The sequence below is a fragment of the Synechococcus sp. CCAP 1479/10 genome, assembly GCF_019038515.1.
GTDB lineage: Bacteria > Cyanobacteriota > Cyanobacteriia > PCC-6307 > Cyanobiaceae > Cyanobium.
On record NZ_JAFKRJ010000022.1, the window covers coordinates 55354 to 110655 of the forward strand.

Annotated in this window: 54 protein-coding genes and 2 tRNA genes (1 of these 56 only partly in view); 30 read left to right on the top strand and 26 right to left on the bottom strand. The window is 69.6% G+C overall.

The annotated features are described in order from the left end of the window. Both KUG39_RS06180 and KUG39_RS06185 read right to left on the bottom strand, forming a co-directional pair. On the bottom strand, positions 1-464 hold the 5' end (the start) of the coding sequence (locus tag KUG39_RS06180; protein WP_216913618.1) for a glycosyltransferase. It extends 670 nt beyond the left edge of the window; 464 of the gene's 1134 nt are visible here — the first part of the coding sequence; its start codon is at positions 462-464; its stop codon lies beyond the left edge, outside the window. A gap of 238 nt (positions 465-702) precedes the next feature. Beyond that, a complete protein-coding gene (locus tag KUG39_RS06185; protein WP_216913620.1) occupies positions 703-1809 on the bottom strand; it encodes a glycosyltransferase family 61 protein in 1107 nt (368 codons plus the stop codon). A 475-nt stretch (positions 1810-2284) separates the two neighbouring features. On the opposite strand from KUG39_RS06185, the gene KUG39_RS06190 reads away from it, so the two are divergent. Continuing rightward, positions 2285-3496, top strand: a complete 1212-nt coding sequence (locus KUG39_RS06190; protein WP_286193996.1) for a glycosyltransferase — start codon at positions 2285-2287, stop codon at positions 3494-3496. Here KUG39_RS06190 and rdgB read toward each other — a convergent pair. Further along, positions 3493-4155, bottom strand: coding sequence for an RdgB/HAM1 family non-canonical purine NTP pyrophosphatase (rdgB, locus tag KUG39_RS06195; RefSeq protein WP_216913624.1), 663 nt, complete (start codon positions 4153-4155; stop codon positions 3493-3495). The genes KUG39_RS06190 and rdgB overlap by 4 nt on opposite strands. Then, entirely contained in the window at positions 4155-5624 is a 1470-nt protein-coding gene (locus KUG39_RS06200; RefSeq protein ID WP_216913626.1) for a phosphohexomutase domain-containing protein, read from the bottom strand. Before KUG39_RS06200 ends, rdgB begins: the two co-directional genes overlap by 1 nt. Before the next feature lie 114 nt (positions 5625-5738). Between KUG39_RS06200 and KUG39_RS06205 the strand changes: the two genes are divergently transcribed. After that, on the top strand, positions 5739-7283 hold the full coding sequence (locus tag KUG39_RS06205; RefSeq protein WP_216913628.1) for a TM0106 family RecB-like putative nuclease: 1545 nt from the start codon (positions 5739-5741) through the stop codon (positions 7281-7283). On the opposite strand, the gene ygfZ is transcribed toward KUG39_RS06205, so the two are convergent. Next, the gene (ygfZ, locus tag KUG39_RS06210) at positions 7241-8206 is read right to left on the bottom strand and encodes a CAF17-like 4Fe-4S cluster assembly/insertion protein YgfZ (protein WP_216913630.1); all 966 of its coding nucleotides are present in this window, start codon (positions 8204-8206) and stop codon (positions 7241-7243) included. The genes KUG39_RS06205 and ygfZ overlap by 43 nt on opposite strands. A 37-nt stretch (positions 8207-8243) precedes the next feature. After that, positions 8244-8837, bottom strand: coding sequence for an orotate phosphoribosyltransferase (gene pyrE / locus KUG39_RS06215; protein ID WP_216913632.1), 594 nt, complete (start codon positions 8835-8837; stop codon positions 8244-8246). Between the two features lie 115 nt (positions 8838-8952). Between pyrE and KUG39_RS06220 the strand changes: the two genes are divergently transcribed. Both KUG39_RS06220 and KUG39_RS06225 read left to right on the top strand, forming a co-directional pair. Continuing rightward, the gene (locus KUG39_RS06220; protein ID WP_094584394.1) at positions 8953-9522 is read left to right on the top strand and encodes an Occludin/ELL family protein; all 570 of its coding nucleotides are present in this window, start codon (positions 8953-8955) and stop codon (positions 9520-9522) included. 30 nt (positions 9523-9552) lie between these two features. After that, positions 9553-9625: transfer RNA gene (locus KUG39_RS06225), tRNA-Ile, on the top strand. A 6-nt stretch (positions 9626-9631) separates the two neighbouring features. On the opposite strand, the gene KUG39_RS06230 is transcribed toward KUG39_RS06225, so the two are convergent. After that, a complete protein-coding gene (locus tag KUG39_RS06230; protein ID WP_190611209.1) occupies positions 9632-10297 on the bottom strand; it encodes a Fe2+-dependent dioxygenase in 666 nt (221 codons plus the stop codon). A gap of 55 nt (positions 10298-10352) precedes the next feature. Between KUG39_RS06230 and KUG39_RS06235 the strand changes: the two genes are divergently transcribed. Genes KUG39_RS06235 through KUG39_RS06245 form a run of 3 tightly spaced genes read left to right on the top strand, consistent with a single transcriptional unit; the run spans position 10353 to position 12931 of the window. Further along, entirely contained in the window at positions 10353-10586 is a 234-nt protein-coding gene (locus tag KUG39_RS06235; RefSeq protein ID WP_216913634.1) for a hypothetical protein, read from the top strand. 42 nt (positions 10587-10628) lie between these two features. Continuing rightward, positions 10629-11903, top strand: coding sequence for a hemolysin family protein (locus tag KUG39_RS06240; protein WP_094584397.1), 1275 nt, complete (start codon positions 10629-10631; stop codon positions 11901-11903). 35 nt (positions 11904-11938) lie between these two features. Further along, positions 11939-12931 carry a Gfo/Idh/MocA family protein gene (locus KUG39_RS06245; RefSeq protein WP_094584398.1) on the top strand — a complete coding sequence of 331 codons (993 nt, stop codon included), beginning with the start codon at positions 11939-11941 and terminating at the stop codon, positions 12929-12931. On the opposite strand, the gene KUG39_RS06250 is transcribed toward KUG39_RS06245, so the two are convergent. Next, complete coding sequence (locus tag KUG39_RS06250) at positions 12928-16182, bottom strand: glycoside hydrolase family 15 protein (protein ID WP_216913636.1); 3255 nt, start codon at positions 16180-16182, stop codon at positions 12928-12930. The genes KUG39_RS06245 and KUG39_RS06250 overlap by 4 nt on opposite strands. Before the next feature lie 79 nt (positions 16183-16261). Between KUG39_RS06250 and KUG39_RS06255 the strand changes: the two genes are divergently transcribed. Continuing rightward, a complete protein-coding gene (locus tag KUG39_RS06255) occupies positions 16262-16990 on the top strand; it encodes a WecB/TagA/CpsF family glycosyltransferase (protein ID WP_190611213.1) in 729 nt (242 codons plus the stop codon). Between the two features lie 27 nt (positions 16991-17017). Here KUG39_RS06255 and KUG39_RS06260 read toward each other — a convergent pair whose 3' ends face one another. Beyond that, a complete protein-coding gene (locus KUG39_RS06260) occupies positions 17018-17176 on the bottom strand; it encodes a photosystem II reaction center protein K (RefSeq protein ID WP_015109656.1) in 159 nt (52 codons plus the stop codon). A gap of 32 nt (positions 17177-17208) precedes the next feature. Then, positions 17209-18330 carry a tRNA guanosine(34) transglycosylase Tgt gene (tgt, locus tag KUG39_RS06265; protein ID WP_216913661.1) on the bottom strand — a complete coding sequence of 374 codons (1122 nt, stop codon included), beginning with the start codon at positions 18328-18330 and terminating at the stop codon, positions 17209-17211. A gap of 98 nt (positions 18331-18428) precedes the next feature. On the opposite strand from tgt, the gene KUG39_RS06270 reads away from it, so the two are divergent. Continuing rightward, positions 18429-19199, top strand: coding sequence for an adenosylcobinamide-GDP ribazoletransferase (locus tag KUG39_RS06270; protein ID WP_190611215.1), 771 nt, complete (start codon positions 18429-18431; stop codon positions 19197-19199). Here the strand turns inward: KUG39_RS06270 and KUG39_RS06275 are convergent. Beyond that, positions 19165-20289, bottom strand: coding sequence for a sensor histidine kinase (locus KUG39_RS06275; protein ID WP_216913638.1), 1125 nt, complete (start codon positions 20287-20289; stop codon positions 19165-19167). The genes KUG39_RS06270 and KUG39_RS06275 overlap by 35 nt on opposite strands. 404 nt (positions 20290-20693) lie before the next feature. On the opposite strand from KUG39_RS06275, the gene KUG39_RS06280 reads away from it, so the two are divergent. Beyond that, entirely contained in the window at positions 20694-21065 is a 372-nt protein-coding gene (locus KUG39_RS06280; RefSeq protein WP_015109652.1) for a DUF3155 domain-containing protein, read from the top strand. A gap of 21 nt (positions 21066-21086) precedes the next feature. Here the strand turns inward: KUG39_RS06280 and KUG39_RS06285 are convergent, their stop codons facing one another. Further along, a complete protein-coding gene (locus KUG39_RS06285; RefSeq protein WP_216913640.1) occupies positions 21087-21764 on the bottom strand; it encodes an alpha/beta hydrolase in 678 nt (225 codons plus the stop codon). Positions 21765-21820: 56 nt separating this feature from the next. On the opposite strand from KUG39_RS06285, the gene purH reads away from it, so the two are divergent. Next, positions 21821-23365 (top strand): bifunctional phosphoribosylaminoimidazolecarboxamide formyltransferase/IMP cyclohydrolase, encoded by a 1545-nt coding sequence (gene purH, locus KUG39_RS06290; RefSeq protein ID WP_216913642.1) that lies wholly within the window; start codon positions 21821-21823, stop codon positions 23363-23365. 71 nt (positions 23366-23436) lie between these two features. Beyond that, the gene (locus KUG39_RS06295; protein WP_216913663.1) at positions 23437-23913 is read left to right on the top strand and encodes a DUF4079 domain-containing protein; all 477 of its coding nucleotides are present in this window, start codon (positions 23437-23439) and stop codon (positions 23911-23913) included. Between the two features lie 39 nt (positions 23914-23952). On the opposite strand, the gene KUG39_RS06300 is transcribed toward KUG39_RS06295, so the two are convergent. The 3 genes from KUG39_RS06300 to KUG39_RS06310 form a co-directional block, all read right to left on the bottom strand. Next, positions 23953-24630 (bottom strand): DUF1997 domain-containing protein, encoded by a 678-nt coding sequence (locus tag KUG39_RS06300; RefSeq protein ID WP_198960055.1) that lies wholly within the window; start codon positions 24628-24630, stop codon positions 23953-23955. Between the two features lie 121 nt (positions 24631-24751). Further along, positions 24752-25960 carry a 4-hydroxy-3-methylbut-2-enyl diphosphate reductase gene (locus KUG39_RS06305; RefSeq protein ID WP_094584406.1) on the bottom strand — a complete coding sequence of 403 codons (1209 nt, stop codon included), beginning with the start codon at positions 25958-25960 and terminating at the stop codon, positions 24752-24754. 104 nt (positions 25961-26064) lie between these two features. Beyond that, complete coding sequence (locus tag KUG39_RS06310; protein ID WP_190611226.1) at positions 26065-27534, bottom strand: ammonium transporter; 1470 nt, start codon at positions 27532-27534, stop codon at positions 26065-26067. A 263-nt stretch (positions 27535-27797) separates the two neighbouring features. Here KUG39_RS06310 and KUG39_RS06315 point away from each other — a divergent pair, with 263 nt between their 5' ends. Continuing rightward, the gene (locus KUG39_RS06315) at positions 27798-27992 is read left to right on the top strand and encodes a DUF4278 domain-containing protein (RefSeq protein WP_216913644.1); all 195 of its coding nucleotides are present in this window, start codon (positions 27798-27800) and stop codon (positions 27990-27992) included. Here KUG39_RS06315 and sfsA read toward each other — a convergent pair. Continuing rightward, complete coding sequence (gene sfsA / locus KUG39_RS06320) at positions 27980-28738, bottom strand: DNA/RNA nuclease SfsA (RefSeq protein ID WP_216913646.1); 759 nt, start codon at positions 28736-28738, stop codon at positions 27980-27982. The genes KUG39_RS06315 and sfsA overlap by 13 nt on opposite strands. Before the next feature lie 66 nt (positions 28739-28804). Here sfsA and murJ point away from each other — a divergent pair, with 66 nt between their 5' ends. Beyond that, on the top strand, positions 28805-30409 hold the full coding sequence (gene murJ / locus KUG39_RS06325; RefSeq protein ID WP_216913648.1) for a murein biosynthesis integral membrane protein MurJ: 1605 nt from the start codon (positions 28805-28807) through the stop codon (positions 30407-30409). Here murJ and KUG39_RS06330 read toward each other — a convergent pair. Genes KUG39_RS06330 through KUG39_RS06340 form a run of 3 tightly spaced genes read right to left on the bottom strand, consistent with a single transcriptional unit; the run spans position 30406 to position 31243 of the window. Continuing rightward, positions 30406-30663, bottom strand: coding sequence for a hypothetical protein (locus KUG39_RS06330; protein WP_015109642.1), 258 nt, complete (start codon positions 30661-30663; stop codon positions 30406-30408). The genes murJ and KUG39_RS06330 overlap by 4 nt on opposite strands. Before the next feature lie 56 nt (positions 30664-30719). Continuing rightward, positions 30720-31007 carry a DUF3181 family protein gene (locus tag KUG39_RS06335; RefSeq protein WP_015109641.1) on the bottom strand — a complete coding sequence of 96 codons (288 nt, stop codon included), beginning with the start codon at positions 31005-31007 and terminating at the stop codon, positions 30720-30722. Beyond that, positions 31004-31243 (bottom strand): 2TM domain-containing protein, encoded by a 240-nt coding sequence (locus tag KUG39_RS06340; protein WP_190611229.1) that lies wholly within the window; start codon positions 31241-31243, stop codon positions 31004-31006. Before KUG39_RS06340 ends, KUG39_RS06335 begins: the two co-directional genes overlap by 4 nt. A 115-nt stretch (positions 31244-31358) precedes the next feature. Between KUG39_RS06340 and KUG39_RS06345 the strand changes: the two genes are divergently transcribed. The 7 genes from KUG39_RS06345 (at position 31359) to KUG39_RS06375 (ending at position 37984) form a co-directional block, all read left to right on the top strand. Further along, positions 31359-31432 (top strand) — tRNA-Arg (locus KUG39_RS06345). Between the two features lie 126 nt (positions 31433-31558). Continuing rightward, a complete protein-coding gene (gene glyA / locus KUG39_RS06350; protein WP_286192964.1) occupies positions 31559-32869 on the top strand; it encodes a serine hydroxymethyltransferase in 1311 nt (436 codons plus the stop codon). A gap of 58 nt (positions 32870-32927) precedes the next feature. Continuing rightward, positions 32928-34010: an MraY family glycosyltransferase gene (locus KUG39_RS06355; protein ID WP_094584412.1), complete on the top strand. Its 1083-nt coding sequence runs from the start codon at positions 32928-32930 to the stop codon at positions 34008-34010. Then, a complete protein-coding gene (locus KUG39_RS06360; RefSeq protein WP_353617339.1) occupies positions 34007-35281 on the top strand; it encodes a competence/damage-inducible protein A in 1275 nt (424 codons plus the stop codon). Before KUG39_RS06355 ends, KUG39_RS06360 begins: the two co-directional genes overlap by 4 nt. 356 nt (positions 35282-35637) lie before the next feature. Further along, positions 35638-35916, top strand: a complete 279-nt coding sequence (locus tag KUG39_RS06365; protein ID WP_051017225.1) for a DUF2811 domain-containing protein — start codon at positions 35638-35640, stop codon at positions 35914-35916. After that, positions 35913-37355: a 3-isopropylmalate dehydratase large subunit gene (leuC, locus tag KUG39_RS06370; RefSeq protein WP_216913650.1), complete on the top strand. Its 1443-nt coding sequence runs from the start codon at positions 35913-35915 to the stop codon at positions 37353-37355. Before KUG39_RS06365 ends, leuC begins: the two co-directional genes overlap by 4 nt. After that, positions 37352-37984 (top strand): 3-isopropylmalate dehydratase small subunit, encoded by a 633-nt coding sequence (locus tag KUG39_RS06375; protein WP_216913652.1) that lies wholly within the window; start codon positions 37352-37354, stop codon positions 37982-37984. Before leuC ends, KUG39_RS06375 begins: the two co-directional genes overlap by 4 nt. Here the strand turns inward: KUG39_RS06375 and KUG39_RS06380 are convergent. Both KUG39_RS06380 and KUG39_RS06385 read right to left on the bottom strand, forming a co-directional pair. Next, positions 37981-41178 (bottom strand): DUF3769 domain-containing protein, encoded by a 3198-nt coding sequence (locus tag KUG39_RS06380; RefSeq protein WP_216913653.1) that lies wholly within the window; start codon positions 41176-41178, stop codon positions 37981-37983. The two genes, KUG39_RS06375 and KUG39_RS06380, sit on opposite strands and share 4 nt — an antisense overlap. Positions 41179-41291: 113 nt before the next feature. Continuing rightward, the gene (locus tag KUG39_RS06385; RefSeq protein ID WP_015109632.1) at positions 41292-41411 is read right to left on the bottom strand and encodes a photosystem II reaction center protein I; all 120 of its coding nucleotides are present in this window, start codon (positions 41409-41411) and stop codon (positions 41292-41294) included. A gap of 162 nt (positions 41412-41573) precedes the next feature. On the opposite strand from KUG39_RS06385, the gene KUG39_RS06390 reads away from it, so the two are divergent. Further along, positions 41574-44561, top strand: coding sequence for an alpha-mannosidase (locus KUG39_RS06390; protein WP_216918257.1), 2988 nt, complete (start codon positions 41574-41576; stop codon positions 44559-44561). On the opposite strand, the gene psbN is transcribed toward KUG39_RS06390, so the two are convergent. Continuing rightward, positions 44549-44698: a photosystem II reaction center protein PsbN gene (psbN, locus tag KUG39_RS06395; protein ID WP_216913669.1), complete on the bottom strand. Its 150-nt coding sequence runs from the start codon at positions 44696-44698 to the stop codon at positions 44549-44551. The two genes, KUG39_RS06390 and psbN, sit on opposite strands and share 13 nt — an antisense overlap. 149 nt (positions 44699-44847) lie before the next feature. Here psbN and psbH point away from each other — a divergent pair, with 149 nt between their 5' ends. From psbH to KUG39_RS06415, 4 genes are read left to right on the top strand one after another with little or no spacing between them, the layout of a single operon-like run. Further along, the gene (gene psbH, locus KUG39_RS06400; RefSeq protein WP_015109629.1) at positions 44848-45048 is read left to right on the top strand and encodes a photosystem II reaction center phosphoprotein PsbH; all 201 of its coding nucleotides are present in this window, start codon (positions 44848-44850) and stop codon (positions 45046-45048) included. A gap of 19 nt (positions 45049-45067) precedes the next feature. Then, positions 45068-45385: a TatA/E family twin arginine-targeting protein translocase gene (locus KUG39_RS06405; RefSeq protein WP_216913671.1), complete on the top strand. Its 318-nt coding sequence runs from the start codon at positions 45068-45070 to the stop codon at positions 45383-45385. 13 nt (positions 45386-45398) lie between these two features. Next, positions 45399-46007, top strand: a complete 609-nt coding sequence (gene pth / locus KUG39_RS06410; RefSeq protein ID WP_216913673.1) for an aminoacyl-tRNA hydrolase — start codon at positions 45399-45401, stop codon at positions 46005-46007. Positions 46008-46025: 18 nt separating this feature from the next. Further along, a complete protein-coding gene (locus KUG39_RS06415; RefSeq protein WP_015109626.1) occupies positions 46026-46283 on the top strand; it encodes a DUF3146 family protein in 258 nt (85 codons plus the stop codon). On the opposite strand, the gene KUG39_RS06420 is transcribed toward KUG39_RS06415, so the two are convergent. From KUG39_RS06420 to rph, 4 genes are all read right to left on the bottom strand, one after another. Then, positions 46261-46683, bottom strand: a complete 423-nt coding sequence (locus KUG39_RS06420) for a RuvC family protein (RefSeq protein ID WP_216913675.1) — start codon at positions 46681-46683, stop codon at positions 46261-46263. The genes KUG39_RS06415 and KUG39_RS06420 overlap by 23 nt on opposite strands. Positions 46684-46699: 16 nt before the next feature. Further along, complete coding sequence (locus KUG39_RS06425) at positions 46700-47953, bottom strand: DUF3084 family protein (protein ID WP_216913676.1); 1254 nt, start codon at positions 47951-47953, stop codon at positions 46700-46702. An 86-nt stretch (positions 47954-48039) separates the two neighbouring features. Continuing rightward, the gene (gene ntcA / locus KUG39_RS06430; protein WP_416233167.1) at positions 48040-48705 is read right to left on the bottom strand and encodes a global nitrogen regulator NtcA; all 666 of its coding nucleotides are present in this window, start codon (positions 48703-48705) and stop codon (positions 48040-48042) included. Positions 48706-48847: 142 nt separating this feature from the next. Continuing rightward, entirely contained in the window at positions 48848-49600 is a 753-nt protein-coding gene (gene rph / locus KUG39_RS06435; RefSeq protein WP_216913677.1) for a ribonuclease PH, read from the bottom strand. Between the two features lie 164 nt (positions 49601-49764). Between rph and KUG39_RS06440 the strand changes: the two genes are divergently transcribed. The 4 genes from KUG39_RS06440 (at position 49765) to KUG39_RS06455 (ending at position 55243) form a co-directional block, all read left to right on the top strand. Further along, positions 49765-50364 carry a cob(I)yrinic acid a,c-diamide adenosyltransferase gene (locus KUG39_RS06440; protein WP_216913678.1) on the top strand — a complete coding sequence of 200 codons (600 nt, stop codon included), beginning with the start codon at positions 49765-49767 and terminating at the stop codon, positions 50362-50364. Positions 50365-50368: 4 nt separating this feature from the next. Next, positions 50369-50962, top strand: a complete 594-nt coding sequence (gene dcd, locus KUG39_RS06445; protein ID WP_094584423.1) for a dCTP deaminase — start codon at positions 50369-50371, stop codon at positions 50960-50962. Positions 50963-51208: 246 nt separating this feature from the next. Beyond that, positions 51209-52528 (top strand): hypothetical protein, encoded by a 1320-nt coding sequence (locus tag KUG39_RS06450; RefSeq protein ID WP_216913679.1) that lies wholly within the window; start codon positions 51209-51211, stop codon positions 52526-52528. 126 nt (positions 52529-52654) lie between these two features. Next, positions 52655-55243, top strand: coding sequence for an AAA family ATPase (locus KUG39_RS06455; RefSeq protein ID WP_216913680.1), 2589 nt, complete (start codon positions 52655-52657; stop codon positions 55241-55243). Positions 55244-55302 lie beyond the last annotated feature (59 nt).

Sequence of the window (55302 nt, forward strand, 5' to 3'; positions counted from 1 at the left end):
TCGTCTGCTTTGTAAATGGAGTACCACCAGGACTTTGATTCTTCATTGCTTGCGATATCGTTTCTGCAGGTGAAGATGTCGTGGCAATCGAGAATCTTTAATGTTCTCGCCGGAAAAGCGTCCAAAAAGCCAGATGCGAACACATAGGCGGCAACAACTCGCGTGTAGTTCTGTTGCTTCTGAAGCCTCTCGGCCTGTTTCTTCCAGTCGGGATGAAACCACCCATCTAGACGGTGAATTCCTTGGCTGTGTCTTTCCCGGCCTCTGCGAGTAAGTCGCAGTAGAAGGTGTCTGGCTTTGCTGAGAGTCACACTCCATCTGTTGGCCGTTCGTTCATTCCAAAGAAAGTCCTGGGCCCATTGGTCAACAAACGTGTGCGTTACCTCCCTTGCCTCGGGAGAAAGTCGTGCCCAGGTTGTTTCATCTGGAATCTGAGCCCAGGCAAAATGCACCTCCAGCCCCATGCGCCTGAATTCTTGCAGAAGGGTTTGTAATCTTGTTCTGTTTCCGCTATGCGGTGGTCCGCACCCAATCGGAGAGATTACAAGCACACGACGATCAGAGTTGGAGCCAGGCTCAGCTGGACTGATGCGCCTTCTGATCAATGGAGGAGTCATTGAACGATGAGTCCCGAGAATGACATTTTAGTGGCCACTGGAGGTGCATGGAGCTGTCGACTAAATCGATTGTGATCATATGTCTCTAGCATGGGTGGAAAAATCGTTCAAGCTTTAATCTGAGGATGTCTATGGGGACAATGATGTCCGCACGCTTAATGGGTACCCAAGTGGATAGCGGCCCAGGCTCTCTACCCATGACTCGAGCGTAATTCAGTTGGCATACTTTTGCAAGACCACTGAAATAGGGAGGAGAGTAGTTTCGAGGAGTCAGCTCCAAAAGGGTTGTACCGGGCGCGCTGAATACCGCATTGGCGAGGCTGGCACCGTGAATACCTAGCAGGAGATTTGCGGAGGAAGCAAGGCGAACCTGATCAGAAAAGGAAAGGGAGCCACAATCGATGCATTGAATTCCATAGCTCTCTAGAACAGAATAAACCTCCTCCGCGTTCACTATTCTTCTCGTGGCAGGGAAGTGACGATCAAAAAAGATCGGCGATGAAGGAGTCGTCTGTGGTTGTCGAAGCTGACGCAGGAAGTCAATGGCCCATGGAGTGTAGGTGCGATTTGCACAGGGTATGGTGGTCAACACAAGTTCTTCAGCCAAGTAGTTCTTGCCTGGGCTGATCCCGATGATTTTCTGGGGGGGGATGCCTAAGAGAGATAGTGACTCGGATTGAAATGGCTTGATCGGACCTTTGACGAGAACATTGTCGATCTCATCCATGCGGATGCATTCGCCAGCGATTCTCAGAATTGGAAGGTACTGAAATAGCCAGTGATAGTAATTGTCGCTCCACGGCCCAGTGAGGCATAGAGAGCGTCCATTGATGATGACGGACTCACCATGAATGTCATCACGAAGCTGGGCCTCATTGTGATAATCAATCTCTGTGGACTCAATGGTATGACCATCTGAGCGCTCACGCCATCTCCCACAAAGGTAGTGCCCGTGATGAAGAATGGAATCTCCGCTATTGACGAGCACTCCGTCCTGGATGATTATCTGACCCTGAATGGATTCAGCATCGGCGTGGAGAACGCGATCTTTAGGTCCGATGCCTGCTGCAGGGCCACGGTTCGTAGCTTGGAGTCGTACAGCGTTGAAGATCACCTGTTCGCAGGGCGGGTCACTAGAGTTGAGCTTCTTTTTTCGGCGTACCAATTCTCCAAGGTACGCGTATGCACGCATCGTGTAGATAGTCAGGAGAAACTTATATCCATGGGACTGTTCCTGGCTGGCTCTCCAGAGCGATGCCCAGAGCCGACGAAGGATGGCCCGGGGTAGGCGGACAAGGTTGGCAAGGGTTGACATCATGGCCGTTGCAACGCTGATTCGGCTACCTGACTGCTTAAGCTGCCTTTCGACAAGGTTTACGGGGTTGGCGATACCCTCGTTTGCCGGGCTTATCCAGTGGAATTTATCATGAAATGTTCGGTTCGGGCGTTCTGTGCATCCCTTCTGCTGATGACTGCCAGTGTGTTGCTTTCTCTGCAGTTACTCTGAAGGCTTCGCCTGGCAATGCGGCGAGCCCGCTCGCGGAATGTTGTCTTTGGTGCCGAAGAAAGATATCCGCGCCCAACACTCTTCCGAAAATCTCATTGTCAATCCTTGGACGTCAGGTTAGGATCGCAATGAATGGCAATTCTGGCGGGCATTGGTAAGTATGATTCAATCGGCTCAATCGGCCAGGAATCAGGAGCCTGCGCTCCAATCAGGACAGGGGTATTCGCCGCGAGTTGACGGCAGCAATTCGACATCTCCGCTTCGCCGTGTTTTTGTGGTCGGTCTGGTGGGCCCATCTCGGCTTGCATGCTTTGAGGCCTTGCGTGGGTTTTGTGATGTCACCGTCATCTCCCCTGCCCTGACGCTGGCCGGCTGGATCCCGTTCGCGCTGCCATGGCGCAGGGGCCGATGCGAGCTGCCGCGCGGTGCCTTTTCCCACCGTCGCTGGCTCGTCCGACTTTTGGCTCCTTTGGTGGGCCATCGTCTTGAAACGTTCTACGGCCGTGGTGACGTTGTCATCATCGCCAATCCATCTTTCTGGCCATTTGCTATCCACTACCGACGGCTAGCTCCTGTTGTTGCGTATCATGTGTTTGATAACTATGCCGCCTATCCCTTTATTCGATTGGACCAGGAGATGTTCGTCGCGAAGCATGTCGATCTTGTGTTCGCCGTTTCCCGAGGAATTGTCGATGCTCTGCAGCGACGATGCGGATTTCAGCTCCCATCTGTCCATGTCATTCCCAACGGCTTTCCTGGCTCGTGGCTTCCACCGTCCATCCCCTCAGAAAGGCAGAGGTTGCCTGACCGGTTATCGGAAGACTTTCGGCCATTGATTGGCGTCATTGGGGTCATCAGTTCACGCGTCGATCTACTGCCAGTCCTGGCAGCTCATGATGCCCTTCCAGCCTTGCGCTGGCTCTTCATCGGGCCCGTCTACAGGGAAGTTCCCGGTCTTGCTGAATTGCAGAGCAGCCCACGTTGCCGCTTTCTTGGCGCCCTGCCCTACGAGACGCTTCAGCCCTATTTCGCCACCCTCGACGCGGCCTTGCTGCCCCTCACCGACGATGACATCAACCCCTGCAGCAGCCCCGTCCGCTTCTTCTCCCAGCTACCCACCGGTCAGCCGATTCTCTACACCGGCACCTGCGCCCAGATCGCTGAAACTCCCTCTCTGGCTTATCACTGCGCCGATGGCCAGGCGCTTACGGCCACCCTCAAGAACCTGGCCGCCACCGGCTTCGATGACGGCCGCGCGGAAGAGCGCCATCGCTTCGCCATGGGATGCACCTGGGATCAACGGGCTGCGGCGATCGCCCAGGCCCTGGAGGCGGTGCTGGAGGCCCGCTCCCGCCCCCCCGCAGCCCGCTAAGGATCTGTCGGTGTTGCTCCAGTCCTGCCCAGCAGCTCCCTCAGTCCCGGCGCCAGCCGACTGAAGGCACGCCCCCGATGACCGAGTTGGCCCTTGAGGCCCTTGTCCATCTCCGCGTAGCTGAGGCCCGCCTCCGGCACGAGGAACACCGGGTCGTAGCCGAAGCCGCCGCTGCCCCGCGGGGCCTCCAGGATCTCTCCGTCGCAGCGGCCCTCCACCTCCAGGCGGATCGCCCCGCTCGGGTCGGCCACGGCCAGGGCGGCCACGAAGGCCGCCCGCCGGTCCGGCCCCAGGCCCTGAGCGCAGCGCGCCTGGTCCGCATCCCCCAGCTCCTGCAGCAGGCGGGCGATCCGGGCGGGGTCGCTGTCGGCGTAGCGGGCCGAATGGACCCCGGGGGCGCCGCCCAGGGCCGCCACCGCCAGGCCCGAGTCGTCGGCCAGGGCCCAGTGGCCGGTCGCCCGGGCCACCGCCTCGGCCTTCAGGCGGGCATTGGCGGCGAACGTGGTGCCCGTTTCCTCCACCTCCAGGCCCTCCGGCTGGGGCCGCACCTCCAGGGGCAGGGAGGCCAGCAGGTGGGAGAACTCCCGGATCTTGCCGGCGTTGCCGCTGGCGATCACCAGCACGGTGGGCGCCACCCCGGGCTCCGATGGGGCGGCCATCAGATGCTCTCCGCCAGCTGGCGGGCCCAGGCCAGCACGGCCTGCACCCGCTCGGTGTCGGGGGCTTCGCAGTAGAGGCGCAGCAGCGGCTCGGTCCCGGAGAAGCGCAGCATCAGCCAGTGGCTGGGGCCCATCCGCAGCTTGACGCCATCGGTGCGGTTCACCTCCAGCACCGTCGCTCCGGCCACCTGCTGCGGCGGATCCTGGGCCAGCAGGGCCTCCAGCCGGCGGCGGCTGGCCATGTCCGGCAGACGCAGGTCGAGGCGGTCGTAGACGCTGGCGCCACCGCAGCGCTCCTGCAGGGCCGTCAGCCGGGCCCCGAGGGGCAGCCCCCCTTCCACCAGGGCTTCGATCAGCAGCAGGGCTGCGAACAGGGCATCCCGCTCCGGCAGATGGATGCCGAAGCCCACCCCGCCCGATTCCTCTCCCCCCACCAGCACCTCGCTGCTGAGCATCTCGGCGGCGATGTACTTGAACCCCACCGGCATCTCGATCACCTCCCGGCCCAGGTCGGCCGCCACCAGGGCCATCAGGTCGGAGCCGCTCACGGTCTTGACGACACGGCCCCCCAGCCCGCGGGCCCGGGCCAGGTGGTCGATCAGCAGCGGCATCAGCAGCTGGGTGCTGCAGAAGCGGCCCTGCTCGTCCACCGCGGCGATGCGGTCACCGTCGCCGTCGAAGACGATGCCCACCGCCGGCCGGCCAGCGGCGGTGGCCTGGCGCACCTCGGCGATCAGTCGCTCCAGGTAGGGAGCCAGGGGTTCGGGCGGGTGGCCGCCGAACAGGGGATCCCGCTCCCCCCGGATCTCCCGGATCACGCCCGCGGCGGCCCCCGCCTCCCCCAGCAGGGCCGGCAGCCCGCCGGCGGCCGAGCCGTGCATCGGGTCCACGATCACCTGCAGGCCGGCGGCGGCCAGACCCTGCACCAGGGCCGCGGCGTCGACCTTGGCGCCGAGCCCCGCCAGGTAGGTGCCCATGGCATCGAAACGTTCGGTGTCGCCGGGGATCGGCACCGTCAGGCCCCCGGCGGCCAGGCGCCGCTCCACCCGGGCGGTGAAGTCGCCCTCCACCGAGCCGCCGAAGGGTCCCTTGATCTTGAGGCCCAGCCATTCCGGCGGGTTGTGGCTGGCGGTGATCACCAGGGCCCCGAGGGCGCCCCGCTCCACCACCGCCCAGCTGCAGGCCGGGGTGGGCACGGGGGTGGCGGCCAGCAGGGGCACCAGATCAGCCCCCCGCACGGCGGCGGCGATGGCCTCGGCCAGCTCCGGGGCCAGGAAGCGCCGGTCGTAGCCGATCACCACCTCCCGGCTGGCGAGGCCCTCCGGGGCGCTGGCGGCCAGTTCCCGGGCGGCGGCGGCCGCCACCGGCAGCAGCCGCTCCATGGTGATGTCCACCCCGAGGATGCCCCGCCAGCCATCGGTGCCGAAGAGGATCGGTCCGGCCTCGAGGGGCAGGGGGGCGGAGGCCATGGGCGGCGCGGAGGCGATGGAGGGGCAGGCCGGTCGTAGCAGGCCGGCCGCTCCGGATGGCTGCGGCGGGTGCCGGCCTGATGGCAGGCCACCGGTCCCCCTAGCCTGCATCCCATGCCCCAGAACCCGGACGCCGCCTCCCCCGGATCCCCCGTCCTCACCGACCGCCTGCTGCGCAGCTGGGTGCGCTGCCGGCGGCGGGCCTGGCTCGATCTCCACGGTGCGCCCCAGGAGCGGCAGTGGAGTGCCCACCGCGCCCTGGCCCTCGATGACCAGCTGCGCAGCTTCCAGAGCCTGCTGCCCCAGCGCCCCGGCCACGGGGAGGCCGCCTGCCGCGACGGGGCGCCCGGTGTGGTGGGGCTCAGGCTCGCGGGAACGGGCCCCCGGGGCCTGCGCCTGGAGGCCCACCCGAGCCTGCTGGAGCGGGTCGAGGAGCCCAGCCGCTGGGGCGCCCACAGCTACCGGCCGGTGCTGGCCCGCCAGGGCCGGCGCCTCACCCGGGAGCACCGCCTGCAGCTGGCCCTGTGGGGGCGGCTGCTGGAGGAGCACCAGCGGGCCCCCGTGCCCCATGGGCTGGTGGTGGCCGGCGCCGACCGGGGGCTGGAGCGGGAAAGGCTCGCTCTCGGCCCTTCCCTGCAGCGCCAGCTCGACGAGAGCCTGGAGCGCCTGGCCCTCGACCTGGCCCGCAGCGAGCCGCCGCCCCTGGTCAGCGACCGCAAGAAATGCACCCTCTGCAGCTGGCGCGGCGCCTGCGATCGGGTCGCGGCCGCTGAGGGGCACCTCAGCGAGGTGAGCGGCATCGGCGGCAAGCGCCGCGAGCTGCTGCTGGAGCTGGGCATCACCAGCCTCGACCAGCTGGCGGCGGCCGATCCGGACCGGCTGGCCGAGGACCTGGCCGTCCACAGCGAGCAGCACCGCGAGGTGGCCCCCAAGCTGGTGGCCCAGGCCAGGGTGCAGCAGCAGGGCACCCCCCGACGCAGCGGCGATGGGGCCGGACCTGCCCTGCCGGAGCTCGCGGCGGCGCCCGGGGTGCTGCTCTACGACATTGAATCCGACCCCGATGCCCGCGACGACTTCCTCCATGGCCTGGTGCGGCTGGAGCGCGGCGCGGACGGCCTCTGGCCCGGCGCGCCCGGGCCGGGGGAGGACCTGGGGAGCTACCAGCCCCTGCTCGCCCTGCAGGAGCACGGCGAGGCCCTGCTCTGGCGGCGGCTGAGCACGCTGCTGGCCCGCTATCCCGACTGGCCCGTGCTGCACTACGGCGAGACCGAGTCGGTCGCCCTGCTGCGGCTGGCCGAGCGCCAGGGGGCCAGCGAGCGGGAGCGGGAACGGTTGCGGGCCCGGCTGGTGGACGTGCACCAGCGGCTGCGGCGCCACTGGCTGCTGCCGGTCAACAGCTACGGGCTCAAGGCCGTCGCCGGTTGGCGGGGCTTCACCTGGAGCCAGAAGGGGGTCGACGGCGCCCGCTGCCTGCTCTGGTGGCGCCAGTGGCGGGAGGGCTCCGGCGGGCCGCGGCGTCCGAGCCGGCGGGCCCTGGGCCGCAAGCTGCAGCGGATCTTCCGCTACAACCAGGACGACAGCCTGGCCACCTGGGCGGTGGTCCGCTGGCTGCTCGATCAGGACGCGGCCTTGCCCCCCGGCCCCACCGGCGGCGGCTGAAACGCCTCCGGCAGCGACAGGCACAGGGGCACGCCCGGGGCCGCCCCGGCCAGCAGCTGGCTCTCCGGCAGCCAGGCCTTGCGCACCAGGGCCAGGCCGATCCAGCCCCCGTCAGCGGGGAGTTCCAGGCTGGAGGTGATCACCCCGGCGCGGCCCCCGGCCCCGTCCTGCAGGGGTGTGCTGACTGCGACGGCCCCGTCGGGGACAGCCGAAGCCCACCAGCGGCGCAGCTGCTGCTTCACCCCGTCGTAGGTGGCCAGCTTGGCCAGGGTCTCCTGGCCCACGTAGCAGCCCTTGCTCAGGCTCACCCGCCCCGCCAGCCCCAGCTCGAAGGGGTTGATCTCCTCGTTGATCTCCCCCGGCGCCGCCGGCAGGCCCTGCTGGAGCCGCCAGCGTTCCGCCTCCAGCGGCTCCAGGGGGCGCCGGGCGGCGAGTGCCGGGGGCAAGGGAGTCTCGGCCGGAAGCAGCAGGGCCTCCCCCAGCCGCCAGCCCGGCGAGCCCTCGAGCGGCGCCCAGGTGCCGGCCGGCAGGGCCTCCGGCTCCGGTGCCCCCAGCGGCTGGTGCAGGACGGCCGCCGTCACCGGACCCAGCCGCACCTTGTCGGCGGGGAACAGCACCCGGTCGAGGGCGGTGCGCACGGCCCCGGGATCTCCGTCGACGATCACCAGCCAGGCCCCGGCGTCATCCACCAGCACCTCCGCCACCGCCCGCAGCCGGGCCGTGGGGCTGATGCAGCAGGTGCCGAGCCACTGGCCAGGGCGGGCCCCTTCGAGGGCCTGGCTGGTCTGGCCGTGCAGCACCCGCAGGGTGTCGGGACCGTCGAGCCGCAGCAGGCCCACCGGCCGCGACCAGCGGCTCCCCTCCGGCGGCGTCCACTGCCAGGGATCGGCCGCAGCCGGTGTCGGGTCGGGGGAGGGGGCCATGGCAGAGCGCGTCGCGGGGTTCAGCCTGTCGCGGGGCTCAGCCTGCCGCGCCGTCCAGCCCAGCGGCCGTGGCGGCCACCTCCTCGAGCAGGAACAGGCTGCGAAGGTCGAGGCCCGTTTCCTCCATCGCCTCGGCACCCCCCTCCTGGCGATCGACGATCGCCACCACCCGCTCCACGGCGTAGCCCGCCTCCTGCAGCTGGGCCACGGCCTTGAGGGCCGAGCCGCCGGTGGTGACCACGTCCTCCAGGACCGTGATCCGGCTCCCGGCCGGCGGCAGGGGGCCTTCGAGCCAGGCGCCGGTGCCATGGCCCTTGGCCTCCTTGCGCACGATCAGCGCATCGAGGTCGCGGCCGGCCAGGGCGGCCTGCAGGGCCACCGCGCTCACCAGCGGATCGGCCCCCAGGGTCAGCCCCGCCACCGCGGCGGCTTCGTCTTCCACCAGCTCCAGCATGAGGCGGCCCAGCAGGGCCAGGCCGATGCCGCTCAGGCTCACCGGCTTGCAGTTGACGTAGTGCGGGCTGCGGCGCCCCGAGGCCAGGGTGAAGTCACCCAGCCGGTAGGCCCGCTCCGCCAGCAGGGCGAGCAGGGCGGAACGCTGTTGGCTGGGGCTGGAGGGCAGGGAGACCATGGACGTTGGGGAAGCGGCGTTGGGGAAGCGCGTTGCGGCGGGCCATGGATGGGCGAGAGCGTCAGAGGTCGCTAACCTGCGCACATATCGCCCCGAGGCTGGGCCTGTAGACCCCATGACAGCACCGATCCTGGCAGTGCCTGCCCCCCTCGCCGCCCGTCTCACAGCCCGCCTGTCGGCCCGCCTCGCTGCCGGCGTCACAGCCCTGCTGCCCCTGGTTGTCCTGGCCCCCGCCCTGGCCGGCCCGGTCCTGTGCACCACCACCCTCGAAGCCCCCATCCCCGGCTCGGCCGGCACGGGGCCGGTGGAGGTCACCCGCTGCGGCGTGACGCGCTCCGCCCCCGAGCTGATGGAGCAGCGCTTCTACAGCTTTTCGGCTCCCTTCGCCCAGGGCGTCAACCTGCTCCACCAGATCACCGATCCCCTCGGTCTCTCGATCCCCGGCCGCGATGGCGGCAGGATCGTCGCCTTCGGTTTCCCCGACCAGAACATCATCTGGGACGGAACCGCCATCGAGAACACCGCGTCGGTGATGCTGACCGATCAGAGCGGTCTGATGCCCCAGCGCACCGCCGACATCACCAACGGCTTCAGCACCAGCCTCGGGGCTGGGGCCGCCACCCCCACCTACGTCCGGCCGTCGGCTGCCACCACCTGGACCCCGCCGATCCGGGGCCTCTGGTGACGCCTCCGCCCAGCCGGTGGCCCGTCCCCCGGGGGTCTAGCAATCTGGTGAATGCAGCGAACTCATAATTCGCCTTAGGCGAGTTCGATCCTCGCGACCCCCATCCGCCTCACTCGCCCCACATCCGCAGCAGGTTGGCGTAGCTGCGGCTGAGCAGATCGAAGATCTCGTCCTTGCCCTGCTCCTGGAAGAGGGCGCGCCGGGCGGTGTCGAGCTCGAACAGCAGTTCGCGCCGGTCGCTGCGGCGCACCCTGCTCTGGATCCAGCCCACGGCCACCAGCCGTTCACCCCGCGTCACCGGCTCCACCCGATGCAGCAGGGAGCTCGGATACACCAGGGCATGGCCGGCGGGCAGGCGCAGGGGGCTCTCACCGCCCGGATCCTCCAGCACCAGGGCGCCACCGTCGTACTGATCGGGTTCGCTCAGGAACAGGGTGAAGGAGAGGTCGGAGCGGCCGCCGGCCATGAAGGCATTGTCGACGTGACGGCCGTAGCCCTCGCCGACGCCGCAGCGGCTGAAGCGCAGGTTGTGCAGCCGCACCGGCAGGGCCGCCGCCTGGAGCAGCGGATGCTGGAGCAGGCGGTCGCTGAGGGCGGAGGCGAGGGTCTGGTGCAGGGAGGACCCCGGGTCCAGCTGGCGGTTGCGCTTCACGGCCCGGGCGTGCCATCCGGCCGTTTCGGCCCCGTCCCGCCAGGGGACGTCCTCCGCCAGCAGGGCCTGCCGCAGCTCGTCGACCTGACCGGCACTCAGCAGGGGTTCGAGACGGAACTGCATTCACCGGCTGTCCGCTGCGCCACAATTCTCCCCCCACCCCACCACGGTGCATGCCATGGCCCGATCCAGCATCGCCCTGTTCCTGGTCACCACCGGCCTGATCACGGCCACGATGGGCTGCGCCCAGGCCCCCGAAGCGAAGGACCAGGAGGGCGGCGAGAATGGCATCAGCGCCCCGGCCGAGGAACGGCCGGCCCCCGGGGCGCCGGATGGGGCCGGCAAGGACGGCGCTATGGACGGCGACAAGGACGGCGACGGTGGCGAGGGCGGCGAAGGCGGCGAAGGCTGAGCCGGGCCGCGGGGCCTAACCTTCAGCCACGACACCCCACCGATGCGCTTCCTGGTTCTGGCGATCCTGTTGGCCCTGCTGGCCTTCTTCGCTGCCGGGGAGCTTGCGTTGATCCGTCTGCGGCCCAGCCGCGTCCAGCAGCTCGAAGAGGCGGAGGAGCCCGGCGCCCGTTCCGTGGCCCGGCTTCAGCACCGGATGCGCAGCGTCCTGGTGGCCACCCAGCTGGGTCTGGTGCTGGCGCTGCTGGCCATGGGCTGGCTGGCCCGGGGCCTGGCGGAGCAGGTGGCCGGCTGGATGGGCCGGGGCGAGCAGGCCTGGATCGATGCCGGGGTCTTCCTGGTCCTGGCCCTGCTGGCCACCCTCCTGGGCGGTCTGGTGCCCAAGGCCTGGGTGCTGCACCGTCCCGAGGGCTCGGCCCTGCGGCTGGCGCCGCTGCTGGAGTCCCTCACCCGCACCCTGGCGCCGCTGCTTCTGGTGATCGAGCGCTTCAGCGGCGGCCTGCTGCGGCTGCTGGGGCTGCCGCGCAACTGGGATGAGCTGGTGCCGGTGCTGTCGGCCGGTGAGCTGGAGACGCTCATCGAGAGCGGCAGCGTCACCGGCCTGATGCCCGACGAGCGCAGCATCCTCGAGGGGGTGTTCTCCCTGCGGGACACGCTGGTGCGCGAGGTGATGATGCCGCGCTCCGGCATGGTCACCCTGCCGCTGGATGTCACCTTCGCCCAGATGATGGAAGCGGTGCATGCCAGCCAGCACGCCCGCTTCCCGGTGATCGGCAGCTCCCTCGACGACGTGCGCGGCATGCTCGACCTGCGGCGGCTGGCCGAGCCGATCGCCCGGGGCCAGCTGCACCCCGACACGGCCCTGGCCCCCTGGATCCTGCCGGTGGCCCAGGTGCAGGAAAGCGCCTCCCTGGCCGATCTTCTGCCGCTGATCCGCAGCGGCCAGCCCCTGCTGGTGGTGGTGGATGAACACGGCGGCACCGAGGGGCTGGTCACCGTGGCCGACCTCACCGGCGAGATCGTCGGTGAGGACGAGAACCCCCTGGAGACGGCCCAGGACCTGCTGCCCCTCGTCGACGGCAGCTGGTCGGCGGCGGGGGACCTGGAGATCGTCGAGCTCAACCGCCAGCTGGGCCTGCAGCTGCCCGAGGCGGACGGCCACCACACCCTGGCCGGCTTCGTTCTGGAACGGCTCCAGCACATCCCTTCCCCCGGGGAGGGTCTCCGCTGGCAGGGCGTCCGCATCGACGTTCTCACCATGGACGGCCCCCGCATCGAGCGGGTTCAGATCACCCTCGCCAGCACGGACGGAACCTGATCATCGATAATGCGGCCAACTGCTCTGCCCCTGCCATGAACCCAGTGCGCGTGGGTGTCATCGGCATCGGCAACATGGGCTGGCACCACGCCCGGGTGCTGAGCCTGCTCCGCGATGCCGAACTGGTGGGTGTCGCCGACCCCGACGAGGCCCGCGGCCGGCTGGCGGTGGAGCAGTTCGACTGCCGCTGGTTCCCCGCCTACGAAGATCTGCTCGGCGAGGTGGAGGCCGTCTGCATCGCCGTTCCCACCCTGCTGCACCACCGGGTCGGCATGGCCTGCCTGCAGGCGGGGGTGCACGTGCTGATCGAGAAGCCGATCGCCGCCACCCAGGAGGAGGCCGCCGACCTGATCGGCGCCGCCGAGGCGGCCGGACGCCTGCTGCAGGTGGGCCACATCGAGCGGTTCAACCCCGCTTTCCGGGAGCTGCTGCGGGTGGTGGCCAACGAGGAGGTGGTGGTGCTCGAGGCACGGCGCCACAGCCCCAACGCCGACCGGGCCAACGACGTGTCGGTGGTGCTCGATCTGATGATCCACGACATCGATCTGGTGCTCGAACTGGCCGCCTCCCCGGTGGTGCGGCTGGCGGCGGCCGGCGGCCGCAGCTCCGATGGCCCGATCGACTACGTCAACGCCACCCTGGGCTTCGCCAACGGCGTGGTGGCCAGCCTCACGGCCAGCAAGATGGCCCACCGCAAGATCCGCAGCCTCAGCGCCCACTGCCGCAGCAGCCTGATGGAGACGGATTTCCTCAACCGCAATCTGCGCATCCACCGGCGCTCCCATGAATCGGTCAGCGCCGACCACGGCGAGCTGCTTTACCGCAACGACGGCTTCATCGAAGAGGTGAGCACCACCTCGATCGAACCCCTCTACGCCGAACTCGAGCACTTCCTCCAGTGCGTGCGCGGTCGGGAGACCCCGGCCGTGGATGGCCTGCAGGCCTCCCGGGCCCTGCAGCTGGCCGACCTGATCGAGCAGTGCGTCGAGCAGCCCAACCTCTGCATGGCCCTGGAGGCCCCGATCTAGACACCCGCCGCCGGGATCATCGCGGCAGGGGCCGCGTCCCGGTCCGCCAGCTCCTGCAGGGCCAGCAGCTGCCAGCGGCGGCAGTCGGCCGGGGAGGAGCGGTAGAAGAGATCCCAGGCTTCCGCCTTGTGTCGGCCGTAGGCCTCGCTCGGCACCTCGGGATGGCGCTGCTGCCAGCCCACCCGCACGGCGTGGCCGATCACCACGTCCAGGGCCAGGTCGTCGTCGAACTGGACCTGGGGGTTGGCGGCCACGAAGGCCATCAGGGTGAGCAGGGTCTCGATGCAGAGCCGGCGGTACTCCGGCGCTTCGATCTTGCTCAGCAGGTGCTCTACCAGGATCGCGAAGTTCTTCTCCCCCGGCGTCTTCTCGCGCAGCAGGGGGGCGCTCTCCAGGCGATTGCGGCGCTCCAGCTTGTCGCCGATCACCAGGCCCCTGCAGTGGTGCAGCAGGTCCCAGATGCCCGGGTAGAAGTCCTTCGGCACCCGCTGCAGGGCCCCGAGCCGCATGCGGTGCTGCAGCCAGCTGCCGTCCTTGGGCAGTTCCGCCAGGGGGTCGGGCACCTCCCAGCGCACCCGCCCGCGCAGGTGCAGCTGCTCCTTGCGCTGCAGGGAGGCCCGGGCGTGCTCCACGTCCGCCAGCACGGCCCGCAGCCGGCGGCGGATGGCGTGGGGCGGCAGGGCGCAGAGGGCCTCGAAGGCCTCACTGGGGCTGAGGTTGGCCTCCGCCGCCAGCTCGCCGGTGAGCAGCAGCAGGAACTGACCCAGCTGCAGGGTGAGGCTGCCGCTGAGCAGATCCACGTCGGAGCGGGCCAGGGCATCGATGGCCAGCAGCAGCTCCTGCTGCAGCATCCATTCCCGGCCGTCCTCACCGCTGAAGCGGCGCACCATCGCCGCGATCGCCAGGCTGCCCTCCGGATGGCCGAGCAGCGAATCGCGGGTGTAGTTGCGGCCCACCACCACCTGCTTCTGGCGCAGCAGCAGGTCGGTGAGGGCATCCTCAAGCTGGGGGTGCACCAGGCCCATGGCCCCGGCGGCCCGGCGCACCACGCTCCAGTCGGCGTCGGCGAGGCCACGGCGGTAGACCTCCTCCAGCAGCACCATCAGCCGCACCCCCGGGCCGCTGCGGGGTCCCTGCAGGCGGGCATTGGGGCCGAGCCGGCGGCTCAGCAGCTCCAGCACCTCGGCCTGCTCCTCCAGGGAGCGGCTGGCCCAGAGCCTGTCCACCAGGTGGGCCAGCGGCACGTCCTCCAGCTCCTGCTCCTGGCGGGCGGTGAGCGGCTGGTGGCTGGCGCTGGGCGGCAGCAGGGTGTGGCCGTCCGGCACCAGATCGCAGGCCGCCAGCGCCTGGGGCGGCAGGTCGATCAGGCTGGCGAGCGGCACCAGCTCCTCCAGCGACACCAGCCGCACCGGCACCGAGCCCAGCTGGCCCTGCTGCAGATCGCGGCCCAGGTTCAGGAAGGCGCCGGGGTCGCGGCGGAAGGGGCCAGCGGCGACCGGCACGAGCAGCAGCGGGGCGCCGGAGCCCCGCCAGTGGCGCTGCAGCACCCGCACCTCGGTGGCCACCGTGTCCACCAGCACCTGGGCATCGTCGGCCAGGTAGAAGGTGTCCTCCTCCAGCACCGCCGGCAGGAAGCCGATCAGTTCGCCGTCGTGGCGGTAGAGGCGGGCGGTGGCCTGGGTCTCCATGCGCACCGGCGGGTGGCCCGAGAGGCCCAGGCGGCCGTTGGCGCCCACCGTCGCCAGGCGCCGGGCCAGCTCGCTGGAACTGGCCACCCGCAGGGGGGACGTCCCGTCCGAGGGCCGCCGCACCGGCAGGCCGGCCTCCGCCAGGGCCGCGGCGATGCTGTCGTCGGCCGGAGCCAGGGCCACCAGCACCTCCTCGGCCCCCGGGGGGTTGGGGTGACGGCGCCCGCAGGGGTCGAGATCCTCGGCGGTGATCAGGCCGTGCAGCAGCAGATCCGACAGCCAGGTGAGGCTCTGGGTCCAGAGCAGGGGCACGTTCTCGTTGGGGACGCGGGTCTGGCTGCCGGGCTGGCGGCGCTCGGCCTCGATCAGCCGCTCCGGCACCAGGTAGAGCTCCGGCAGCAGGGCCTCCCCGTCGACCGACACGCTCAGCTCCGCCAGCTGCTCCCGCCAGCGGCGGGCTTCCTCCCAGCGGCCCTCGCAGCAGGCGGTGATCAGCTCGTAGGCCAGGAACAGGGGCCACTCGGATTCGATGTGCTCGAACTGGGCCAGCTCCTCCCGTTCGTAGTGGAGCCGGGTCACGTCCTCCAGCACCGTCTGGTGGCCATCGCGCCGGAATCGCTTGTAGCCGTAGGACCCGGCCAGCTCGCTGCGGATCTTCTCCCGGGTGCGCTCCACCAGCGCCGGATCCTCCACGGACCAGGCGGGGTAGCCGATCACCGACAGGCAGGCGCTGTCGACCTCCTTGCTGGCCGATTCCCTCGGCAGCAGGCCGCGCAGGGCACGGCGCAGCCGGACGATGGCGTCATGGGGGATGGTCAGGCAGCTGCTGCCGTCGCCCTGGGGGCCGTAGAGATCCAGCCCCACGAGGGTCTCGAGGGCGGCCTTCACCATGCCGATCGAGCTGGCGTTGCGCTCCGGCTGGCCGTGGTTGCCCTTGTCGCCCCGCTCCCAGATGCCGTAGTCGGCCACCCGGTAGGCCCGGGCCACGTAGTAGACGAGGTTCTGGAGGAAATCGCGTTCGTGGCTGGTCTGCACGATCACCAGGCCCGAGCGGGTGAGCTGGGCGAGCTGCAGCAGGAACAGGGCCGTGGCGTCGAGCTGCAGATGGCCCCAGCCGTCGTCGTCCACCACCGGATCGCCCGTGGCGGTGTCGAACTTGGCGTGGATGGCGTCGAGGCGCTCGAGGCTGGTCTTGAAGCGCTCCACCTTTGCCGACTGGCGCATCATCGAGCGCATCAGCCCCCGCATCAGCTGCAGCACCCGCTGCTCCAGTTCGAAGCTGCGGCGGCAGGGTCCCTGCAGCCGACGGTGGGCCAGGGCCAGCCCCCAGACGCACTGGATGGAGTAGACGCAGTCCCGCACCCAGGCATCGCCGTAGTTGCCGTGCACGGTGCTGGCGGTGCTGGCGGGCAGCAGACCCGTGATCGGATGCTGGCGCCGCAGGACGACGTGCTCGATGCCGCGGTCGAGCCGTTCCAGGAGCTCTCTGGCCTCCGCCTCGCCGGTGGAAGGGGCTGGCGGATCGATCACGCCCCTGTCGCCATTGCTCGCCGTGCTCATCATGGTCGCGTCAGGACGGGGCGTGCCGGTGGTGGCGGCCGTGGAACCAGGCCATAGATTCTCCCCGCCGTCGTTCCTTCCCATGGCAGCCCTCGCGACCACGCCGGTCCGTGCCCGCGTCCTGGGCATTCCTGTGAATGTAAGCAACGACGTCTTCCGGGACGCCGTGGCCCTGCACGCGGCCGGCGGTGGCCAGATCGTCACCCTCAATGCGGAGATGACGATGGCGGCCCTGGCGGATCCCGCCCTGGGGGCGGCGATCGAGGCGGCCCGCATGGTCATCCCCGATGGGGCCGGCGTGGTGTGGGCCCTGGGTCGCCAGTCGCACCGGGTGCGCCGGGCCCCGGGGATCGAGCTGGCCCGCCGCCTGCTCGACCATGCGGCCGCCAGCGGTTGGCGGGTGGCCCTGGTGGGGGCGAGTCCGGCGGTGATGGATCAGCTGCGCGATCGCCTCGCCCACGACCTTCCTGGGCTGAAGCTCGTCTTCAGCGTCCACGGCTACCAGAGCGCGGACGCCTGGCCCGGGCTCGAGCGCCAGCTGCTGCAGTGCCGCCCGGATCTGGTGCTGGTGGCCCTGGGGGTGCCGCGCCAGGAAACCTGGATCCAGGAGCTGCCCGGACCCCGCAGCGGCCTCTGGATGGGGGTGGGCGGCAGCTTCGACATCTGGGCCGGCGCCAAGAAGCGGGCCCCCGCCTGGATGGGGGCCCTGCACATCGAGTGGCTCTACCGGCTGATCAAGGAGCCCAGCCGCTGGCGGCGCATGCTCTCGCTGCCGGCCTTCGCCTGGGCTGTGCTGCGCGAACGCCGCTGAACGGTGGTGCTCAGTGAACGCCGCTGATCAGCGGAAGCCGACGGAGGCCTGCCAGACGAAGGCCAGCAGCAGGAAGAACAGGGGAATGATCGGCAGGATGTCCACCAGGGGGCCGAAGGCCTGGTACGCCTCGGGCAGCTGGGCGAGGGTATGGGGCGCGTAGCTGGCCAGCAGGGAGAGAGCCATGCCTGGGGGAGAACCGTTGCAATGGCCGGAACCTACCACGTGTGGGCGGCCGGGGAGTCTGGCTCCCAGGGAGCGAAATCCTCTGAAAAACATCCCTCGCCGATGGCCCGGGCCATGGCGGTCGTGAAGCGCAGCAGGGTGGTGAGGTTGTGGAGGCTCAACAGGGTGCGGCCCAGCAGTTCGTCGCTGCGGAACAGGTGGTGCAGGTAGCTGCGGCTGTGGTGCCGGCAGGCCAGGCAACCGCAGCTGGGGTCGAGGGGGCCGTGGTCGTGGCGGAAGCGGGCATTGCGCAGGTTCCAGCGCTCGCCCCCCACCAGGGCGGTGCCGTGCCGGCCCAGCCGGGTGGGCAGCACGCAGTCGAACAGGTCGAAGCCGTTGGCGACCGCGATCGCCATCTCCCGCAGGCTGCCCACCCCCATCAGGTAGTGGGGACGCTCCTGGGGCAGCAGGGGACCCACCTGGCGCACCACCCGGTGCATCTCCTCAACGGGCTCGCCCACGCTCACGCCCCCGACGGCGATGCCGGGCAGGTCCATCGCGGCCACCACCCGGGCCGAGGCTTCGCGCAGATGGGGGAAACAGCCCCCCTGCACGATCCCGAACAGGGCCTGGTCGCCGCCGCCGTGGCAGGCGACGCAGCGCTCCAGCCAGCGGTGGGTGCGCCGGCAGGCTTCGGCCACCGCCGCTTCGCTGGCGGGATAGGGCGGGCACTGGTCGAAGGCCATGGCCACATCGGCCCCCAGGGCCCGCTGGATGGCCATGGAGCGCTCGGGGGTCAGGTCGATCCGCGAGCCGTCCCGGGGGGAGCGGAACACGACGCCGTTGTCATCGATCCGGTTGATGGCGTCGAGGCTGAACACCTGGAAGCCGCCCGAGTCGGTCAGCAGGGGGCCGTCCCAGCCCATGAAGCGATGCAGCCCGCCGGCCTCGGCCACCACCGGCTCCCCCGGCTGCAGATGCAGATGGAAGGTGTTGGCCAGCACCATCTGGGCCCCGGTCTCCCGCAGCTGGGGCGTGCTGACGCCCTTGACGGTGGCGGCGGTGCCCACCGGCATGAACCGGGGCGTGTGGACGGGGCCGTGGGGGGTGGTGAAGCAGCCGCAGCGGGCCCGGGTCCGCGGGCAGCGGGCGGTGATCGTGAAGTCGAAGGCGATGACGCCGCAGCGGCTCAGCGCTGACGCTAGGCGCCGCTGCTGCGACGCTACCCGGGGTTCCCAGCCCCACCTGCACCTCTGCTCCCACTGCCCTGCCCATGCCCCGCCTGAGCGCTCCACCGTGGCTGCGGGATCTGGCCGGGGCCTGGATCTTCTATTCGGTGCTGCCGGCCTGGCCGGCGCCGGCGCCCCGGTTCGAGCGGATCGCCCGCTTCGCCCCCTGGATCGGTGCCGTTCTCGGTGTGCTGCAGGGGCTGCTCTGGTGGGCCCTGGAGGGGCGGGTGCCGCTGGTGGCCCAGGTGGCGCTGGTGCTGGCGCTCGGGCTGTGGCTGAGCGGCGGCCTGCACATGGACGGCGTGATGGACAGCGCCGATGGCCTGGCGGCGGGGGACCGCTGCCTGGAGGCGATGGCCGACAGCCGGGTGGGGGCGAGCGGCGTGCAGGCCCTCGTGCTGGTGCTGCTGCTGCGGGCCGGGGCCCTGGCGATGCTGGGGCCGGCGGCGCCGGTGGCGCTGGTCTGGGCCGCGGTCTGCGGCCGGGTGGCGCCCCTGCCCGCCATGGCCTGGTTCCCCTACCTGCGGCCCGGCGGCAGCGCCGCCTTCCATCGCGCCCACGGGGCCGGCCTGGCGGCGGAGCTGCGGCCCGCCCTGCTGCTGCTGCCGCCCCTGCTGCTGCTGCCCTGGCCGGGCCTGGCCACCTGGCCCGGCCCCGTCGGAGCGCTGGCCCTGGTGCCGGCCCTGCTGGTTCCGGTGGTCCTGGGCCGTCGCCTTGGCGGCCATAGCGGCGACAGCTACGGAGCCTGCGTGGAGTGGAGCGAATCGCTGGGCCTGCTGCTCATCGCCGCGGTGCTGACGGCCTGGGCAGGCTGAGCTGGAAGGCGTTGCCCTGCGCCGGCAGAGCCTCGGCCACGGTCCGGGGCGGCACCACGAGCGCCAGCTCGCCGCCCAGGCTGCGGGCCAGATCACGGCCGAGGGCCAGGCCCAGGCCGGTGCCGGGCAGGTCCTGGCCCCGGGTTCCCCGCACCCCCCGCCCGAAGATCGTTTCCCGCTCGGCGGCGGCAATGGCCGGCCCGCCGTCCCAGACCGTGAGGTGGAGCCCGCCGTCGTCGCTGGCCCAGTGCAGGCCCACGGCGGCGCCTGGGGGGCTGTAGCGGAAAGCGTTCTCCAGCAGGTTGGCCAGGATCTCCGCCACCGATCCGCTGTCGCCGCTCCAGTCCGGCAGGGTCCGGGGGCCGTGCCACTCCCGCCCCTGCAGGGTCGCGGTGGCGGCCGCCCGCTGCAGCAGCGGTTCCAGCAGCCCGGCCAGGGGCTGGCCCTCGGGTCCGCTCAGCAGGGGCGGCAGCAGCAGGGGCTGGGGGGAGGCGGGGGCGGCGAGCTGCCCTTCCGGGTGGACCAGGGCGCTGATGGCCTCCACATAACGGTTGATCTGGCGCTCCTCGGCCAGCAGGCCCTGCACCAGGGAGCGGTCGTTGTGGTCGGGGCCGAGGCGCCGCAGCAGCAGCTGCCCGAAGGTGCGCAGGGCCGTGAGCGGGTTGCGCAGCTGGTGCAGCAGCAGTCCCAGCTGCTCCTCACGCTCGGTGAGCCGCTGCCGCAGCTCCCCGCCCTCCAGATCCAGCCGCAGGGCTTCGGTGAGGGCCAGGGCCACGGCCTGGAGCCGCTGGGCGAGCGGCTCGGGCCAGGGGTTGCGGGCGGCCTCCACCTGCAGGGCACCGAGCAGGCGCTGGCCATCCCGCAGGGGCAGCCAGCGCCGCTGCTCGGCCGGCACCCGCAGCCGGCTGACGCTGTCCACCGCCGGCAGGGCCCGCTCGTCGGGGGGCCAGTGGCCGACCGGCAGCAGGCTGGGCTGGCCCGTTTCGCCCTGATGGGTGACGTAGACCACCAGGGACCGGACCTCAGGGCAGTCGACGAACTGGCCCAGCTGAAACCCCACCAGGGCCAGAAACCGTTGCGAGACAGGCATCACCAGCCGCGGACCGGATCCGTCCGGGAAATTTTCGGAAGAGGCGTGTCGAAACGCAAAAAAAGTTTTAAGATCTTGGTAACGACCACTACTTCGCAGTCCTCGGACGGGCGGAAAGTTGCAGTCGTAACGGCCAGCGTTGCGCTTTGCTCGCAACCAAGGCTACAGCAGAGGCAGCTGCGCACCGCCTCTGTACCGGCCATGACCTCCTCCGGGAGCCGGCCGGCGTTACCGACGGTGATCCTCTCCGACCAGCCCCAGGTCGACAGTCGTATGGACGTGGACCCGCCACCCCTGGGTGGTCGGTCCTCCCTGCCGTTCGTCGCCGGCTCCGGCCGCTATCGCACGTCTGCAGCCCCCCCCCCAACTCCACCTTTCGGTCTCCCTTCACCGGGATCCATGCCATGTCCAAGAAGCGCAAGCGGATCAGTCGCCGTCGTCTCGCAGGCCAGCGGGTCCTCGCCCATGTCCCGACCTTCAACCTCGAAACCGGCTCCCACAAACCGGTGACGGCAGCCCGCCGCTACATCGCCGAAACGGAGCTGACGGCTCCGGCGATCCTCAACGTGCGCCGCAACGAGCACACCACCGACCGCTTCTTCTGGGGGGAGAAGGGCCTGTTCAGCGCCCAGTACGCCGAAGAGAACCACTTCCTGTTCCCGTCCCTGCGCCTGATCGTCGACAGCATCGGCGAAGAGGTGCTCTTCGAGGGCCTCGAAGCCCTCGCCTCCGACGACTGGGAGGAGATGGAGGAGTACGAGTACGCCTTCGTCTGATTCCGGCTTCGCGGCTCCTGGTCAGCGTGCTTCCCAGCCCCTGACCAGGAACTCCCGCACCGGGGCGATCAGCTCTGGATCGATGCTGTGGCCGCCTGGAAAGGTGATCCGCCGCACCGAGCCACCGGCCTCCGCGAGCGATCGTTCCAGCGCCGCACTGGCCGCAAAGGGCACCACCGGATCCTGCTCGCCATGGGTGAGCAGGATGCCCGTGCGTGGCGTCCTGGGCTGCCAGTCGGGATGGGGGTAGCCGCTGCAGGCCACCAGTCCCGCCAGCGGCAGGGCCTCGGCGGCGTCCGGGCCGCAGCCCGTGGCCACATCGATGGCCATGGCCGCCCCCTGGGAGAAGCCCAGCAGGCAGGTGTGCTCGAGCGGCACCGAGGCGCCCAGGGCCAGCAGCCGCCGCCGCAGCGCCCTGCGGGCCTCGGGCAGCTGGGGCCACTCGGGCTGCTGCAGGTCGTACCACTGGCGGCCCATGCCGGCCGGATGGGGCAGGGGCGCCCGCAGGGCGACCACGCTCAGGCCGATGGCGGCGGGATCGGCGTCCAGGAGCACCGCCCCCAGATCCAGCAGGTCATCGGCGTCGGCGCCCCAGCCGTGCAGCAGCACCAGCCGTCTTTCGGCCTGGCGCGGGCCGGCGAACAGGGCGGTGGCGTCGTCTTCGATCGGCGGCAGTTCGGCGAGGGGATCCGTGGGCACGGTGACGTTCGGCTGTTGCTGCGTAGGTTGGCTCCTCCTCCGCCCTTTCCGCCGTCATGGCTGCCACGGCCCTTCTGAGTGTGTCCGACAAGCGGGGCCTGGTGCCGCTGGCGGAGGGGCTGCTGGCTCAGGGCTACGCGTTGCTCTCCAGCGGCGGCACCGCCGCGGCCCTGGCCGCCGCCGGCCTGCCGGTGACGAAGGTGGCGGAGCACACCGGCGCCCCTGAGATCCTCGGCGGCCGGGTCAAGACCCTCCATCCCCGCATCCACGGCGGCATCCTGGCCCGCCGGGACGATCCCGCCCACCGCGCCGACCTGGACGCCCAGGGGATCACCACCATCGATGTGGTGGTGGTCAACCTCTATCCCTTCCGCGCCACCGTGGCCGACCCCGCCGTGAGCTGGGAGACGGCCATCGAGACCATCGACATCGGTGGCCCGGCGATGGTGCGCGCCGCCGCCAAGAACCACGCCGACGTGGCGGTGCTCACCGATCCCGACCAGTACCCGGCCTTCCTGGAGGCCCTGGCGGCCGGCCAGGTCGACGGGAGCCTGCGGCGCCGGCTCGCCTTGGCGGCCTTCGCCCACACCGCCGCCTACGACGCCGCCATCGCCACCTGGATCGATGGCCGCCTCGCCGATGAACCGGGCCAACCCCTGCGGCTGGAGCTGCCCCTGCGGCAGGTGCTCCGTTACGGCGAGAACCCCCACCAGGGCGCCCGCTGGTTCGGCGAGGCCGGCGTGGGCTGGGGGGCGGCCCGCCAGCTCCAGGGCAAGGAACTCAGCTACAACAACCTGATCGACCTGGAGGCGGCCCTCACCACGGTGGCGGCCTTCGGCTACGGCGCCGGCGCCGAGCCGGCGGCGGTGGTGATCAAGCACACCAACCCCTGCGGCGTCGCCATCGGCGCCGATACCGCCGAGGCCCTGCTGCGGGCCCTGGATGCCGACCGGGTCTCCGCCTTCGGGGGCATCGTCGCCCTCAACGGCCCGGTGGACCGGGCGGCCGCCGATCACCTGGCGGGGCTGTTCCTGGAATGCGTCGTGGCGCCGTCGTTCTCCGAGGAGGCCCGCCAGCGCCTGGCGGCGAAGACCAACCTGCGCCTGCTGGAGCTCGATCCCGGCGCCGTGGCGGGGGCCGCCGGAGCCCTGCAACTGCGCAGCGTGCTCGGAGGGGTGCTGGCCCAGCAGGCGGACGACGGCCCCGCCGATCCCGATGCCTGGCAGGTGGTGAGCGAGCGCCAGCCCAGCGCCCAGGAATGGCAGGATCTGCGCTTCGCCTGGCAGGTGGTGCGCCATGTGCGCTCCAACGCCATCCTGGTGGCCCGCGATGGCCGCACCCTCGGCGTCGGGGCGGGCCAGATGAACCGGGTGGGCTCGGCCCGGCTGGCCCTCGAGGCGGCCGGCCCAGCCGCCCGGGGGGCCGTGCTGGCCAGCGACGGCTTCTTCCCCTTCGATGACACGGTGCTGCTGGCGGCGGAGCACGGCATCCGGGCGGTGATCCAGCCCGGCGGCAGCAAGCGCGACCCGGATTCGATCGCCGCCTGCAACGCCAACGGCATGGTGATGGTGATCACCGGCCGTCGTCACTTTCTGCACTGAGGGCACGGAGAAGTTGTAACTTCGGTGCACTCGCAGCCGGCCGCCCTGGCCCGGTGGAGTTCCAACGCGTCATGTTCGCCGCCCTTCCCGCTTCGATCGCCTTCGCCCTCAACTTCGCCCACCCCCTGCTGATGTGGGTGCTGCTGGGCCTCGCCGCCTACGCGATGTTCCTGGGCATCAAGGCCAAGAAGACCCGCACGGCCACGGCCGAGGATCGCAAGGAGCTCATCAAGGGGCAATTCGCCAAGCGCCATTACCTCATGGGCAGCCTCGTGCTGGCCGTCCTCGTACTCGGCTTCGTCGGTGGCATGGCCGTCACCTACATCAACAACGGCAAGCTGTTCGTCGGTCCCCACCTGCTGGTGGCGCTGGCGATGGTGTCCCTGATCGCCCTGGCGGCGGCCCTCTCGCCGTTGATGCAGGCCGGCAACCTGATCGCCCGCAAGGTGCACGTGGGCCTCAACATGACCCTGATGACCCTGTTCCTGTGGCAGGCCGTCAGCGGCATGCAGATCGTCAACAAGATCCTCACCGCTCCCGCTCCCTGAGCCCCCGCCCCCTCAGCACCGCCCCCTGAGGGAGGGGGGTCAGAACTGGGCCCGGCGCCGCGGCGGGCAGGGGATCCCGTGGCTGGCGTGGAAATCCTCCTGGACCTTCCAGGTGAGCCGGCGGGAGATCTGCCGCACGATCTGACGCAGCAGGTGATCGCCGCTGCTCTGGACCAGGTGTTCGGGCAGCAGGGAGAGCATGCCGGGCAGCCGCAGCCACACGGCCAGGTCGAGCTGCCAGCGCACCAGGGTGTGGAGCATCACCCCATCCACCTCCTCGTGGGACACCTCGGAGCCGCTGGCCTCGTCGAGGCACAGGGAGGCGGCGAATTCGACGTCGTAGAGCCCCCGCAGGGCCGCGTCGGAGTGGGGCAGGGGCACGGTGACGATGCGGTAGATCCCGGCGGCCTGGGGCAGCAGCTCCAGGCCGATGGTGGGCTCCACCTCGAAGCCGAAGTTGCCGAAGCGGCCCAGGGTCAGCACATACCCCTGGCTGCCGATGGGCTCCACCGTCATCGGGGCGGCGCAGCGACGGAACCAGCCCTCATGGCGGTCGAGGTAGGAGCCCACCACGGCGGCCGGCGCCCGCATCTCCATCAGATCGGCGAAGGTGCTGGCGTAGCGGCGGATGGCAGGGTCCGTCCTGTCGCGCAGGGGTTCGCTCGCGGTGGCCCCGGCGTCGTCGGGATCCTGTTGCAGGGAGGAACCTGCCGCCATCGTGGTCTGGGGCGTGCGGTGGGTCAGAGGGGAACGGCCAGAAAGGACGGGGGTTCTGATCTCCCGGGCGGCCCTGGAGGGAGGAAAACCTTTCGTGAATGTAAAGCCACCGGGTGGTGGTTCACTCCTCGCTGAGACCCACCAGGCGCTCGATCACGTCCTCCACGACCCGGTCGGGGGTGGAGGCGCCGGAGGTGATGCCCACCCGCACCGGCCCCTCCGGCAGGAAGGGCTCCAGGGTCTCCAGCTCGCCCCCCAGGGGCTTGTGCTCGATGCGGTTGCCCGGTCCGATCCGCTCGGGGGTGTCGATGTGGAAAGAGCGGATGCCGCGGCTGACGGCGATCTCCTGCAGGTGGGTGGTGTTGGAGGAGTTGTAGCCGCCGATGACCACCATCAGGTCGAGGGGCTCGTCCACCAGGGCGAACATGGCGTCCTGGCGCTCCTGGGTGGCGTCGCAGATGGTGTTGAAGGCCAGGAAGTGCTCGTCGAGCTCGGCGGGGCCGTAGCGCTGCAGCATGGTGCGCTCGAACAGGCGGCCGATCTCCTCGGTCTCGCTCTTGAGCATGGTGGTCTGGTTGGCGACGCCGACCCGCACCAGGTCCCGGTCGGGATCGAAGCCGGGGGAGCAGGCATTGGCGAAATGGCTCATGAAGGCCTCACGGTCGGTGGCCCCCTGGCCCCGCTCGAGGATGAAGTCGCTGACCATGCGGGCCTCGGCCAGGTCGAGCACCACCAGGTAGGTGCCGGCGAAGGAACTCGTGGCCAGGGTCTCCTCGTGCTTCACCTTGCCGTGGATGATCGAGGTGAAGGCGTGCTTCTTGTGCTTCTCGACGGTGTTCCACACCTTCGAGACCCAGGGACAGGTGGTGTCGACGATGTGGCAGCCCCGTTCGTTGAGCAGCTGCATCTCCTGCACGGTGGCGCCGAAGGCGGGCAGGATCACCACGTCCCCGGTGCCCACCTCGGAGAAGTCCTTGACGTCGTCGTCGACCGGGATGAAGCGGACGTCCATCTGGCGCAGATGGGCGTTGACCGAGGGGTTGTGGATGATCTCGTTGGTGATCCAGATCCGCTCGCTGGGGTAGTGGCGGCGGGTTTCGTAGGCCATGGCCACCGCCCGCTCCACCCCCCAGCAGAAGCCGAAGGCCTCCGCCAGGCGGATCTTGAGACGCCCGCGCTGCAGGACGTGGCCGTTCTCCCGCAGGCTGGCGATCAGGTTGCTCTGGTAGGCCTGCTCCAGGCTGCCCGCGACCTCGTCGCCCAGGCCGAAGCCGCGGCGGTTGTAGCGATCCGAGTGGTGCAGGGAGCGCTTGAAGGCACGGGTGTCCACAGGCAGGTACCGGGTTGTGCCGACTCTATGGGGGTCGGCGGTGGGACGGGCGAAAAAAAACCGCGGCCGGAGCCGCGGTCGGTGAAGGGAGCAGGCTCCGAGAATCAGTTCGAGGAAGCGACGAAGTCGGGATAGGCCTCCATGCCGTGCTCGCTGATGTCGAGACCGACCAGCTCCTCCTTCTCCTCCACGCGGATGCCTCCGGTGAGAGCGCCGAGGACGCTCCAGAGGATCCAGGCGGTGACGACCGTGAAGATGGCGTAGGCGAAGACGCCCAGGAACTGGATGCCCAGCTGGTTGAAGCCCTTGCCGAGAAGCAGGCCGGCGTCCTTGTTGAAGAGGCCCACGGCCAGGGTGGCCCAGATACCGCCGACACCGTGGACCGAGAAGGCACCCACGGGATCGTCGATGCCGATCGAATCAATGAAGCTGACGGCGTAGACGACGATGGCACCGCCGATGAAGCCCACGACCCAGGCGGCCCACATCGGGAAGCCGTCGCAGCCGGCGGTGACCCCGACCAGGCCGGCCAGGATGCCGTTGATGGTCATCGTGAGGTCGGGCTTGCCGGAGTGGATCTGGGAGATCAGGGTGCCGGCGATGCCACCGCCGGCGGCGCCGAGGGTGGTGGTGACGGCGATGTAAGGAACCGTCTCGTTCATAGCCAGGACGGAACCGGGGTTGAAGCCGTACCAGCCGAGCCAGAGGATCAGGGCACCCAGGGTGGCCAGGGCAAGGCTGTGGCCGGGGATGGCCTGGGGCTTGGAATCGACGTACTTGCCGATGCGGGGGCCGAGGATCATGGCCCCGACCACGCCGGCCCAGGCACCGACGGAGTGGACCACGGTGGATCCTGCGAAGTCCTTGAAGCCAAGGGTGCTGAGCCAGCCACCACCCAGGCCGGCGTCATCGGGAAAGTTCCAGGTCCAGGAGCCGGCGATCGGGTAGATGATGCCGACCAGGATCAGGGAGAAGATCACGAACTCCTTGAACTTGATGCGCTCCGCCACGAGGCCGGAAACGATCGTGGCGGCCGTGCCGGCGAAAGCGGCCTGGAAGAGGAAGTCGACGCTCGGGACGAGCTTGGCTTCGGTCACCATCTCGGGGGTGACGGTGGGATCGAAGAACAGGCCGCCGAATTTGAACACCCCTGGGATCACCCAGTCGGCGTTGTACATGATCTTGTAGCCGATGAACCAGTAGGCCGACACCGCCAGGGCGAAGACGATCAGGTTCTTGGCCAGGATGTTGACGGCGTTCTTCTGGCGGCAGAGGCCAGCCTCCACCATGGCGAAGCCGGCGTTCATGAAGATCACCAGGAAGGCCGCGATGGCCAGCCAGAGGTTGTTGATCAGGAAGCCGGGGGTGAGCTCGGGAAGTTCGGCCGCGTGGGCCGAGAGGTTGAACACGCCCAGGATGAACAGGGCCAGAGGCACACAGGCGAACCAGGTGAGGCCTGCCCGTGAGGAGAGACCACGAACCTTGCGCATTAACAGGGCCGGGGCCTCACGCAGGCTGGCCTCGCTGAGGCTTCTCGGCGGTCGAACCTTGTGCGGGTGACTTGAATCGATCATGGGAACGTGGTGAAGTGAACGTTCGACTTCTGACGCCGGAGTAGGCATCAACAAGCTCCGACTATCCATGACGGGCACCCGTTCCAATGTCTGATTCGCTACCAAATGAGCCCCAGGCCACCGTGCGGCCCGGCCCGGCGGCCCGGGGCTCCGCCCTGAAGAGATGCAAAGAGTTTTCGGGAATGTTCAGCATGGACAGTGCAGAGGCGCTAGACATGCATCAGGGAAGTCTTCCTGGCCTCCCCATCTCTGCCTTTGTCGCCATGGCCCGTTCCGCCCTCTGCTATCGCGGTCTCCCCTACGACCACTCCCACGACGCGTCTCCCTCCCCCGCCCCGATCGACCACGTCTATCGCGGTCATCACTACGACGCGCCGCTGCGGCACGAGCCGTCCCCGGTGGATGGGGCCCTTGACCTCATTTACCGCGGCACCCACTACCACCATCACCAGGCCTGAGCGGCCAGGCCCAGCCACGTCACGGACGCCCCATCGAAGCTGTAGCGGCAGGGGAGCACCTCCACCCCGGCCGCTGCAGCGGCCCTGAACAGTTCCCCGTAGCGGGGGTCGGCGCTGTCGCCCGGCGCGAAGCGCGTCACGTCGCCGCGGCTCAGGCACGGCACCAGCACCGCCCGGGTCCCGGGCACCAGGGCCGTGAGCTCCACCAGGTGCTTCTGGCCCCGTTCGGTGACCGTGTCCGGGAACAGGGCCAGATCGCCGTCGCTCCAGGTCGTGTTCTTCACCTCCACATAGATCGCACGGGGATCGGCGGCGCCTTCGGCGGGTGTCAGCAGCAGGTCGATCCGGCTGCGGCGCCCCTCGCCGTAGGGCACCTCGGCGCGGATGCTGCCGATGGGGCCCAGCCAGGGCTCCAGGCAACCCGCCTCGATCGTGGCCCGCACCAGCCGGTTGGGCAGGGCCGTGTTGACCCCCACCCAGACCGGCTCGCCGCCATGGCCGCCGACCTGCGCCTGCTCCCAGGTCCAGGCCAGCTTGCGGCTGGGTGAGGGGTCGTGGCGCAGGCGCACCCGTCCTCCCGGCAGCAGCACCCCGGTCATCGGCCCGGTGTTGGGGCAGTGGGCCGTCACCGTCCGGCCATCGTCCAGCTGCACGTCGGCCAGGAAGCGCTTGTAGCGCTTCAGCAGCACCCCCTCCTCCAGGGGGCCGGTGGACAGCACGGGCACGGCAATGGTCGCTGGGGCCATGGGGTCGGCTGCCCGAAGGGGGAGGGCCATACTGCCGTGCGTTCCGATGGGCAGTGCCCCGCCGCCATGGCCCGATCCCTGCGCCGGATTGCCCTGATCGTGGGGGCGGCCACGGCCCTCAGCAAGGTGGCCGGCCTGCTGCGCCAGCAGGTGATCGCCGCCGCCTTCGGCGTGGGCGCGGCCTATGACGCCTACAACTACGCCTACGTGCTGCCGGGGTTCCTGCTGATCCTGCTCGGCGGCATCAACGGGCCCTTCCACAGCGCCATGGTGAGCGTGCTGGCCCGGCGGCCGCGCCATGAGGGCGCCCACGTGCTGGCCAGCATCAACACCCTGGTGGGGGCGGGGCTGATCGTCGTCACCCTGCTGCTGCTGGTGGCCGCCGATCCGCTCATCGACCTGGTGGGTCCCGGCCTCGACCCGGAACGCCACGCCCTGGCCGTGCTGCAGCTGCGCTGGATGGCGCCGATGGCCCTGTTCGCCGGCCTGATCGGCCTCGGCTTCGGGGCCCTCAACGCCGCCGACGTCTTCTGGCTGCCCTCGGTGAGTCCCCTGCTCTCCAGCGTCGCTGTCATCGGCGGCATCGGCCTGCTCTGGTGGCAGCTGGGCAGCACCATCACCCTGCCCGCCACGGCGGTGATCGGCGGCGTGGTGCTGGCCGCCAGCACCACGGTGGGGGCGATCCTGCAGTGGCTGATCCAGCTGCCGGCCCTGGCCAAGGAGGGCCTCAACCGGCTGCAGCTGGTCTGGGACTGGCGCGATCCGGGGGTGCGGGAGGTGCTGCAGGTGATGGGGCCGGCCACCCTGTCCTCCGGCATGCTCCAGATCAACGTCTTCGTGTCGCTGTTCTTCGCCTCGGGGATGCCGGCGGCGGCGGCGGGCCTGGGCTACGCCAACCTGCTGGTGCAGACGCCCCTGGGCCTGCTCTCCAATGTCCTGCTGGTGCCGCTGCTGCCCGTCTATGCCCGGCTGACGGCACCGGAGGACCGGCCCGAGCTGGTCACGCGCATCCGCCAGGGCCTGATGCTCTCCAACGCCACCATGCTGCCCCTGGGGGCACTGATGGTGGCCCTGGCAGTGCCGATCGTGGCCCTCATCTACCAGCGCGGCGCCTTCGATCACACCGCCGCCGACCTGGTGGGCCAGCTGCTGATGGCCTACGGGATCGGCATGCCGGCCTACCTGGGCCGCGACGTGCTGGTGCGCGTCTTCTATGCCCTCGGCGACGGCAACACCCCCTTCCGCTGGTCCCTGGGCGGCATCGGCCTCAACGCGGTGTTCTGCTGGGCCTTCACCGGCGGCCCCACCCCGGCCTGGGGCCTCCAGCTGCCCATGCTCAACGCCGGCGCCGCCGGCCTGGTGCTGGCCACCGTGGCGGTGAACCTGATCACCTGCGCCGGCCTGCTGCTGGCCCTGAGCCGCCGGCTGGGGGGCCTGCCCCTGCGGCTCTGGGCCGCCGACAGCGGCAAGCTGCTGCTGGCCGCCCTGGCCGGCGGGGGGGCCTGCTGGTGGCTGTCGCTGGCGGTGGCCTGGCCTCCGGGCCTGGTGGGGCTGCTGCTCCAGAACACGATCTGCGCCGGCCTGGCGGTGGGCCTCTACGGACTGCTGGCGAGCCTCGCCGGCGTGCCCGAGGCGGGCCAGCTGCTGCGGATGGTGCGCCGCCGGGCCTAGGGGAGCCGCACCTGGCGCTCCTCTCTCACCTGCACGGGAATCTCCAGATGGGAGCGGCCGATCATCTGGGGGCCGTCGATGGAGAAGATGCGGGCCTCGATGCCGAAGTCCCGGAAGGCACTCTCCAGTTCCTGGATCAGGGCCTTCTCCACCTGGGCCTCCGCATCCACCACCTTGCCGATCAGACGCCCGCCGAGTCGGCCGATGCGCTGGCGGACCACGTCACGGGCATTGGTGACTTCGATGACCAGCACGACCAGCCTGCGTGGGGCGTCACCCTATCCGTAGAACGGCCGTCCGGCCGCAGGCTTCAGCAAAAGGGTTGCAGCACGTCTTCCAGATCACGCAGCTGGCCGGCGGGTACCAGCCGGGCCAGGGGCAGGCGCGTCGCCCCGCCGCCGATCGGCACCTGCACCGCCTCCAGGGCCTGGCGGGCGCAGACCTCGGCGCCCTGGTCGAGCCGGGCGGCGCATTCGATCGCCAGGATCTGGGCCAGGCCCGCATCGCCCAGGTAGAGGTGCCAGCCGGCCACCTGCACGTACAGCCGGTCGGCGATCGCCCGGGTCAGTTCCTCGAGATCGGCGGCGGCAAGCGTCATGGCTGGGGTTCGGGGCGTTGCAGCACCACCACGCTGCCATGGACCAGCAGCACGGCGGCCCAGCCGATCGTCAGCCAGCCCAGGTGGGACCAGGGGTGGCGCAGGCCCTGGACGAACCAGAGGCCGCTGTTGACGGCGGCGAACAGGGCGGCATGGAGGGTGAGGTTCACGATCCGCTCGAAGTGCCGATAGGTGGGATCGTCGGGATCGGCGGGGCCGTACCAGCGGATCGGCATGGGGGGAAGACCGCCGCAGGCGGTGGTTGGGCTCTGCTGCGGACCCTATCGGGCCGGGGGCGGCGGGGGCGTTGTTGACGGATCGGCACCCCGTGGGGTGAGAATGTCGGGGCAGGCGCTTGTAGCTCAGCGGATTAGAGCATCTGACTACGGATCAGAGGGTCGGGAGTTCGAATCTCTCCAGGCGCGTTTCTTCCCACACCGCCCTTCGGGGCGGTTTTTTTGTGGCTGTCACCGGGATGCAGGGGTCTGCACGCCCGAGGCCGGTCAGGCCTGCGGCGTTTGCCTACGATCGGTTTCACACTGAGTAGCCCCATGGCGGACCGAGCGGATCACGGCCCCACGCAGCCTGCAGCCTCCATCGACAGCCCCCTGGCCAGCGGCGATCCGGCCATCGCTGCCCTGATCGAGAAGGAGCTGCGGCGCCAGCAGACCCACCTCGAGCTGATCGCCAGCGAGAACTTCGCCTCCCGGGCGGTGATGGAGGCCCAGGGCTCGGTGCTCACCAACAAGTACGCCGAGGGCCTGCCCCACAAGCGCTACTACGGCGGCTGCGAGCACGTCGACATCATCGAGGACCTGGCCATCGCGCGGGCCAAGCAGCTGTTCGGCGCGGCCTGGGCCAACGTCCAGCCCCACAGCGGCGCCCAGGCCAACTTCGCCGTGTTCCTGGCGCTGCTGCAGCCCGGCGACACGATCCTGGGCATGGATCTCTCCCACGGCGGCCACCTCACCCACGGCTCGCCGGTGAACGTGTCCGGCAAGTGGTTCAAGGCCGTCTACTACGGCGTCGACCCCGAGACCCACCAGCTCAACTTCGACACCATCCGCCAGCTCGCCCTCGAGCACCGGCCCAAGCTGATCATCTGCGGCTACTCCGCCTACCCCCGCACGATCGACTTCGCCGCCTTCCGGGCCATCGCCGACGAGGTGGGGGCCTACCTGCTGGCTGACATGGCCCACATCGCCGGCCTGGTGGCCTCCGGCGTGCACCCCAGCCCGGTGCCCCACTGCCACGTGGTCACCACCACCACCCACAAGACCCTGCGGGGCCCCCGCGGTGGCCTGATCCTCTGCAACGACGAGACCTTCGGCCGCCAGTTCGACAAGGCCGTCTTCCCCGGCTCCCAGGGTGGGCCGCTGGAGCACGTGATCGCCGCCAAGGCCGTGGCCTTCGGCGAAGCGCTGCAGCCCAGCTTCCGCACCTACAGCCAGCAGGTGGTGCGCAATGCCCAGGCCCTGGCCGAGCGGATCCAGGAGCGGGGCATCGCCGTGGTCTCCGGCGGCACCGACAACCACCTGGTGCTGCTCGACCTGCGCTCCATCGGCCTGACCGGCAAGGTGGCCGACCGCCTGGTGAGCGACGTCAACATCACCGCCAACAAGAACACGGTGCCCTTCGATCCGGAGTCGCCGTTCGTGACCAGCGGCCTGCGCCTGGGCAGCGCTGCCCTCACCACCCGCGGCTTCGATGCCGAGGCGTTCCGTGAGGTGGCCGATGTGATCGCCGACCGCCTGCTGCACCCGGACGATGCCGCCGTGGAGCTCCGCTGCCGTGAGCGGGTGGCCTCCCTCTGCGGCCGCTTCCCCCTCTATGGACGCCAACGTGAGCTCCAGCACGCCTGACGGCCCCGTTCACCCGTAACGTGTCGCCTACAGGACCGCACTCTTCCGGCCCGCCGTTGTGACCCTCGCCTACAGCCCCAACGCGGCGGCCCTGCTCACGGCCACTGCGGCGGCCCTGCTCACGGCGCTGATCGTGCCTGTGGTGCGGAGGCTCGGTCTGCGCTGGGGGCTGGTGGACCCGCCCGATGACCGCAAGCAGCACACCGGCCCCATGGTGCGGCTCGGGGGAGTGGGCATCGTTGTGGGATTCAGCCTCTCGCTGGCCTGCACCTGGACCTTCGGCGGCTTCGCCGACCTGCCGCCGGACAAGGACCAGCTGATCTGGACCACCCTGGCGGGGGCTCTCTGTTTCTTTGTGATCGGCCTGGCGGACGACCTGTTCGCCCTGCCCCCCCTGCCCCGCCTCTGCGGCCAGGTGCTCGTGGCCGCGGCGGTGTGGAACCAGGGGGTGCGCATCGGCAGCATCGACCTGCCCTTCGGCCTGGGGCATTCCGTCGCCGGGCTGCCGCTGCCGGAGGGGCTGAGCCTGCTGGCCACGGTGGTCTGGCTGGTGGGGATCACCAACGCGATCAACTGGCTCGATGGCCTCGACGGGCTGGCGGCGGGGGTGAGCGGCATCGCCGCCGTGGGCCTGCTCTCGGTGAGCTTCAGCCTCAGCCAGCCCGCGGCCGGCCTGCTGGCGGCGGCCCTGGCCGGCAGCTGCCTGGGCTTCCTGCGCCACAACTTCAACCCGGCCCGCATCTTCATGGGCGACGGGGGCTCCTATTTCCTCGGGTTCGCCCTGGCGGCGATCAGCATCGTCGGGCCGGCCAAGCGCCTCACCAGCGTCAGCCTGCTGCTGCCGCTGATGATCCTGTCCCTGCCCCTGGCTGACATGTCGGCGGTGATCATGGGCCGCCTCCGGGCCGGCCGCTCGCCCTTCTACCCGGATCGCCGCCACCTGCACCACCGCCTGCTGCGGGCCGGTTTCAGCCACCGCCGCACCGTGGTGCTGATCTACGCCTTCACCCAGTGGCTGGCCTCCATCGCCCTGGTGCTGGCCAATGCCGAGATGCGCTTCCTCTGGCTGGCGCTGGCCACGGCGGTGCTGATCGCCGTGCTGGTGGTCTGCCGCCGCCAGATGCAGGAGGAGGCCAAGTGAGCGGCCCCCCCGGCGCCGCCGGGGTGGAGGTGCTCTGCATCGGCACCGAGCTGCTGCTGGGAAACATCGTCAACGGCAATGCCCGCTGGCTGGCGGAACAGCTGGCCTCCCTCGGGGTGGTGCATCACCGCCAGCAGGTGGTGGGCGACAACCGGCAGCGGCTGATCGAGGCGGTGCGGCAGGCGGCGGGCCGCTGCCGGGTGCTGGTCACCACCGGCGGCCTGGGGCCCACCCCCGACGACCTCACCACCGAGGCGATCGCGGCGGCCTTCGGCGCCGACCTGGTGGAACACGGGGAGATCTGGGCGGCGATCCAGGCCCGGATCACGGCCCGGGGCCGCACCGTCGCCCCCTCCAACCGCAAGCAGGCCCTGCTGCCGCGGGGGGCCGCCGTGCTGCCCAACCCCACCGGCACGGCCCCCGGGATGATCTGGACCCCGGTGCCGGGATTCACCGTGCTCACCTTCCCGGGGGTCCCCAGCGAGCTGCGGGCCATGTGGGAGGCCACCGCGGCCCCCTGGCTGCGGGAGGCGGGCCTGGCGGGCGGGGTGTTCGCCAGCCGCATGCTGCGCTTCTGGGGGGTGCCCGAGTCCGATCTGGCCGAGCGGGTGCACGACCTGCTGGCCCTGGAGAACCCCACCGTGGCGCCCTACGCCGGCGCCGGCGAGGTGAAGCTGCGGGTCACGGCCCGGGCCGACGACGCGGCCACCGCCGCCGCCCTGCTGGCCCCGGTGGAGGCGGAACTGCGCCGCCGCACCGGCACCAGCTGCTTCGGCGCCGACGGCGACAGCCTGGCTTCGGTGGTGCTGGCGGCCCTGCGCCGCCGGGGCGAGACCCTGGCGGTGGCGGAGTCGTGCACGGGCGGCGGCCTCGGGGCCGCCCTGGTGGCGGTGCCGGGGGCGTCGGAGGTGTTCCTCGGTGGCGTGATCGCCTACGCCAACACCGTCAAGCAGGCGGTGCTGGGGGTGCCGGCGGCGGTGCTGGAGCGCCATGGGGCGGTGAGCGACCCGGTGGCCGAGGCGATGGCGCAGGGGGTGCGACGTCTCACGGGGGCCACCTGGGCCCTGGCGGTCACGGGCATCGCCGGACCCGGTGGCGGCACGGCCGAGAAGCCGGTGGGGCTGGTGCACATCGCCGTGGCCGGGCCCGGTGGCTGCCGCAGCGAGGCGGTGCGCTTCGGCAGCGGCCGCGAGCGTGGCTGGATCCAGACGCTGACGGTGGGGGAAAGCCTGAACCGTCTGCGGTTACAGCTGAACATTGGGACGATCTGAGCCGGCCTGATCGGAACATCTGCTGCCGCGGCCGCCATCGATCACGAATCCTGAGGCATGGACTTTTCCCCCCGACCTGGCCCTTTTCCCCCGAAAGCAGGGGCGTTTTCCACAGGTGGCGGCGGTCGGCCCGAGCTGCCGGAGGGGTCCTGGCTCGGCGCTGCGGGAAAGGCCTCTCCCCCTTGACCACGCCCCCCGGGGGGTACCGCAGCAGCGGCCACCCCCGGGCGGCGGCCGGGAAGCCGCCCTGCGCCGGGATTCTCAGCGGCGGTCCCTTGGGACCGGCCCGGTGGGGGTCGCTTTGACGCGGGGGGCGGCCCCATGGCCTGATGGGGGGGACCGACGACCAGCGCCGTATGAGCCAGATTCCCGACCACGCTCCCCGCACCGTGAGCATCGAGAACCAGATGCCGGAGGACCTGTTCGAGGCGATGCGGGAGTTCATCCGGGTGCACCCCCAATGGGACCAGTACCGCCTGATGCAGGCCGCCCTCGCCGGTTTCCTGGTCCAGCACGGCAGCCACGACCGCGCCGTGGCCCGCCACTACCTCAACGGCCTGTTCCGCCGCGAGCCCGCACCGGTGGAACACCCCCCTTCTAGGGTGGTTTCTGACCGTCTTGATCCTTCCTCTTGAGCGCCGGCACCCTCTACGACAAGGTCTGGGAGCTGCACCGCGTCGCCGATCTCCCGGGCGGAGCCACCCAGCTGTTCATCGGGCTGCACCTGATCCACGAGGTCACCAGCCCCCAGGCCTTCGCCGCCCTCGACGATCTGGGCCTGTCGGTGCGCCACCCCGAACGCACGGTCGCCACGGTCGACCACATCGTTCCCACCACCTCCCAGGCCCGGCCCTTCGCCGACCCCCTGGCCGAGGAGATGCTTGCCACGCTGGAGGCCAACTGCGCCAGGCACGGCATCACCCTCCATGGCCTCGGCAGCGGTCGCCAGGGGATCGTGCACGTGATCGCCCCGGAGCTGGGGCTCACCCAGCCCGGCATGACCGTGGCCTGCGGCGATTCCCACACCTCCACCCACGGCGCCTTCGGTGCCATCGCCTTCGGCATCGGCACCAGCCAGGTGCGTGACGTGCTCGCCAGCCAGAGCCTGGCGATGGGCAAGCTGAAGGTGCGCCGGATCCGGGTGGAGGGAACCCTGCAACCCGGCGTCTATGCCAAGGATCTGGTGCTGCACGTGATCCGCACCCTGGGGGTGAAGGGCGGCGTGGGCTACGCCTACGAGTTCGCCGGGCCGGCGATCGAGGCCCTGTCGATGGAGGAGCGGATGACGCTCTGCAACATGGCCATCGAGGGCGGGGCGCGCTGCGGCTACGTCAACCCCGACGCCATCACCTTCGCCTATCTGAAGGGCCGGCCCCATGCCCCCGCCGGCGAGGCCTGGGAGCGGGCCGTCGCCTGGTGGAGCGCCCTCGCCTCCGGTCCCGACGCCGTCTTCGACGACGAGGTGGTGTTCGACGCGGCCACGATCGCGCCCACCGTCACCTGGGGCATCACCCCGGGGCAGGCCATCGGCGTCGATGAGGCCGTGCCCACCCTCGAGCAGACCGACAGCGACGAGCGGCCGATCGCCGAGGAGGCCTACCGCTACATGGATCTGCGCCCCGGGGCGCCGATCGAGGGGTTGCCGGTGGATGTCTGTTTCATCGGCAGCTGCACCAATGGCCGCCTCAGCGACCTGCGGGCCGCCGCCGCCGTCGCCCGCGGCCGCCAGGTGGCGGCGGGCATCAAGGCCTTCGTGGTGCCGGGCAGTGAGCAGGTGGCGGCCGCCGCCGAGGCGGAGGGCCTCGATGCGGTGTTCCGTGAGGCCGGCTTCGAATGGCGCGAGCCGGGCTGCTCGATGTGCCTGGCCATGAACCCGGACCGGCTCGAGGGGCGCCAGATCAGCGCCAGTTCCAGCAACCGCAACTTCAAAGGGCGCCAGGGTTCCGCCTCCGGCCGCACCCTGCTGATGAGCCCGGCCATGGTGGCCGCGGCGGCGGTGAGCGGCCACGTGGCCGACGTGCGCCGCCTGATCGCCACCCCTTCCTCCCCCGAGCCCGCCCCCACCCCCGCATGAGCGCCACCCCCTTCCCGGCCGGACCGATCCAGCACTGCCAGGGCCGCGCTGTCGTCGTGCCCGGCGACGACATCGACACCGACCGGATCATCCCGGCCCGCTATCTCAAGTGCGTCACCTTTGACGGGCTGGCGGAGGGTGTCTTCGCCGATGACCGCCGTGAGCGGGCCGGCGACCACCCCTTCGACCGGGCCGTCAACCAGGGCGCCGCGATCCTGGTGGTCAACCGCAACTTCGGCTGCGGCTCCAGCCGGGAGCACGCCCCCCAGGCGCTGATGCGCTGGGGCATCCGGGCGGTGATCGGCGAGAGCTTCGCCGAGATCTTCTTCGGCAACTGCCTGGCCCTGGGGATCCCCTGCCTCAGCGCCGACCACGACACGGTGCTGGCCATCCAGGCCGCCGTCGCCGCCCATCCCGGCGCCCTGCTGCAGCTCGATCTCGAGCCGCCCCAGGTGACGCTGCAGGCTGACGGCGAGGCTCTGGCGTGGCCCCTGGAGCTGGCGGCCGGCCCGCGCCGCATGCTGGTGAGCGGCGAGTGGAACGGCACGGCCCAGCTCGTGGCCCACGACGCCGAGCTGCGGGCGACCGCCGGCCGGCTCCCGTATCTGGCCGGCTTCGCCACCGCCTAGAAGGGGCGCTGCAGGACCCCCTGGGTGGGGTGGTAAGGGATGAAGGGCGTTCCCGGCCCCTGGAAGTTGAAGTCGTTCAGCCGCACGCGGATGCCGCCCAGCCCGTCATAGGGGCTGTAGTAGACGCCGATCTCGTAGGAGCGCCGCTGCCAGCGCAGCTCCAGGTAGGAGCCGGTGACATCGCCATAGAACCCGGAACTGGGATCGACGTTGAAGCCGATGCCGCCGCTGAAGACGAGCGGCCCAATGATCTGCTGGGAGAGGCCGATGCCGACCGTGCCCAGGTCGACGGCCCGGTCGAAGTTCAGCGGGCTCTGGCCCTGGCGCAGGGTGATGCCGCCGGTGACGGTCAGCTGGGTGTAGTCGAGGAAGGGCTTCTCGAAGCGTCCCAGGGTGAGGGTGGGCCCTCCGGAGAGGCCGATCGTGTTCTGGTTGGTGCCGTCACTGAAGTAGGCGGCCACCCCGAGCAGGTTGGCGTTGAAGCGCAGCCCCGGCACGATCGGCACCGGTGAATTGGCCAGGGAGACCACCGGCGGACTGGTGGTGGGCTTGCCGGTCCAGATCGGGTAGGAGAAGTTGAAGGAGCCGATGGCGTTGGCGCGCCACACATCAAGCAGACCGGTGCCGGTGGTGGGGTTGGCCTGGAAGTTGCCCACCCCCATGCGCCAGTAGTAGCTGCGGCTCAACTTGCCCCAGCTGGGCAGGCTTCCCTGCTGTTCCAGCGAGACGCCGTAGGCGGAATAGACGTCCTGCTCGCCGAGGGAGCCGTTCCAGGTGCGGAAGCGGTAGGCCCCGAACAGCCGCATGGTGCTGAAGCCCAGCACGGGCACCTTCACCAGCCGGGAGAGGTCGCCGAAGCTGCGGGTGCCGTTGGCGAAGTTGTCGGGATTGAGGGTGGAGATGGAAAGGCGGGCATCGGCGTTGAACCCCAGCACCGGCCCGGTGAGACGGGCATCGAAGCCGAAGTAGTCGCCGGTCTTGGCCGGCTGCTCGAAGATGTTGGTGGAGCCGGCCGGCGATCCGGGCAGGGGGTAGGCGTCGGTGTTGCCGGTGTAGAGGCGCTGGACCATCACCTGCGGCTGCAGGTTGAGGAGCCCCTTCTCGCCGATCTTGATCGGGATGTTGTAGCCGAGGAAGAAGCCGTCCCGGTCCTCCCGGTCGTTGCCGATCACCAGGGGATTGCTCACCTCGTCCTGCTTCTGGATGCGGCGCTGGCGCGCCACCCGGATCGGCAGGCGATCCTCCAGGCGCAGTGTGTTGCGGCGCGCCTTCACCAGGGTGTCGCCGTTGGGCAGCAGGGTGATGACGACCTTCTCCGAATCCATCCACGACTGGGCCGGCGTGAACGGGTCGTTGGTGAAGCCCACCCGATCGCCGGAGAGGGTGTTGGGGGTGATCTTGAGGCGCCGGGCCTGGATGCGCCAGCGGCTCACGGTGCCCTTGATCAGCTCCTGGTTGCCTTCGGTGGTCTGGTCCTTGAGCTGTTCGGGGCGGGTGGTGCCGAAGTCGTTGGCCACTTCCGGCGTGGTGAACTCGCGCGGGAAGCCGAAGCGTCGCTCGGCCTTGAGGCTGCGCTCGAAGGTGACGTTTTCGACCCGCTGGGGGATCCGGGCGATGGCCTCGCGGCGCAGCCGTTCCTGATGCCGCGCGTTGCGCCAAACCCCACCTTTGTCCTCAACCGGCTGGACCGGGGGCTTCGGGGCCGGCTGGCCGCTGGTGCCGGTCCAGCCCGGCCCCATCGTCACCTGCTCGAGCTGCTGGGCCAGGCCATCGGGCTGTTCGCTGGCCAGGGGCGGGGCGTCCGGGCAGCCCTGGGCGGGGGGCACCGGCAGCGGCTGGCTGGTGGGCCTGTCGGTGCCGAAGCGGTAGCGCAGGCCCACCAGATAGGCGTTGCTGCCCTCGCTGACGCCGCTGAAGGTGCCGTAGGCGCCGGAGCGGTGGTGGATGCGGCCGACGGCCGACCAGCGGGGGGTGACCAGCGCCTCCACCTCGAAGGCCAGGTAGTTGAGCAGGCGCGCCGAGTTCTGACGGAAGGTCTGCTCGTAGTTGCTCTTGGCGGTGAGGACGCTCAGGCCCTCCACGAAGAAGACGTTGAGCCAGGGCCGCAGCCACAGGCGCAGACCGATGCCACCGGTGACCTCACCGAAGTTCTGGGCGGGGGTGTCGGAGAAGGGGACGGCCTGGTTGAAGCCGCCGCCCGGCTGGGCGCTGGCCCGGTGGCCGAGCAGGTTGGCATCGAACTCCAGCGACAGGGGCCCGGCCTGGAAGAGGCGGCGCTGCAGGCCGATGCCGCCCAGGTATTCGGGCCGGAAGCGGCCGCTGAAGGTGAAGGTGTCGCCGAATTCACCGGCATACATCTGGCCGGCCCAGGTGGTGACGGCCCAGGGGTAGGGCTGCCACTGGGGCACGGCCGGATAGGTGGGCGTGCAGCTGATCGGCTCCGGCGCAGGCAGGGGCTGGGAGGCCTCCTGCTCGAGGTCGAAGTCCTCCTTGGTGGAGTCGAGATCGATGACGCCGTAGACGTCGTCGATCTCCCCCACCCCCTCCAGCAGGGCATAGCGGAGGCGGCTGCCCTGGAGATACTGCTGGCCGCGCTGGAAGCGCACGTTGCCCACCGCGAAGATGGTGCGGGTGCTGGCCTCAAACTCCAGCCGGTCGGCCAGCAGGCGGCCACCGGCGAGGCGGGCCATGACACTGCCGCTGGCCACGAAGCGCTGCAGCTGGCCGTCGTAGCCCTGCTGGTTGGCGGTCAGCTCCAGCTCCAGGGGCATGGCGTCGCCCGCCGGGGCGGCGTCAAGACCGGCCACCGGCGCCGTCGTGGCGGCGGGGTCGGCCGGGAGCGGTTCCGGAACGGGCTGGGGGGTGACCGCCAGGGGGCGGCGTCGGGGAGCCGGGGGCTGAACGGCGGGCGATGGCTCCGCTGAGGGCTCCGCTGAGGGCTCCGCTCCGGCTTGGGCCCCTGCGGGCGCCGCGGGCTGGGGCTCGTCGTCGAAGGGATCGGGGGTGGAGGGGGCTGCCGGCGCCGGCGCCGCGGGCTGCGCCTGGGCGACCTGAAGCATGGAGGGCGTCTCCGGCCGTGCCTGGACCGGGGCGGCGGTCATCGCCAGCACACCGGACATCCCCAGCCACAGGCCCAGCCCAGGGGTCAGGCCTTCAGGGGCCTGGCGGCGTCCCGAGCGGGGGTGGAGCACCACAGGCAGCGGATGGGCAGCGAGAACGCGGCCGATCCTGCCATGGGAGTTCGGGGTCGACCCCCGCGGCGGTCCGGTTTCCGGACGGGTGGCGGGCGGGGCCGCCGCCGAAGGGGTCAGTCCTCCAGGTCCTTGCGGCTGGGGGAGCGGGTGGGATCGCTGGCCAGGAAGCCGAAGACGAAGATCCCGATGAAGAAGAAGACGACGGAGTAAACCGAGATCTTGAGAGCGAGCATGGTCTGTCCGGCGGGTGACAGGGAGTGACAGGCGCCGGTACGGGTCTCAATGACCCCTCGGCAGCCGCATCATCTTATGGGTGGTGGTTGGCCATCCAGGCTGTCCGATGCCGTTTGGCGGGGGCAACCGGCTCCGATTGAAACGTTTCGGTCACGTTCCCCATGCCCCGGCCCCTGGATCTCCAACCCCTCTGGCAGGCCATCCAGCCCGGGGGCGGAAGCGGTCCGGCGCTTGGGGGGGAGTGGGGGCTCCGCCACCGTCCCGACTGGGCGGCCCGGGGCCTGATCATCTGGCCGCGGGGAGGCCAGTGGTGCCATCTGCGCCTGCACTGCCCATGCCCGGAGGCCTGGGCCCCCCTGGCCGAGGGCGCCCGGGCGCGGCTGGCGCTGCGCTGGTGGGCCGACAGCGCCGAGCTCTGGGTGGATGGCGAGCGCATCCACAGCGGCGATCTGTTCGACACCGCCTGCCGCTGGCCCCTGCCCGAGCGCTGGTGGCGGGGGGAGGCCCTGGACCTGGAGCTGCGGCTGCGCAGCCCTGTGCACGACGACGGCGCCCTGATCAGCAGCCGCATCGAGCTGGAGCCCCTGGATCCGGCCGATCCCCTGGGCCTGCTGGCGGCCACCGCCGACGAGCTGCGGCAGCTGCGCCGTGAGCACCGGCACGACGGGGCGCCGGGGGAGGGGGTGATTCAGGTGCTGGGCCACGCCCACCTCGATCTGGCCTGGCTGTGGCCGGTGGCCGACACCTGGCAGGCGGCGGAGCGCACCTTCGCCTCCGCCCTCGATCTGATGGAGCGCTTCGAGACGCTCCACTTCGGCCATTCCACCCCGGCGCTCTATGCCTGGCTGGAGCGCCACCGTCCGGCCCTGTTCGAGCGGGTCCGCCGGGCCATGTGGGAGGGCCGCTTCGAGCCGCTCAATGGTCCGTGGGTGGAGAGCGACTGCGTGCTGCTCTCCACCACCTCGCTGCTGCGCCAGTTCCAGGAGGGCCAGGCCTACAGCCTGCGCACCTTCCCGGAGTGGAGCCACCAGCTGGCCTGGCTGCCGGACAGCTTCGGCTTCGCCGCCGGCCTGCCGGCGCTGGCGGCCGCCACCGGGCTGCGCTGGTTCTGCACCCACAAGCTGGCCTGGAACGCCACCAACCCCTTCCCCCACCGGCTGTTCCGCTGGCGCAGCCGCTGCGGGGCCGAGGTGCTGGCCCTGATGACGGCGCCGATCGGCACCGACGGTGATCCGGTGGCGATGGAGCGCTACCGGTTGCAGTGGCAGCAGGCCAGCGGCTGCGCCGATGCCCTGTGGCTGCCCGGGGTCGGCGACCACGGCGGCGGGCCGACCGCCGAGATGCTGGAGCAGCTGGCGCTCTGGCAGGAGCAGCCCGTGGCCGCCGGCCAGCGCCACGGCACCCTGCGCGCCTACCTGGAGCCGCTGGAGTCACTGGCGGAGCAGCTGCCGGTGTGGCGCGACGAGCTCTACCTGGAGCTGCACCGAGGCTGCCCCACCAGCCGGCCCGACCAGAAGCGCCACAACCGCACCCTGGAGCGGCTGCTGCGGGAGGCGGATCTGGCCGCGGCGCTCTTCGGCAGGCCGGCGCCGGCCGCCACCGACGACTGGCGCACCCTGCTGTTCCAGCAGTTCCACGACATCCTGCCGGGCACGGCGATCCCGGAGGTGTTCGAGCAGGCCGAGCCCCAGTGGCGGGGCGCCCGCCGCCGGGCCGCCCGCCGCCGCGACCGGACCCTGCGGCTGGGGCTGGCGGCCGCGGGGCCCTGCGCTGCAACGGCCGGGGCTCCCGGGAGCGCCGCTGAATCCTGGTGCGTCGTGCAGCTGCAGCCGCTGCCGGCCCAGCCCCGCACCGTGCGGCTGCCGGCCGGCGACTGGTGGCTGGCGGCGGCGGACGGTGAGCGGCGGCTGGCGGGGCAGCCGGCCCCCGGGGGCGGCCAGTGGCTGCAGATCCCCGACCTGGAAGGGGTCGGGGTGCGGCGCCTGCGGCGGCAAGCGACGGATGCCGGCAGCGGCGGCGAGGCAGCGGCCACCCCCGTGGCGGGGGCGGTGCGCCTGGAGCGGGTCGCCGGCGGCGGGCCGGACCACTGGCGGCTGGGCAATGGGCTGGTGTCGGCGTTGATCGGCCCGGCGGGGGTGGAGCAGCTCTTTGATGGACATGGCCGGCCCCAGCTGGCGGGGCCGCTGGCCTGGTGCCGCTGGCGCGACCGGGGCGAGTTCTGGGATGCCTGGGATCTGGCCGCCGACTACCGCGAGCACCCGCTGGCCTGGACCTGGGAGGGGGTGCCGCAGTGGCTGGAGACGGGGCCGCTCTGCGCCCGGTTCGTCTGGCGCGGCCGCTGCGGCGAGAGCCCGGTGCGCCTTGACGGCCGCCTGCTGGCGGGCAGTCCCTGGCTGGAGCTGGTGCTGGGCACCCAGTGGCGGCAGCGCCACGAACTGCTGCGGCTGGAGATTCCCCTGGCCGATCCGGCCTGCCGCTGGGCGGCCGACACCGCCGGCGGGGTGATCGAGCGGCCGGCCACGGCCCGCACCGCCCGGGAGCGGGCCCGCTGGGAGATCAGCGCCGTCAGCTGGATGGCCGCGGTGGGCCCGGGCCGCGGCGATGGGCTGGCGGTGCTGCTGGATGGCCCCCAGGGGGTGTCGGCGACGGAGGAGCGCCTGGGGGTGTCGTTGCTGCGGGCGCCCACCTGGCCCGATCCCGGCGCCGACAACGGCTGGCAGCGGCAGCGGCTGGCCCTGCTGCCCTGCCCCGGCGGCTGGCGGGCGGCCGCCGCGCCCCAGCAGGCCACCCGGCTGCGGGAGCCGCTCTGGTGCCGGCCGATGGCACCGGGTGCCGGCGCGGGCGCTGAAGCTGGGAATCAGGCCGAAACGCTGTTCCCGTCCCTTGGCGAGGATCTCCAATTGGTGGCGCTGCGCCCCCTGGGGGCGGACGACGGCGCGGAAGCCGGCGGCTCCGTGCTGCTCAGCGTCCAGAACCTGGGGCCCTGCCGGCGGTGCTTCTCAGCCGGCCCGGACTGGAACGTGCTGGGGAGCTGCGATGCCCTGGGACAGCCCCAGGGGACCGAGCCGCTGGCACTGGGCCCGTGGCAGCTGGGCCACTGGCGGCTGGGGCGCGTGCCGGCGGGGAGCGCGACGGCTCAGTCGTCGTGATCGTCGAAGGGATCGGTGAGGCCCTTGGAGGGCGGGCCAAAGGCGGTGTAGACCCCGAAACCGGTGAGGGCCAGCAGCACGGCGAGCACCGCGAGGGCCACGGAGAGGGCGGGGGAGCTGGTGGCGGCGGGATCCATGGAGGGCTCTCAGGCGGGGCAGGGGGCGCGGGGTGGCGAGGCTTCGGGCCTCGCGCTTCCGTCACAACTCTCGACAGCCCATCTCGGTGCGGCCGGCAAGACCCTTACAGTAAGCACCGCGATCCCGTGCCCGAGAGGTCCGAGCTGCCATGGCCCAACGCACCCGTCTGGGAAACCTGCTGCGCCCCCTGAATTCCGAGTACGGAAAGGTGGTGCCCGGCTGGGGTACCACCCCCGTGATGGGCGTGTTCATGCTGCTCTTCCTGGTGTTCCTGCTGGTGATCCTGCAGCTGTACAACAAGTCCCTGCTGCTCGAGGGCATCAACGTCAACTGGAACGGCGTCGGCTGATTCCTCTCGCCCCCTGTCCATGAACATCTTCGGCATCGGTCTGCCCGAGATGGCGGTGATCGCCGCCATCGGGCTGCTGGTCTTCGGACCCAAGCGCCTGCCCGAGCTCGGCAAGACCCTGGGGCGCACCTTGCGCGGCTTCCAATCGGCCTCGCAGGAGTTCGAGAAGGAGTTCCGCACGGCCGTGGGCACCGAGCAGCCGATCGACATCTCCGGTCCCCCTGCCGCCGTGCCGCCTGCTGCCGAACCTGCTGCGATCACGCCCGCTGCCGATCCGGCAACGCCGGCGGTGGTGGTCGAGGAGAGCGCCGCACCCTCCAACGGCCCCGCCAGCTGAGGACGGCCATCCGTTGGATCTGCAACTGCTGGTGGGCCTGGGCAATCCCGGCCCCCGCTACGCCGACACCCGCCACAACGTCGGCTTCATGGTGCTGGAGCGGCTGGCCCGCGCCGGTGGCGCCAGTTTCCGCAACCAGGGCCGCCTGCACGGGCTGCTGGCCGAAGTCGGCCAGGGGAACAGGCGGCTGCGGCTGCTGATGCCCCAGACCTTCATGAACGACAGCGGCCGCTCGATCCGCGCCGCCCTCGACTGGTTCCGGCTCGAACCGGCCCAGATGCTGGTGCTGGTGGACGACATGGACCTGCCCCTGGGGCGCCTGCGGGTGCGGGCGGCGGGCGGCGCCGGCGGCCACAACGGCCTGCGCAGCACGATCGCCCACCTGGGGAGTGAGTCTTTCGCCCGGCTGCGGATCGGCATCGGCGCGCCGGGCGAGACCCCCGAGGAGCGCCGGGCCCGCACCGTGTCGCACGTGCTGGGCAAGTTCTCCGCCGCCGACCGGCCGGTGCTGGAGACGGTGCTGGAGGAGGTGGAGGCAGGCATCGACCTGATCCGGCGGCTGGGGCTGGAGAAGGCGGCCAACCGTTTGAACAGTTTTCGCGCCGATCCGCCGCCATCCTGAGAGCATCGACACCATCCCGTGAGCCGCCTTCCCGCCACCACCGCACAGCTGCGGGTGCTGCGCCAGAGCTTCAGCCCCTGCCTGCTGGAGGGGGAGATCAGCGCCGGCGGCTTCCAGTGGCGCTTCCGCTGGGCCTTCGACCGGGGCGAGCTGCAGGTGGAGCCGTCCCTGGGGCGCGCCCTGATCCAGGACGCCCTGCTGCGCTTCCTGCTCAAGGCCGACTACCAGCTCGAACCGGGCGGCGACTACGTGTTCACGGTGCGGGCGTCGTTCTGATCAGCTCCCGCCCCAGGCGCCGCTCCAGCAGCAGCTGGGCCACCACATCGTCGTAGTCGCGGGGGGGCTGGCGCAGGCCCAGGGGGAGGAGCCGCCGCCAGCCCCGGGCGGGGAACAGCTCCCAGTAGCGGCGCCGGGCCGCCAGGGTGGTGCCCCGCTCATCCACCAGCTCCACCGGCAGCAGGGGCTCCAGCCGCCGCCGCCAGGGGCCGCTGCCAGTGCCGTCGCCGATCACCACGGCCGCCAGGGCCTGCTGGCGGTGCCACTGCTCCAGCCGCTCCCAGGCCGCCTCCGGGGGCAGCACCAGGGCTTCACGGATCTCGCGGCAGGCGGGATCGGTGAGCACCAGGCCGCACTTGCTGCGGCCGGGATCGAGCCCCGCCAAAGGGCCGGTGGTCATGGCCGCACCGCCACCGTCATGGCCGCCCCGGCCGGGTGGCTCCGGCTCCGTCCTTGCGGGGCCAGCGCAGCTCCACGGTGATCGGGTCGGGGGTGTCGGCGTTCTGGGTGGCCACGGCCTCGAGGTTGGCGGTGACGCCGGCGGGGCGCTCGCTGAGGTCGCGGGCCAGGGCGTTGATGCTGGCGGCATCGAACTGGAGGCCGTTGGCCAGGGTGCCCTGGCGCTGGACCTTGGCGAAGGCGGCGGCCAGCAGCAGGTTGAGGCGGCTGCGGACGGCTTCGGGGTCGCGCACGTCGGGCTCCAGGGAGGTGCGGGAGAGGACCTCCCCCTGCTCCACCACCTGACGGTTGGGGCGCAGGTCGGGGAAGGCGAGCACCTGGGCCTCGCCCCGCAGCACGTTGGCGGCCGAGCGGATGCTGACCACCCAGGTGCCGGGGGTGGCGAGCAGCGATTCCAGCCGGGTGATGTCGCTGCGGGGCACCAGCAGGATCTGACGGTTGGGGGGCTGGCCGGGCAGGAGTAGCTGGAAAGCGGCCCGGTTCGACTCCTGCAGCAGGGCATCGATCACCTGCTTGGCCTGGTCGGGGCGCTGCAGCTGCACCTTGGCGGTGGCCAGGGGCTGGCCGCTGGCGATCACCACGTCGCCGCGGCGCAGGGCGATGACGTTGGTCTCCAGGTCCTTGAGCTCCTTGGCACCGGCGGCGATGCGGCGGCGCACATTGGCCAGTTCGGCCTCGGTGCGGCGGATCTCGGCGTCCCGGCCCTGCACCTCCCGGCTGAGCCGGGCCCGCTCGGCCTCCAGCCGGGCGCGCTGGGCCTGCAGGGGCTGGAGCTCGCGGCGCAGGGTGTCGACGCGGCGCTCGGCGGCCACCAGCTGGTCGCGGGCGCGGCGCTGGCTGGCCAGGGCCTGGTCCCGGCGGCGTTCGGCGGTGATCAGATCGAGGCGACTGCGCTCCAGCTCGCCGCGGGTGCGGGTCAGTTCCCCCTTGTTGCGCTCCAGGGCGGCGCGGCTGTCCCGCAGGCGGTCCTGGATCTGGTCGAGCTCGAAGAGCCCCACCCGCAGGCGCTCGCTCACCAGCAGCATCAGCCCCAGCGACACGGCACTGATCAGGCTGCCGGTGAGCACCGTGATCACCACGGCGGTCTTGCGGGGCCGCAGGTTGAACAGGCTGAGGCGCGCCTTGCCCACACGGCTGCCCAGCCGGTCGCCCAGGGTGGAGAGCACTCCGCCGAGCACCAGGAGCGCGAGGATCAGCAGCCAACCCGACACCTTCCGAGCCCCGGTTCCGCGATCCACCAAGTATCCATGCCGGTGGCCTCACGGCACCCGGCCGGGGCCAGCCGATCCGCTGAATCTCAGCTGAACCGCTTGGCCAGGGCGATGGGATCGAAGACGGTGATCTTCTTGCGGTCGATCTGGACCAGGCCGTCGTTGCGCAGGTCGCCAAGGAGGCGGGTGATGGTGACGCGGGTGGAGCCGATCGCCTCGGCGATGGCCTGGTGGGAGAGGCGCAGGTCGATGGTGATCCCCTCGGCGCCGGGAACGCCGAAGTCGCGGCAGAGCACGAGCAGGAAGCTCACCAGCCGGGAGGACATGTCCCGGTGGGTGAGGGTCTCGATCATGGTCTCGGTCTGGAGGATGCGGGAGGAGAGGCCCTGCAGCAGCAGCAGGCCGACGCTGGCGTCCTGCTCGATGGCGCGCCGCACCGAGGTGGCCGGGGCCGTGACCATCTCCACCCGGGTGAAGGCGATGGCGTGATAGAAGCGGTCGGAGCGCTGGCCGGTGAGCAGGGAGAGCACCCCGAAGAGGCTGTTCTCGCGCAGCAGGGCCACGGTGATCTCCTCGCCCGACTCGTAGACGCGCGAGAGGCGCACGGCGCCGCGCCGCAGCAGGTAGACCCGCTCGGCCGGGTCGCCGGGGAAGAAGATCGTCTTGCCGCGCTCGATGGTCTCGACGCTGCTGCCGGCCAGGCCGCGGATCACGTCCAGCAGGGTGGTGGCCAGGGCGCCGGGGGCGCCCATGGGGGTCACGGAGCCGGGGGATCCGCTGGAAGGGCTGCTGGGGTAGCGGCTGAAGCCACGCGTAGCGCCGACCATCAAGGCGTGGCGATTGGTGATGAACCTATGGATCGGTCTGGCCGATCCATGTAGCCAATGACACTCTTTAGCCGGTCGTGGTGCCTGGCGCCACAGCCAGGGCCTGGCGCTGGGCCTCCTGCAGGTCACGCAGGCCCGGTTCGGCCAGATCCAGCAGGGCGTCGAGGCGGGAGCGTGAAAAGGGGGCGCCCTCGGCGGTGCCCTGGATCTCCAGCAGCCGGCCCTGCTCGTCCATCACCACGTTGAGGTCGACCTCGGCGCTGGAATCCTCGGAGTAGTCCAGATCCAGCAGGGCCCGGCCATCCACCAGGCCCACCGACACGGCCGACACCTGCTGGCGCAGGGGCGAGGCGGCCAGCACACCCTGGTGCTGGAGGCGCTCCAGGGCGGCGGCCAGGGCGATCCAGGCGCCGGTGATCGAGGCGGTGCGGGTGCCGGCGTCGGCCTGGAGCACGTCGCAGTCGACCAGCAGGGTGCGCTCGCCGAGGGCCTCCAGATCAAGGGCGGCCCGCAGGCTGCGGCCGATGAGGCGCTGGATCTCCTGGGTGCGGCCGGAGAGCTTCATCAGCTCGCGCCCCTGGCGGCTGGGGGTGGAGGCGGGCAGCAGGCGGTATTCGGCGCTGAGCCAGCCGCTGCCGGAGCCCTTGCGCCAACGGGGCACCTCGGGGTCGAGGCAGACGCTGCAGAGCACGCGGGTGCGGCCGGCGGCGAAGAGCACCGAGCTGAGGGCGAAGCCCATCGGGTCCCAGTCGACGGCCACCGGGCGCAGGGCATCGGCGGCGCGGCCGTCGTTGCGGGGGGCGTCGGCGGGAGTGGTCACGCGGCCTTTGGCGGAGCCGGGCCAGCGTAGGTGGCGCCGGTGGTACGTCTGTTCCCAGCCACTACCGATGGTGTGCCGGGCTGGCGAGGGCCGCTACATTCGGGAGGTGAGCGGCCGGGGCGATCCGTCCGGACCTTTCACACCAACGCTTCCGTGGGGTGTCCATGACCGCCAGCCTCATCGACCCCGGTCACCCCCGGCGCACGGCCACCCCGGCGCGCACCGAGCCGCTGGCCCTGGTGCCGCCGCTGAGGCTGGTGAGCCAGCCGGAGGGGCTGCTGCAGATCCACACGGCGCCGTTCCGGGGCAGCTTCGCGGCGGTGTTCAGCCAGGCCCTGCGCAGCGCCGGGCTGGGCAGCCGGGTTCTGGTGAGCCAGTTCCTCAAGGGGGGCGTGGAGCAGGGGCCGGCGGGCAGCCTGACGCTGTGCGGCCGGCTGGAGTGGCTGCGGCCGGGCACGCCCCACTGCCTCGATGGGCCGCCGGGGTCCCAAGGGGAGGAGGGGGCCACGGCCGAGGAGGCGCTCGAAGCGGTGGCGGAGGTGTGGGAGGTGAGCCGCGAGCGGCTGCTGAAGGGGGATCTGGATCTGCTGGTGCTCGATGAGCTGGGCCTGGCGATCGCCCTGGGGTATCTGAGCGCCGAGGCGGTGATCGAGGCGCTTGAACAGCGGCCGGCCCATCTGGATGTCATCCTGACGGGCCCCTCGATGCCGGCCAGCCTGATGGCGATGGCCGATCAGGTCACCCAGTTGCGCCGCGGCGGCTGACGCCATGCTCAAGAACGACCACTGGATCAACGAACAGGCCGCGGCCGGGATGCTGGAGCCGTTCCAGCCGACGCTGGTGCGCCACCTGGATCCGGAGGGCCGCACCGGGCCGGTGCTGAGCTTCGGGTGCTCGTCGTATGGGTACGACCTGCGGCTGTCGCCGAAGGAGTTCCTGATCTTCCGCCATGTGCCCGGCACGGTGATGAACCCGAAGCGGTTCAACCCGGCGAACCTGGAGCCGGCGCCGATGCACAGCGACGAGGACGGCGATTACTTCATCCTGCCGGCCCATTCCTACGGGCTGGGGGTGGCGCTGGAGAAGATGAAGGTGCCGTCGAACATCACGGTGATCTGTCTGGGCAAGAGCACCTACGCGCGGCTGGGCATCATCGTGAACACCACCCCCGCCGAAGCCGGCTGGGAGGGCCACCTCACCCTGGAGTTCAGCAATTCCTCCGGTGCCGACTGCCGCATCTACGCTGGCGAAGGCATCTGCCAGCTGCTGTTCTTCGAGGGCGACCCCTGCGCCACCACCTACAACGACCGCCAGGGCAAGTACCAGCACCAGCCCGAGCGGGTGACGCTGGCGAAGGTTTAGGTGGGGAATGGAGGGATGGATCTGCGAGGGGATGGAAGGGACTTCTGTAGCGTATCGGACAAGTGGTTGTCGGGTCCGTCTAGATCGTGTGGCCGGGGCGAGTCCATGGCGCTCATTGTCTCCGGCACAACGGTTCCGGCGAAATGGCCTGCTCAAGATCGACGTTTTTTACGGCTGCGGAACTTGGATGAGGGTGGATATCGGAACCTTTGAACAAAGCATTAGCCACACAACAGGAGCTTTGTAATGACACGCAGCGATGATGTCGATCTTGAACTGGAACTTGAGGAACTAACGCCTGATGAACGACAAGAGGCAGAATTCGTCGCTGCTGGAGCTGTCCTAAAAGAGCGTGCTTTACAGGCTGGTCTGAGTGTCAAGGAGGCTCCGATTGAGGGTGGGTCGTCTTGGCTAAGGTTGGATATCAAGTCGTCGCGCAGCACTCGCCCGGTCATACTCTTGAGTGCGGATGATATCAATAAGCTTCTTGCTTTCGACTTCGAGAACTATGTCTTTCTGCGACAGTATGAAGCGATTGCATCGTATGCCAATCGCACTATTGAGGCCGCGCTCCGTCCAGTTGGGGTGGGCCTTACTCCTACTTCCTTTGCTTTTCGCCGTCTCTTCGGCAGTGCTGGGGGGCGTGAGTCTTTTGATATTTCAGATGTCGAGATAAGTCTGCCAGCTTCAGCGATTGGTCTTCCGAACATTCGCATTGGACCTGCAAGTGATTCATTTATGGCACTGGCAGGAAGATATAGTCGACTCACTATCACACTTTCTGGATGCAACATTAGCAATCATGACGAATCACTCAAGCTGCTCCTAAAAATAGCTGACGCTTTGTTCTTTCAGATCGATATGATGACGGGCATACCAGTTCATCTAGAGAGGGAGCGCCGACGAAAGCGCCAGCGTAGGAGCAGGTATCGCACTGACCTCTCTACAGCACTTGAGTATCCGAAAAATGAGTACGATGAAGCACCAGCATCACTGTATTGGTATGGCCGTAGCGCTTCTGGAATGCCACTTCTACAGTTCCTCGCCTTTTATCAAGTTGTCGAGTTCTATTTCCCAGTATATGCAGAGGCAGAAGCTAGAAGGAAACTCAGAACTATCTTAAAAGACCCCACTTTTCGTGGTGATCGCGAAGCCGATATTGGGCGACTGCTGATAACTATCCAAGGCAGCAGAACAGGCAGCCTTGGCTCAGAGGTGCAACAGCTCAAGGCCACAGTCAATGAGTGTGTTGATCCGCAAGAGCTGAGAAACTTTCTCTCGTCTGACGAAGACCGGAAGGGGTTCTATAGTTCAAAGTCGCAGTATCATAGGATTCCAATTGCAAATCCTGATTTGAGTCTCGACTTAAGAGCGGATGCTGCAGTGCGGATCTATGATATTCGCTGTGGCATTGTTCACACCAAAAGTAACTCTTCGGAAGATATCCTCCAGCTTTTGCCTTTCTCAAAAGAAGCTGATGACCTAGTGCATGATATTGAATTGATGGAGTTTGTAGCCAGGTCAGTATTGATAGCATCAAGCGCGCCCTTTGGGGTCGGTGGTTAACATCGCGATTCCGAAGGTGGAGGCGATCATGTCCGGACAAACGCCATGATTTCTGCTCGCCACTGATCACGAGAGTTATTCCTCTAAGCCGCTACTTCAGTTCCAGATCAACTCGGTGATGCGAAGGTGACTGTTCTCGACGAACTCCTTGAGTGGTCCCAGGACCGACCGGCTTGGCAACGGAATGCGCTGCGCCGCCTCGTTCTACATGGCGAGCTCTCGGAGGATGACATCCGGATTTTGACGGACGTCTGCAAGAGCACGCATGGCCTCTCCGAACCCCAAGACGCTCTGCCGCTAGGTAGGGAGCACCTGCCCAAGACCGTCGCGAATAGTCCAGCAGTCTCGCTGGTCTCCATCTTCCATCGCCGTGGTGTGAACGCCCTCGCGGAAGATCAGAAGCTCAATCTCGCGCCCGCTCTCACGGTTGTCTACGGCGATAATGCCGCTGGAAAGACGGGGTATATCCGGATTCTCAAGAGTGCTTGTCGCGCCAGGGGTCAGGAGCAGATCCTGGGGAACGTCGTCACCGGCACGGCACCACCGTCCGTCGAAGTGTCGATCAAGTACACGGTGGGGGCAGATCCGGAACCCCGGGAGTGGGCAGGGGGTGGCGAGGATGCGTTCATTGCTCGGGTCAGTGTGTTCGACACACAGTGCGCAGCCGTCTACCTAACCGAGAAGACGGACGTTGCGTTCCGGCCCTTCGGACTGGACCTGTTCGACAAGCTTGTCCAGGCGTGCAGGGCCGTTCGCGTAAATCTTGAGAGCGACCAACGCGCCTTGGCGGTCAGTCCACTTGCAGCTCTGCTGCCGCAGGTTCCGAATGGTACTGCGGTGGCCAAGTTCCTTGCGAGCATCAACTCACTCACGTCTCCTGAAGCCGTCCACGAGATCGCAAACCTGTCTGGCGAGGAGCAGGAACAACTGGTCCTACTCGAGAAGTCACTGCTGGACCTGCAGGCCAACGATCCCGAAATGCTAATCCGCGCATTGAGCCTTCGCGCAGTACGTGTGAAGGCACTGGCTCGGCACCTCACGGAAGTGGAGGCGGCGCTTTCCGCGGAGGCTGTCAAGGCCGCCTTCGACGCGCGAACCGAGGTCCGGCGTAAGGCCGCAGAAGCCAAAAGGATCCGCGACGCGACGTTCCCAGTCTCCGTACTCGCTGGTACGGGTTCCGAACCGTGGAAGGAGCTTTGGGAGGCGGCTAGGCGCTTCTCGCAGGAGCAAGCGTATCCGAGCCAAGCTTTTCCCGTCGTGGACGGCAGCGCGCATTGTGTGCTGTGCCAGAGGGCCCTCGACGATGCTTCCGTGCAAAGGTTCCTCCAGTTTGAGGCGTTCGTGGTCTCCACGGTGGAGCGCGAACTACGGCAGGCCACGGGAACCTTCGCGGGGATGCGAAGCCACTTGCTCACTGTTGATATCACGACCGAGGCAGTCGCCGAGATGCTCAAGGAAATCCGATTCGAGAACGAAGCACTCGCGGATGCGATAAGTGCCGCGCTTGTGGCAAATGAGAAGCGCCGCGAGGCCGTCGCGTTCGCACTGACCGAAGACAAGGATCTGGCCCCTGATTGTCCATCGGTTGCGCCAGCTGCTCTTGAAGTCGAAGCACTTGTACGCCAGACCGAGGCTCGAGTCGAGTCCCTCCGAGCCAGCGGAAGCGCTGACACGCTTGCTATGACCGCCAAGGTCCAAGAACTCCGTGCTCGCAAGCTGCTCGCTCAGCAGGTGCCATTAATCATGAGCGAGATCGATCGCAAGAAGCGACTCGCGGCCTACGGACTGTGTGTGAATGACACGGCCACAAAAGGGATAACGCAGAAGAGCACTTCCGTGACGAAGACATCCGTGACTCAGAAGTTGAAAGATAGCTTTAGGAACGAGCTTGATAGTCTCGGCTTCCGTCATATCGAGGTCGAACTGAAGGAAGCCGGCGGCTCCGAGGGCATTCTCTATCACAAGCTGCTTCTGACTCGTGCGCCCGGTGTTGATCTACCTAGAGTGGTCAGTGAGGGCGAGCAACGCTGCCTGTCCATTGCAGCATTTTTCGCGGAACTCAGCACCGCCGATGAACCCTCCGGCATTGTGTTCGACGATCCTATGTCATCGCTCGACTACAGGTGGCGCGAGGGAGTGGCGCGGCGGTTGGTGCATGAATCAAAGAGTCGGCAGGTCATCGTGTTCACCCACGATGTCGTCTTTCTCCTGTTACTCAAGCAGATCGCCGAGGAAGAGGGCGTGACGCAGCTTGACCAGCACGTCCGCCAACTTTCAAAGGGCGCCGGTGTTTGTGCTGAAGAGCTCCCTTGGGTGGCGATGCCCATCAAGAAGAAGATTGGACACCTGAAGAAGGAATGGCAAGCTGCAGACAAGCTCTTTCGGGATGGCGAACAGGCCACGTATGAGAAGGAGGCAAAATATCTTTACGGCCTACTGCGTGAGGCTTGGGAGCGCGCACTTGAAGAAGTTCTTCTCGCGGGAACTGTCGAGCGGTTCCGCTTCGGTGTTCAGACGCAGCAGATTGGCAAGATTGCGGATATTACCGCCGAGGATTGCCGAACGCTAGATGCTGCGATGGGAAAGTGCTCGAAATGGCTGCCTGGCCACGATCAGGCACCGGCCGCGCGTGCGCCAGTGCCCGAGCCGGTGGAACTGAAGGCCGACATCGAGGGGCTGGAGGCTTGGGTCGGCGCGATCCGCAGCCGTCGGTGAGTGGATGCAGTGTTGTGGAAAGCCGGCATAACAACCGGTTGCAGCGGCCGGTCCGCTGC

Bases quoted from the DNA above. Each gene is read 5' to 3' on its own strand.
- KUG39_RS06185 (WP_216913620.1), bottom strand. From the start codon at position 1,809: ATGCGTGCATACGCGTACCTTGGAGAATTGGTACGCCGAAAAAAGAAG.
- KUG39_RS06190 (WP_286193996.1), top strand. From the start codon at position 2,285: ATGATTCAATCGGCTCAATCGGCCAGGAATCAGGAGCCTGCGCTCCAA.
- rdgB (WP_216913624.1), bottom strand. From the start codon at position 4,155: ATGGCCGCCCCATCGGAGCCCGGGGTGGCGCCCACCGTGCTGGTGATC.
- KUG39_RS06200 (WP_216913626.1), bottom strand. From the start codon at position 5,624: ATGGCCTCCGCCCCCCTGCCCCTCGAGGCCGGACCGATCCTCTTCGGC.
- KUG39_RS06205 (WP_216913628.1), top strand. From the start codon at position 5,739: ATGCCCCAGAACCCGGACGCCGCCTCCCCCGGATCCCCCGTCCTCACC.
- ygfZ (WP_216913630.1), bottom strand. From the start codon at position 8,206: ATGGCCCCCTCCCCCGACCCGACACCGGCTGCGGCCGATCCCTGGCAG.
- pyrE (WP_216913632.1), bottom strand. From the start codon at position 8,837: ATGGTCTCCCTGCCCTCCAGCCCCAGCCAACAGCGTTCCGCCCTGCTC.
- KUG39_RS06220 (WP_094584394.1), top strand. From the start codon at position 8,953: ATGACAGCACCGATCCTGGCAGTGCCTGCCCCCCTCGCCGCCCGTCTC.
- KUG39_RS06230 (WP_190611209.1), bottom strand. From the start codon at position 10,297: ATGCAGTTCCGTCTCGAACCCCTGCTGAGTGCCGGTCAGGTCGACGAG.
- KUG39_RS06235 (WP_216913634.1), top strand. From the start codon at position 10,353: ATGGCCCGATCCAGCATCGCCCTGTTCCTGGTCACCACCGGCCTGATC.
- KUG39_RS06240 (WP_094584397.1), top strand. From the start codon at position 10,629: ATGCGCTTCCTGGTTCTGGCGATCCTGTTGGCCCTGCTGGCCTTCTTC.
- KUG39_RS06245 (WP_094584398.1), top strand. From the start codon at position 11,939: ATGAACCCAGTGCGCGTGGGTGTCATCGGCATCGGCAACATGGGCTGG.
- KUG39_RS06250 (WP_216913636.1), bottom strand. From the start codon at position 16,182: ATGATGAGCACGGCGAGCAATGGCGACAGGGGCGTGATCGATCCGCCA.
- KUG39_RS06255 (WP_190611213.1), top strand. From the start codon at position 16,262: ATGGCAGCCCTCGCGACCACGCCGGTCCGTGCCCGCGTCCTGGGCATT.
- KUG39_RS06260 (WP_015109656.1), bottom strand. From the start codon at position 17,176: ATGGCTCTCTCCCTGCTGGCCAGCTACGCGCCCCATACCCTCGCCCAG.
- KUG39_RS06270 (WP_190611215.1), top strand. From the start codon at position 18,429: ATGCCCCGCCTGAGCGCTCCACCGTGGCTGCGGGATCTGGCCGGGGCC.
- KUG39_RS06275 (WP_216913638.1), bottom strand. From the start codon at position 20,289: ATGCCTGTCTCGCAACGGTTTCTGGCCCTGGTGGGGTTTCAGCTGGGC.
- KUG39_RS06280 (WP_015109652.1), top strand. From the start codon at position 20,694: ATGTCCAAGAAGCGCAAGCGGATCAGTCGCCGTCGTCTCGCAGGCCAG.
- purH (WP_216913642.1), top strand. From the start codon at position 21,821: ATGGCTGCCACGGCCCTTCTGAGTGTGTCCGACAAGCGGGGCCTGGTG.
- KUG39_RS06295 (WP_216913663.1), top strand. From the start codon at position 23,437: ATGTTCGCCGCCCTTCCCGCTTCGATCGCCTTCGCCCTCAACTTCGCC.
- KUG39_RS06300 (WP_198960055.1), bottom strand. From the start codon at position 24,630: ATGGCGGCAGGTTCCTCCCTGCAACAGGATCCCGACGACGCCGGGGCC.
- KUG39_RS06310 (WP_190611226.1), bottom strand. From the start codon at position 27,534: ATGATCGATTCAAGTCACCCGCACAAGGTTCGACCGCCGAGAAGCCTC.
- KUG39_RS06315 (WP_216913644.1), top strand. From the start codon at position 27,798: ATGGCCCGTTCCGCCCTCTGCTATCGCGGTCTCCCCTACGACCACTCC.
- sfsA (WP_216913646.1), bottom strand. From the start codon at position 28,738: ATGGCCCCAGCGACCATTGCCGTGCCCGTGCTGTCCACCGGCCCCCTG.
- murJ (WP_216913648.1), top strand. From the start codon at position 28,805: ATGGCCCGATCCCTGCGCCGGATTGCCCTGATCGTGGGGGCGGCCACG.
- KUG39_RS06335 (WP_015109641.1), bottom strand. From the start codon at position 31,007: ATGACGCTTGCCGCCGCCGATCTCGAGGAACTGACCCGGGCGATCGCC.
- KUG39_RS06340 (WP_190611229.1), bottom strand. From the start codon at position 31,243: ATGCCGATCCGCTGGTACGGCCCCGCCGATCCCGACGATCCCACCTAT.
- glyA (WP_286192964.1), top strand. From the start codon at position 31,559: ATGGCGGACCGAGCGGATCACGGCCCCACGCAGCCTGCAGCCTCCATC.
- KUG39_RS06365 (WP_051017225.1), top strand. From the start codon at position 35,638: ATGAGCCAGATTCCCGACCACGCTCCCCGCACCGTGAGCATCGAGAAC.
- KUG39_RS06375 (WP_216913652.1), top strand. From the start codon at position 37,352: ATGAGCGCCACCCCCTTCCCGGCCGGACCGATCCAGCACTGCCAGGGC.
- KUG39_RS06385 (WP_015109632.1), bottom strand. From the start codon at position 41,411: ATGCTCGCTCTCAAGATCTCGGTTTACTCCGTCGTCTTCTTCTTCATC.
- KUG39_RS06390 (WP_216918257.1), top strand. From the start codon at position 41,574: ATGCCCCGGCCCCTGGATCTCCAACCCCTCTGGCAGGCCATCCAGCCC.
- psbN (WP_216913669.1), bottom strand. From the start codon at position 44,698: ATGGATCCCGCCGCCACCAGCTCCCCCGCCCTCTCCGTGGCCCTCGCG.
- psbH (WP_015109629.1), top strand. From the start codon at position 44,848: ATGGCCCAACGCACCCGTCTGGGAAACCTGCTGCGCCCCCTGAATTCC.
- KUG39_RS06405 (WP_216913671.1), top strand. From the start codon at position 45,068: ATGAACATCTTCGGCATCGGTCTGCCCGAGATGGCGGTGATCGCCGCC.
- KUG39_RS06420 (WP_216913675.1), bottom strand. From the start codon at position 46,683: ATGACCACCGGCCCTTTGGCGGGGCTCGATCCCGGCCGCAGCAAGTGC.
- ntcA (WP_416233167.1), bottom strand. From the start codon at position 48,705: ATGGGCGCCCCCGGCGCCCTGGCCACCACCCTGCTGGACGTGATCCGC.
- KUG39_RS06440 (WP_216913678.1), top strand. From the start codon at position 49,765: ATGACCGCCAGCCTCATCGACCCCGGTCACCCCCGGCGCACGGCCACC.
- dcd (WP_094584423.1), top strand. From the start codon at position 50,369: ATGCTCAAGAACGACCACTGGATCAACGAACAGGCCGCGGCCGGGATG.
- KUG39_RS06450 (WP_216913679.1), top strand. From the start codon at position 51,209: ATGACACGCAGCGATGATGTCGATCTTGAACTGGAACTTGAGGAACTA.